The organism is uncultured Bradyrhizobium sp., from assembly GCF_936928535.1.
Taxonomy (GTDB): domain Bacteria; phylum Pseudomonadota; class Alphaproteobacteria; order Rhizobiales; family Xanthobacteraceae; genus Bradyrhizobium.
Window position 1 is genome coordinate 1 of sequence record NZ_CAKZHY010000119.1, and the last position, 55770, is coordinate 55770.

The following is a 55770-nucleotide window of genomic DNA, read 5'->3' on the forward strand; positions in this document are numbered from 1 at the left end:
CGAACCCGGAATCTCGAGATTCCGGGTTCGATGCTTCGCATCGCCCCGGAATGACTCCACTAGTTTGACGTCGTTCAGTTCGCTTCGTTGCTGTTCGCTGCGGGCGCAGCCTTCGCGCCGCCCTTGGCAACGCCGACCAGCGCCGGGCGCAGCACGCGCTCGCCGATGGTGTAGCCGGCCTGCATGACCTGCACGACAGTACCCGCGGGCACCGACGCATCGGGCACTTCGTACATCGCCTGCTGGAAGTTCGGATCGAACTTCTGGCCCTGCGGATCGAACTTCTTCACGCCGTGCTTTTCCAGCGCATTGAGCAGCGAACGCTCGGTGAGCTCGACGCCCTCGATCAGCGCGGTCATGCCGGGGTCGGCAGTGGCCCGCGCTTCAGCCGGAACGGCATCGAGCGCGCGCTGCAGATTGTCGGCGATATCGAGCACGTCGCGGGCAAAGCCGGTGACGCCGTAGAGCTTGGAATCGGCGACTTCCTTGGCGGTGCGCTTGCGCAGATTCTCCATCTCGGCCAGCGTCCGCAGCATGCGGTCGCGCGCCTCGGCGGCCTCCTTCTGCAACATTTCGACCGAGCCCGGCTCGGGATCGTCGGGCATGATGTAGGGCTTTGACACTACGGGCTCACCGGTCGGCGCGGCCGTGTCTTCGGGTTGCCGGGTTGGATCGGTCATCGGCTGCTTCTCGAACTCATCTCAAGGGGAGGTTTTCTGGCCCGGATATCGTGCTTCGGGCGCTGAAAATCAAGCGCCCGTGATCGGCGCAAATGCCGGTCAGCCCCCCAGCAGGCGGCTGACGATGCGGGCGGCATAGTCCACGGTCGGGATCACGCGGGCATAATTCAGCCGCGTCGGCCCGATCACGCCCAAAACGCCGACGATACGGCCGGCGGCATCCCGATAGGGCGAGATGATGGTGGAGGAGCCCGACAGCGAGAACAGCTTGTTCTCGCTGCCGATGAAGATCCTGACACCTTCGGCGGTTTCGGCACGCCCGAGCAGGTCGATCACGCCACGCTTGGTCTCGAGATCGTCGAACAGCAGGCGAACCCGCTCCAAATCCTCCAGCGCGTGCAGATCTTCCAGCAGATTGGCGTGGCCGCGGACGATGAGCTGGCGGTCCTCGTTCTCGCCGCCCGACCAGCTCGCGATGCCCGCCGAGATCACCTTCTGCGTCAATTGATCGAGCTCGGCCCGGGCCTCGCCAAGCGCGGTTTCGAGCTCGAGCCGCGCTTCGGCCAGCGTCCTGCCGCGAATGCGCGCGTTGAGGAAATTGCCGGCTTCGATGATGGCCGAGGAGGGAACTCCCGGCGGCAGCGTCAGCACGCGGTTTTCGACCTGGCCATCCTCGCCGACCAGGATCACCAGCGCCTTTTCGGGTTCCAGGCGGACGAATTCGATGTGTTTCAGCCGCGCGTTGGACTTTGGCGTCAACACCACCGCGGCGGCGCGGGTCAGGCCGGAGAGCCGGGTCAGCGCCTGATCCAGCGCCGCCTCGACCGAGTGTGCCTGGCCGACGGAGGTGAGCTGGCTCTGGATCGACTGCCGCTCGGCCTCGTTGAGGTCGCCGACCTGCATCAGGGCGTCGACGAAGAAGCGCAAGCCGAGTTCCGTCGGCAACCGGCCGGCCGAGGTGTGCGGGGCGTAGATCAGGCCGAGCTGTTCCAGATCGGCCATGACGTTGCGCACCGAGGCCGGCGACAGCGGCATCGCGATCAGGCGCGAGATATTGCGCGAGCCGACCGGCTCGCCGGTTGCGAGATAGCTTTCGACAATTTGACGAAAGATGTCGCGGGAACGCTCGTTAAGCTGGGCGAGGCCTGCGCGCGGCGCGATCAGATGGATCGGATCGTGATGGGCCACAGACGATAACTCCTCTCAGATACTCATAATTTGTCCATCCGCGAGGGTTCTGACAAGCGTGGCGTTTGCGGGGTGGCTATCGGGGGGTGAAAAAGCCTTGTCGTTTCCCCTTGCTGGTCCCTCTCGCCCCACCTACAAGCACCGCGAACAGCCCTACCCCATGAGTTCCGGAGGATTTCCCATGCGGCCAAGCCGCCGTGCGCCCGACGAATTGCGCCCCGTGACGCTGGAGCGTGGCGTGGTCAAATATGCGGAAGGCTCCTGCCTCGTGAAATTTGGCGACACCCACGTCCTTGTGACCGCCACGCTGGAAGACCGCCTGCCGCCATGGCTGAAGGGCCAGGGCCGCGGCTGGGTCACCGCCGAATACGGCATGCTGCCGCGCGCGACCTCGGAACGCACCCGACGCGAAGCCTCGGCCGGCAAGCAGAGCGGCCGCACCGTCGAGATCCAGCGCCTGATCGGCCGCTCATTGCGCACCATCGTCGATCTCGAAGCGCTCGGCGAGCGCCAGATCACGGTCGATTGCGACGTCCTCCAGGCCGACGGCGGCACCCGCACGGCCTCCATCACCGGCGCCTGGGTCGCGCTCGCCGACTGCATCGCCTGGATGAAGGCGCGGAACATGGTCAAGGCCAACGTGATGCGCGACAACGTCGCCGCGATCTCCTGCGGCATCTACAACGGCACGCCGGTGCTCGATCTCGACTACGCCGAGGATTCGGAGGCCGAGACCGACGCCAATTTCGTCATGACCGGCGATGGCCGCATCATCGAGGTTCAAGGCACGGCGGAACGCGAGCCGTTCACGCAGGACGAGTTGCTGAAACTGATCGCCTTGGCGCAAAAGGGCATCGCGCGTCTGGTGGACTTGCAGAAACTGGCTGTCGCGTAGTCAATAGGCCCATGCACCGCCGAATCACCGGAAAGCTCGTTATCGCGACCCACAATCCCGGCAAGCTCGCCGAGATGAAGGAGCTGCTCGCGCCACACGGCATCGAGGTGGTGTCGGCCGGTGAGCTCGGCCTCGATGAGCCTGACGAGACCGGCCATGATTTCCGCAGCAACGCCGCGATCAAGGCGATCGCGGCGGCGCAGGCGACCGGACTGCCGTCTTTCGCCGATGATTCCGGCATCGTCGTCGACGCGCTCGACGGCGCACCGGGCATCTACAGCGCACGTTGGGCCGGACCCTCAAAAGATTTCGCCGCCGCCATGGCGCAGATCGAGCGCCTGCTGCAGGAGCGCGGCGCCACGACGCCTGACAAGCGCAAGGCGCATTTCGTTTCTGCATTGTGCGTCGCCTGGCCCGACAATCATCTCGAAGAGGTCGAGGCGCATGTCGACGGCACGCTGGTGTGGCCGCCGCGCGGCACGTCCGGTTTCGGTTACGATCCGATGTTCTTGCCTGACGGTCACACCCGCACCTTTGGCGAGATGGAAAGCATCGAGAAGCACGGCCTGCCGCCGCTTGGCCTCGGCCTGTCGCATCGCGCCCGCGCCTTCGTGAAACTGGCGGAGATCTGCCTTGAGCCGCGCTAGAGCGTTTTCGAGCGAAGTGGATACCGGTTCGCGCCAGGAAAACGCGTCAAAACATGAATCTGAAGCTTTTGGCGTCTATGTGCACTGGCCGTTCTGCCTGTCGAAGTGCCCCTATTGCGACTTCAACAGCCATGTCCGCCACGCCGCGATCGACGAAGCACGCTTCGCTTCGGCCTTTGCGCGCGAGATCGCGACGACTGCCGAGCGCGCGCCCGGCCGCGAGGTCACCTCGATTTTCCTCGGCGGCGGCACGCCGTCGCTGATGCGGCCGGCCACCGTCGGCGCTGTGCTCGATGCGATCGGCAAGCACTGGAGTGTTGCCAGTGACGTCGAAGTCACGCTGGAGGCAAACCCGACCAGCGTCGAAGCGACGCGCTTTGCCGGCTATCGCGCAGCCGGCGTCAACCGCGTTTCGCTCGGCGTGCAGGCGCTCGACGATGCCTCGCTGAAAGCGCTGGGCCGCATGCACAGCGCGCGCGAGGCGCTCGATGCCGTCGCTATCGCGCGCCGCTCGTTCGACCGCTACTCGTTCGATTTGATCTACGCCCGTCCCGACCAGACACCGGCAATGTGGGCGGACGAACTCAAGCTCGCGATCAATGAAGCGGCCGAGCATCTATCGCTCTATCAATTGACGATCGAGGAAGGCACGCCATTCTTCGGCCTGCACCAGGCCGGCAAATTGAAGACGCCGGACGAAGCCGTTGCGCGCGCGCTCTACGACGTGACGCAGGAAACCTGCGACAAGCTCGGGCTGCCAGCCTACGAAATTTCCAACCACGCACGGCACGGCGCCGAGTGCCGGCACAACCTGGTCTATTGGCGCGGCGAGGAATATGCCGGCATCGGTCCCGGCGCGCATGGCCGCCTCGACATCGACGGTATCAGGCACGCCATCGCCACCGAGAAGCGCCCCGAAGCCTGGCTGATGCGCGTCGAGAGCAATGGCGACGGCATCGTCACCGACGATCTCCTCAACAGCGAAGAACGCGCCGACGAATTCCTGCTGATGGGATTGCGTTTGGCTGAGGGTATCGACCCCGAGCGCTACAAGGCGCTGTCCGGCCGCCCGCTCGACCCCGGCCGCATCGCGCTCTTGCGCGAAGAAGGCGCCATCACCGTGGATGCGACGGGCCGATTGCGCGTGACGAGCAGCGGATTCCCGGTGCTCGATGCGGTGGTCGCGGATCTCGCCGCGTAACGAGATGCCGTAGTCCCGGGCTACGCCCCAAAACTCTTCGGCGAGCCCGCGACCGCGACACCACCGCCGGTCGTCACCTTCATCACCGCAAGTCCGCGCTCATTGGTGCCATCGGCGCGGAAACGGAACAGGCCGTCGATGCCTGCAAAGCCTGAGGGGTTGGTAAGCACGTCGGGCGAGAAGCGCGTGGTGCCTTGCGTGCGCGCGAGCGCGGCAACGAGCGCGACCGCGTCATAGGCGAGCGTCGCCGTGCGGATCGGCTCGGCGCCGTATTTGGTACGATAGCGGCCGGAGAAGGCGCGAAAGCCTGCCGGATCTGGCGCGGCGTAGAGGCCGCCTTGCAAGGCCGGGCTGGCATAGACACGCGGACTGTCCCACAGGCCGGTGCCGAGCAGCTGGATGTTGCGCAGATTTGCGCCGGCCGCGGTCATCGCATCGGCCACCGCAACGACGGTATCGCCGTCATCGGCAATGAACAGCGCATCCGCGCTGCCGAGCTGCTGCGCCACGGATCGCGCCGGCGTCGCACGATCAGCGCCGTATTTCTCGAACGCGACGACGCGTCCGCCGCGCCGCGGCACTGCCGCCTTCACCGCGGCTTCGACGACATTGCCATAGGCATTATCAGGCACCAGTACGGCAACGGAGCGTTTTCCGATACTGGCGGAATATTCGATGATGCGATTGACGTCGGACTCCGGCAGGAAGCTCAGGAGATAGACGCCCCGGCCGGCGATGCTCGAATCGGTCGAGAACGCGATCACCGAAATGCCGCGCGTGCGCGCGACCTGTGCAACCGCCGGCACCGACTGCGCGAACAGCGGCCCCAGGATGATCTCGGCGCCCTCGTCGACCGCCTGCTGCGCACCGGCTTGCGCGCCCTGCGGGCTGCCATTGTCGTCCTTGATCAGGAGCTGGATGTTCGGGTTCTGGAACTCGACCAGCGCCATCTCGGCGGCGTTGCGCATGGATTGCGCGGCAAGCCCCGCATTGCCGGCGGCCGAGAGCGGCAGGATCACGGCAACCTTCACCCCGCCGGTGCCGGCAGTGGTCGCCTGCTGCGGCGGACCGGCCGGCTGGGCTGGCGGCGGCGAGGAGCTGGAGAAGGGATTGGAGAACTGGCTGAGGCTTTGCTGCACGCCTGCGCAGGCGGACAGCAACGGCGTGCCGAGCAGCAGGCCGAGCGCACTCCGCCGGGTCGCCCCTGACATCAGGGGCCCCTGAACGGGAGACTTCAGATCACGCGGGCCCACCATCTCAGCTTCTCTTCTGACCGGCAGCTCGCGCCGGTCACAACATTCTTTCCGCGACACAAGCCGGGGATTCAGGCATATTGTCGGCAAATGGTTAACCAAAACAAAAGGATAATGACCGCTTAACGCGATCGCCGGCCTGTCTTGGTTGGCTCGTCGCCGTCCGTCACAAAAGCATCAAGGCGTCGTTTCCGCCGTGAATATGGCGCTGACGCCCCACTCCCTCGGGAATGTGATGCCGGATGGATCACATTCCAGTCCTTCCTTCCAGATCTGCCTCGCCCCGCTTCAATATCTTAGCCAGGCACGATCTTTTCCGAGGGGCCGGTTCCCAGCCCCTGAGATCATGCCTAAGTTCGTTCATTATGCGCGCAAAGCCGGCCCCGATAAATACGACTGAAGCTACGGACGCCGCCTCGCGCGGGTTCTCTATCGATGCCCACCGGCTGGTGGCGCCGAAGCTTGCGGCCGGCCTCTATCTGGTCGCGACCCCCATCGGCAATCTCGGTGACATCACGCTGCGCGCGCTGCAGACGCTCGCCGCGGCCGACGTCATTTGCTGCGAAGACACCCGCATCACCCGGCGGCTGACGGAACGCTACGACATCTCCGCGCAGCTCAAGCAATACCACGAGCACAATGCCGAGGCCGCGCGGCCCAAGATCCTGGAGGCGCTGGCCGCCGGCGGCTCGGTCGCGCTGGTGTCGGATGCGGGCACGCCGCTGATTTCCGACCCCGGATACAAGCTGGTGCGCGAGGTCTGCGCGGCCGGCCATGCGGTCTATGCGCTGCCCGGACCGTCCTCGGTGCTGGCGGCGCTATCGGTCGCGGCGCTGCCGACCGACCGCTTCTTCTTCGAAGGTTTCCTGCCGACGAAATCCGCCGCGCGGCGTTCACGCCTGGCCGAGCTTGCCCGCATCGATGCGACGTTGGTCATGTTCGAATCCGGCAATCGCGTGCAGGACACGCTCGCCGATCTCGCTGAAATCATGGGCACGCGCGAGGCCGCGACCTGCCGCGAATTGACAAAACTGCACGAGGAGATTTCGCGCGCGACGTTGAGCGAGCTCGCGCGCGATGCCGCCACGCTGGAGACACGCGGCGAATTTGTGCTGGTGATTGCGCCGCCTGCCGCCGATGCCGACGTGCTGACATCGGACGCGCTGGACGATCTGCTGCGCACACAGCTCGCCACTCACAGTGTCAAGGATGCGGTTGCGCATGCCGTCGCGCTCTCGGGGCGACCAAAGCGCGAGGTCTATGCCCGCGCGCTCGAGCTCGCAAACGACCTGCGGAGCGGCGATGGCGAAGACTAAGGATGCTCCCTCGCCCGAGCGCGTCGCCGCATTCCGCACCGGCATCTCGGCCGAGAGCCGCGCCGCAGCTTTTCTCATGGCGAAGGGTTACCGCATCCTCGCCAAACGTTACCGGACGCCGCATGGCGAGATCGACCTCGTGGCGCGCCGCCGCAATTTGATCGCCTTCGTCGAGGTCAAGGCGCGCGCCAGCCTCGACGAGGCCGCCTATGCGGTAACGCCGCGCCAGCAGCAGCGCATCATCGACGCCGCGCAGGGCTGGCTTGTAGCGCATCCCGAGCATGCGGAATTCGAATTGCGATTCGACGCCATGCTGATTGCGCCGCGCTCACTTCCACGCCATGTGTTGGCGGCATTCGACGCCTCGACCTGAAAGGCAGACCATGAAACTCAAAATCGCCGTCCAGATGGACCCCATCGCCCGCATCAACATCAAGGGCGATTCCACCTTTGCGCTGCTTCTGGAGGCGCAGAAGCGCGGCCATGGTCTGTCCTATTACACCCCTGACAAGCTCTCGATGGTCGGCGAGGAGATCGTGGCGCCCGTCCAGCTGCTGACGGTGCGCGACGAGGCTGGCGATCATTTCACCCTCGGCGAGCCCAGGCGCGAGGCGCTGAACGGCTTTGACGTGGTGCTGCTGCGCCAGGACCCGCCATTCGATCTCGCCTACATCACCTCGACGCATCTGCTCGAGCGCATCCATCCGAAGACGCTGGTCGTCAACGATCCCGCTTCGGTGCGCAACGCGCCCGAAAAACTGTTCGTGATGAATTTTCCGCAGCTGATGCCGCCGACCCTGATCTCGCGCGACCTCGAAGAGATCAACGCGTTCCGCGACAAGCATGGTGCCGTCGTCATGAAGCCGCTGCACGGCCATGGCGGCGCGGCGGTGTTCCGCGTGATGCCGCAGGACATGAATTTCGGCTCGCTCTACGACATGTTCTCGGTGACATTCAAAGAGGCCTGGGTGATCCAGCAGTTCATCCCCGAGGTGAAGCACGGCGACAAGCGCATCATCCTGGTCGATGGCGAGTTCGCCGGCGCCGTGAATCGGGTGCCCGCGACCGACGACCTCCGCTCCAACATGGTGCGCGGCGGCGCGGCCAAGGAGACCGAGCTGACACCGCGCGAGCGCGAGATCTGCGCCACCGTTGGACCCGCGCTGCGCGAGCGCGGACTGCTCTTCGTCGGCATCGACGTCATCAACGGCAACCTCACCGAGATCAACGTGACCTCGCCCACCGGCATCCGCGCCATCGCGCGCCTCGGCGGCCCTGACGTGGCGGCGAAGATCTGGGACGTGATCGAGCAGAAGCGGAAGAAGTAGGGCGGTGTATGTGATCCGTCACCCTGAGGTGGCCGCTCCTTCAGCGGCCCTCGAAGGGCGACGGCCCGGCTGTATCGGGGCCGCTCATCCTTCGAGGCTCCCGGCGCGATGCTAGGCATCGCGCCACTCGCACCTCAGGATGACGGATCACGAGCGCTGTGCTGACATCGATAGAACACTGCCCGCCCCCTCACTAACCACCCGTTCACCATGACGCCCTGCGTTTCTCGTCCGAACGCGGGAGCGCACTTGCGTGTTTCTACGGGGGCGGCGCCGCCCGACTAACGCGGCATTCACCATCTGCCCAAAACTCGCGATGTCACTGGCCATCACACTCGGCCTCGCAACACCCCTTATACTTTTACTCCCTACTCATCGATGCGGGGGAACCCGCCACGTGCGGATCGAGTGCCCCGCGTAAGAGTAGAAGCGTATGAACACCGCACGCATTGTCGTTCTCGTCATTGCGCTCGGCGCCGGCGGCGTCGCTGCGTATCTGGCCAGCGGTTACGACAATAAGCCCGCACCTGTCGCCCCTGTCGCCGAGAAGCTGCCGACGGTCGAGGTGCTCGTCGCCAAATCCGACATCCAGCTCGGCCAGGCCGTGAAGGCTGAGGATCTGCAATGGCAGACCTGGCCGCAAGCGACCGCCAGCAGCGCCTTCATCCGCCGCGACAACCGGCCCGACGCACAGACGCAGATCGCCGGCTCGATCGCGCGCATGCCGTTGATGCAGGGCGAGCCGATCCGCGAGCAGAAGCTCGTCAGGGCCGACGGCTCCGGCTTCATGGCCGCGATCCTGCCGTCCGGCATGCGGGCCGTATCGACCGAGATTTCAGCCGAGACGGGCGCTGGCGGCTTCATCCTGCCGAACGACCGCGTCGACATCGTCCTGACGCGTCGGCTGAAGAATCCCGACGGCCCCAACGGCCAGACCGGCGGCAATGATCTGGTCGTGTCGGAAGTCATCCTGACCAACATCCGCGTGCTCGCGATCGATCAGGCGCCGAAGGAGAAGGACGGCCAGAACGCCGTGCTCGGCAAGACCGTCACGCTCGAGCTCCGGCCCGATCAGGTCGCGACGCTCTCGGCCTCGCGCCAGGGCGGCACGCTGACCCTCGCGTTGCGCAGCATTGCCGATGCCAACGCCTCCGACGGTGGACCGGAAGAGCAGGCACTCAAGCAGCGCCAGACCGGCGTGAACGTGATTCGCTACGGCGTACAGGCGCGACAGCTGACGTCACAGAAGTGATGGGGACATGATGAAGGACGGGGTTAATCGGACGGGCCTGCGCATTCGGGGGAAGCGCGCAAGCTCGTTCTGGGCAGGGGCCGTAATGATGCTGGGGCTGGTCGCAGCCCCCGATCTCGTCCGCGCTGCGGACGCGCCGGTCGGAGACCAGGCGCCGATGCAGGCGCCAGATCTCGGCGTGACACCGGTTGCAACCATCGCGCCGGCAAGGACGCGCTCGCTGTCGCTTGGCGTCGGCAAGTCTGTCGTCATCGACCTGCCGCGCGAGGTGAAGGACGTGCTGGTGGCCGATCCCAAGATCGCCAATGCAGTGATCCGCTCGTCGCAGCGCGCCTATATCATCGGCTCCCAGGTCGGCCAGACCAACGTGGTGTTCTTCACCGCCGACGGCCAGCAGGTCGCTTCCTACGACATCGCGGTGAAGCGCGATCTCAACGGCATGCGCACGGCGCTGCGCCAGACCCTGCCCGGTGTGCAGATCGAGGGCGTGGGCGACAGCGTGATGCTGACCGGTTCGGTGTCGAGCCCGGTCGAGGCCCAGCAGGCCGGCGACGTCGCCGCAAAGCTGGTCGGCGGCCCGGACAAGGTCGTCAACAACATCGTCGTGCGCGGCCGCGACCAGGTGATGCTGAAAGTCGTCGTCGGCGAAGTCCGCCGTGACATCGTCAAGCAATTGGGCGTCGACCTCAGCGCCAGCCTCAACGCCGGCACCGCGGTCGTGAACTTCAACAATTCCAACCCGTTCTCGGCCAGCGGCGGGCCGCTGGTCAGCAACAACGGGCTTGGCGTCACGGGCCTCGCCAAGGGTGTCGCCACTGTCAACGCCACGATGCGCGCCATGGAAAGCGCCGGCGTGATGCGGACTCTGGCCGAGCCGAGCCTGACCGCGATCTCGGGTGAATCGGCCACCTTCATTGCAGGCGGCGAATTTCCAATTCCGGGAGGCTACGCCTGCGATCCGGTCACCCATGTTTGTACCACCCAGATCACCTACAAGAAGTTCGGCATCTCCCTGAACTTCACCCCGGTCGTGCTCAGCGAGGGCCGCATCAGCCTGCGCGTGATGACCGAGGTCTCGGAGCTTTCGAGCCAAAATTCCATCACTGTGTCACAGGCGCTGTCCCCGAACTCGACCAACTCGATCACCATCCCCTCGGTGCAGACCCGCCGCGCCGAGACCACGCTGGAGATTCCGTCCGGCGGCTCGATGGCGATGGCCGGCCTGATCCAGCAGCAGACCAAGCAGGCGATCAACGGCCTGCCCGGCGTTGACCAGATCCCGATCCTCGGCGCGCTGTTCCGCAGCCAGGACTTCGTCAACAACGAGACCGAGCTGATGGTGATCGTGACGCCCTATGTGGTGCGCGCGGTCGCCCAGAAGGAATTGTCGCGGCCCGATGACGGCTTCGCGCCCTCCTCGGATGCGCAGTCGGCGCTGCTGGGCCGCATGAACCGGCTCTACGGCATCGCGCGCCGCGTCGATCCGATCGACGGCGTCAAGGGCGATTTCGGCTTCATCATCGACTGACCGACGGTTTGGGGACCGGAGAACGAGTTGGGACAAGAGGGGACCAGGCGATGACGAAGACATCCGATCGACGTCGCAATTTGCGCATCGCGCTCGCGCTGACGGGGCTCTCCGTCATGCTCGGGGCCTGCAACACGACAGGCGATGTCGTCACCACCCAGGCGGTGCCGACCGACTATCGCATGCGTCATCCGATCGCGGTGCAGGAAGGCAAACGCTCGATCGTGATCTTCGTCGGCAAGTCGCGCGGCGGCCTGTCGGCCGCGCAGCACGCCGACGTGATGGGCATTGCCCAGGACTGGGTTCGTGAAGGCACCGGTTCGGTCGTCGTCGACGTGCCGATCGACACCGCAAACTCGCGCGCGGCCGCGGCGACCTATCACGAGATCCGCTCTGTGCTCGGCAGCGGCGGCGTGCCGTCACGCGCCATCGTCCAGCATCCCTATCGCCCGGAAGATCCCGGCCTGCTGCCGACCATCCGCCTGAGCTATTCCAAGATCACCGCGGTCGCCGGCCCCTGCGGGCTGTGGCCCGAAGACGTGGGGCCGTCCATCCTCGACCCCGGCTACAACGAGAACCATCCCTATTTCAATCTCGGCTGCGCCACCCAGCGCAATCTCGCCGCGATGATCGACAACCCGGCCGATCTCGAGCAGCCGCGCGCAGAGACGCCGGTCTATACGGCGCGGCGCGACATCGCCTTCGACCGCTACCGCAAGGGCAACACGACCGCGACCAGCTATCCCGAGGCTGAAAAGGCCAAACTCAGCGATACAGGCAAATGACTGAGATCCACGACGAAGAGGCGGACGATCCGCAGCACCCCGACGAGCACATTGCGCCGGTTCCGCGCATTTCGGTGCAGGCGTTTTGCGAGACCGAGAAGACGCTCGACGCAGTGACCGCGGCCGGCCAGGATCGCCGTCTCGCCAAGGCGCATCTCACCGCCAAGAGCGGCGGCCTTGCCGCGGCGATCGAAATCTATGAGACGATGCCGACGCCGAACGTCATCGTGATCGAATCCGACGGCACGCGCGACATCCTCGAAGGTCTCGACGACCTCGCCGGCGTCTGCGATCCCGGCACGCGCGTGGTCGTGATCGGCAATCCCGGCGATACCGCGCCCTATCGCGAGCTGGTGCGGCGCGGCGTCAACGACTACGTGATCGGGCCGGTCGAGACCATCGACGTGGTGCGCTCGATCTGCAGCCTGTTCTCGGCTTCGGAAGCCATCATCACCGGCCGCATCATTGCGGTGGTCGGCGCCAAGGGCGGCGTCGGCGCGTCCACGGTCGCGCACAATGTGGCCTGGACCATCGCGCGCGACCTCGCGCTCGATTCCGTCGTGATCGACCTCGACCTCGCCTTCGGCACCGCCGGGCTCGACTACAACCAGGATCCGGCGCAGGGCATCGCCAATGCGGTGCTGTCGCAGGACCGGCCGGACACGGCGCTGATGGAGCGCCTGCTCGCCAAATGCACCGAGCATCTCAGCCTGCTTGCGGCGCCCGCCACGCTCGATCGCGTCTATGATTTCGGCGCCGAGGCGTTCGATGCGATCTTCGACACGCTGCGCATGACCACGCCCTGCATCGTGCTCGACGTGCCGCATCAATGGTCGGCCTGGACCAAGCGCGCGCTGGTCAACGCCGACGACATCGTCATCGTGGCCGAGCCCGACCTCGCGAATCTGCGCAACACCAAGAACATGCTGACGGTGCTGAAAACGGCACGGCCGAACGACCGGCCGCCGCTCTACTGCATCAACCAGGTCGGCATGCACAAACGGGCCGAGATCGACGTGAAGTCCTTCGCCAAGACCATGGAAAGCCAGCCGCTCGCGGTGATTCCGTTCGACTCGAAACTGTTCTCGACTGCGGCCAATAACGGCCAGATGATCGCGGAAGTCTCCAAGAGCCACCGCACCACCGAGCTGTTCCAGACCATGGCCAATCGGCTCGCCGGACGCGGCGAGGTGAAGAAACCCAAGCGCTCATTGCTCGGACCGCTGCTGAAGAAGCTGAAGGGCAGATCGGCACGCGCGCCGCATCGCAAGGCGTCTTAAGCGCGAAGCGATCCTCTCTCCGCTCCCTCCCCGCTTGTGGGGGAGGGAACGCACCTCCGTTGGTGCGCCCAGCGAGCCTAACTCGATCGGCCTTAGTGAGATTACTTCTCCGCCCGCTGCTGCTGTTTCTTGGCCAGCACCTGGCGCAGCGCCGCGATCTTGGCCGCGGCCTGGTCCGGCGGCAGATCCGCCTTCACGAGGGTTTCAGCTTCGGACTGGCGGCCCTCCAATCCCAGCACGAGCGCGAGATTGGCGCGGATCCGCACATCGTTCTGATTGCGCTGATAAGCGCGGCCGAGCACCTGTTCGGCCTTCGGCAGATTGTTTTGCAGCATATAGGATAGGCCGAGATTGGACAGCACGGTCGGCTCGTCGGGCACGATTTTCAGCGCCGACGCATAATATTGCTGCGCTTCCTCGTTGCGGCCGAGCTGATCGAGCGCCGCGCCCTGTGCCGAGAGGATGCGCCAGTCGGGATCCTCGGGCGTGTGCGCGCGGCTCAGCACGTCGAAGGCCTGCTCGAAATTGCCGTTGTCGGCGAGCGCGCGGCCGTAGCCGGCCAGCAACGCCTTGTTGCTGGGATGGGCGAGCACCGCCTGCTCCATCACCGCGACCGCCTGGCCGCGCTGGCCGATCTCGCGCAGCGCCTTGACGTATTCGAGGGCGATGTTGGGATCGGTGGGCTTGGCGCGGTAGCGCGCGCGCAGGGCGTCCATGTCGGGCCTGGCGTCGGCGCTCGCCGCTGGCTCCGGCTTGCTGCTCGCGCCGAGCGCGCCCGTCACGTCGTCCAGGCCGGTGGTCTGGCAGCCGCCGAGGGCAAGCGCCGCGAGCGCGGGAAGCAGCAATCTCGCCGGGGACGAGGCAAGGGACGAACGCTTGGACATACTCTGATCACCGCCGGCGGACTGATCAGAGATGCTGTGCCGATTAACGCTAAAGTCCGGTTAAGGATGCGGCGCTTGATGGCTCAATCGGTGAATTCCGCACCGAATTCGCAGCCGATGCGCCAGCGCAGGCGGCATTGGCGGGAGTAATCCGGCGCGAAGATGATGGTGAATTGCGGCGGCACTTCCAGGAATTCCGCCACCACTTTCACGCCCCCATCCGAGATATCGGTGATCGTGCAGTCCCGCGGCAGCGACCCCGCGCCCAAATGAATCTTGGCCAGCCGGCTGCACACCCGACGTTCGCTTCTGCGGCGATTTGCAAGCATTTGAATTGTTCACCCGTTAGATCACGGCCCATCCCGCACTCTAGGAGTAGCGGACATGTGTTGGGATGTGCTGAGCGCAGCCGGTCGCATTCGAGGCGTAGTCGAAGCTTAATGTCCTGGTCCCGTTGACTTTTTGTTAGGAAATCCGGCCACGCTCGCGCCTGTTCCCGTATTGTTCTTGTCAGGGCGATGGCGCTCTGCTACCCTCGATTGTGCAAGGGGCAAATCTGGTTCGAGCATGGTCCAGCGGGTTTCGACAGTCGCCTTTGAGGGTATCGAGGCCCGCGCGGTCGACGTGCAGGTGCAGGTCGCGCCGGGCCTGCCGGCCTTCGCCATCGTCGGCCTGCCAGACAAGGCCGTGTCGGAGGCGCGCGAACGGGTCCGGTCGGCGCTGATCGCCTCGGGGCTGGCGCTGCCTGCGCGCCGGATCACCGTCAATCTCGCGCCCGCCGACGTCCCGAAGGAAGGCAGCCATTACGACCTGCCGATCGCGCTCGGGCTGATGGCGGCGATCGGCGCGATCCCGCCGGACGCGCTGGCCGGTTTCACCGTGCTCGGCGAGCTTGGCCTCGACGGCTCGATCGCGCCTGTGGCCGGCGTATTGCCCGCCGCGATCGGCGCCAATGTGCGCGAGGAGGGATTGATCTGCCCCGCCGCCTGCGGCTCGGAAGCGGCATGGGCGAGCCCCGACATCCAGATCGTCGCCGCACATTCGCTGATCCAGATCGCCAACCATTTCAAGGGCACGCAGGTGCTGTCGCGGCCCGTGCCGAAAGTGCATGAAGCCGCAAGCTCGCTGCTCGATCTGCGCGACATCAAGGGCCAGGAGAGCGCCAAGCGCGCGCTGGAGATCGCGGCCGCCGGCGGCCATCATTTACTGATGATCGGCGCGCCCGGCGCCGGCAAATCCATGCTGGCCGCGCGCCTCCCCTCGATCCTGCCGCCGCTGTCGCCGGGCGAACTGCTCGAAGTGTCGATGATCGCCTCCGTCGCCGGCGAGATCAAAGGCGGCGCATTGACTTCGCAGCGGCCGTTCCGCTCGCCGCACCATTCCGCCAGCATGGCTGCGCTCACCGGCGGCGGCGCGCGGGCCAAGCCCGGCGAGATCTCGCTCGCGCATCAGGGCGTGCTGTTCCTCGACGAGCTGCCCGAGTTCGATCCGCGCGTGCTGGATTCGCTGCGCCAGCCCTTGGAGAATGGCGAGGTCTCGGTGTCGCGCGCCAATCACCGCGTCACCTACCCTGCCCGCTTCATGCTGGTCGCTGCGATGAACCCCTGCCGCTGCGGCAATGCGTTCGAGCCCGGCTATGCCTGCAAGCGCGGCCGCATCGACCGCTGCACCGGCGATTACCAGGCGCGCATCTCCGGCCCGTTGATGGACCGCATCGATCTGCGCATCGAAGTCCCCGCCGTGACTGCAGCCGATCTGATCCTGCCGCCGCCAACCGAAGGCTCCGCTGAGGTCGCCGCGCGCGTGGCGGCGGCGCGCGACATCCAGCTCGCGCGCTACGCGGAGGCGGGCCTGCCGCAGGTCCGCACCAATGCTGAGGCGCCGGCGTCGTTGCTGGAGGACATCGCCAGGCCCGATGCGCAGGGACAAAAGCTGCTGCGCGATGCCGCCGAGACCATGCGGCTGTCGGCGCGCGGCTATCACCGCGTGCTGCGGGTGGCGCGCACGCTCGCCGACCTCGATGGCAGTGAGAAGATCGGCCGGCTGCATCTCGCCGAAGCGCTGTCCTACCGCGCACTCGCGGAGGATGTGCGGCAGCTCGCCTGATCATCCCGGGCGTCAACCCGGCGGTAACGAGTTTCCTTTACGCTCTGCAAACCATAAGGCCGACAAGTTCCAGTCCGGCCTTGGGCGTCTCGTTGGCGAGTAGCGTGTCATGTTGCGTTTCAAGATCCTGACCTCGGTGGTTCCCCTGTTGGCGGCTGCGGTGTTCGCCCGCAGCGAGATCGGATCGGTCTCGCATCCCTGCATCGCCATCGGCGACATCTCGGTCGAGCTCACCTCGCTGTTCTGGACCGCCGGCACCCAGGTCGCCTTCACCGACGATCCCGCGCAGGCCACGGTTCGGGTGCAGATCACCGACGATGCCGATGCCGCGGACTTCGCCGTCGTCGACGACGGCGCGAGCGACGAGCCGGGCGCCTGCCAGGGCAATCCATCCACGAATCTGGTCGCGATTTCAGGGCAACCCGGCGGCGATCGTCCGACGGTCTATCTGACCACCGAAGGCCCGGCCGATTATCGCATCTATGTCCGCTCGAGGACATTTTCGGAGAAGGAGGCAGCGGCGCTGATCGTTGGCGCCCGTGGCGGCCACCACCATCTCCACGCCGCCTCGCTCTGAACATTTTAACACCTCGTCAACCATGTTTCGAGGCCGCTCCAAGGCCTCAAACTGTTCGCAAGGTGGGCAGGACATCGTCGCACATGGCGGTGGCAGGTTGCGGATAAGAGTCGGGGTCGGTGGCAATGGATCGGACGTTCCGGATCAAGGTGCGCATGCGCCGCTTCAGGCGCCGCCACCCGAAGATCGCCTTCGCCATCCGCTCCTTCATGATCTTCTCGGCAACGTTCGGCGGCGCCTATGGCTTCGTCACCGGAAGTCGCGCGGAAAATTCCGGCTACGACCCCAATACGTTTGCGATCGGCGCGAGCTTTCTGTTCGCGCTGGCCTGCCTTGGCCTTGCCACGCTCAGCATGCGGCTGCGTTTTGTTGGCAAGCGGATGAAGAAGCTCGCCGCGCACAACGAGGCGCTGATCGACCGCAATTGGGAGCTCAAAGAGGCCGAAGACCGCGCCCGCAGCCTGTTCGAATCGCAGGGCGATCTCATCGTGCTGCGCGACCATCAGGGACGCATCACCTTCGCCAACGACGCCTATTGCGCGCTGGCCGGGCAGGCGCGCAGCGCCTTGGTCGGCACGCGCTTTGATTTTGACGTGCTGGAGCAGGGCGACAGTGCGCGCGAAGCGAGCGGCACGCGCATCCATGACCAGAAGATCGTGACACCTGTCGGCGCGCGCTGGATTGCATGGCGCGAGGGTCTTGTCCGCCACGATGCCGGCCTGCCCGCCGAGCTGCAAAGCGTCGGACGCGACGTCACCGACCGCACCGAGACCGAACGTGCGCTGTCGGACGCTCGCGACCAGGCCGACGCCGCCAACCGCGCCAAGTCGCGCTTTCTCGCGATGGCCTCTCACGAGATTCGCACCCCCCTGAACGGCATCATCGGAATGGGCGGACTGCTGCTCGACACGAGTCTGACGCAGGAGCAGACGACCTACGCCAGGGCAGTGAAGACATCAGGCGAAGCGCTGATGGCGCTGATCGATGAGCTGCTCGATTACTCCAAGATCGAAGCCGGCAAGCTCGATCTCGAGCAGCGTCCCTTTGCACTCTCGACCCTGATCGAAGAGGTCACGGAGCTGCTGGCGCCGCGCGCGCAGGCCAAGAAACTCGAGATCGCGGCTTACGTCGACGAGCGGCTGCCGCTCGAGGTGACGGGCGATGCCGCCCGGCTGCGCCAGGTGCTGCTCAACCTTGCCGGCAACGCCATCAAGTTCACCGCATCAGGCGGTGTGGCGCTGATCGTCGAACCCGGCATCTGGTCGAACGAGATCAGCTTCCTCGTCCGCGACACCGGCATCGGCATCGCGCCGGAGGCGCAGTCGCGCATCTTTCGCGAATTCGAGCAGGCCGACGATTGCGTCGCCCGCACCTATGGCGGCACCGGGCTTGGCCTTGCCATCAGCGAACGCATCGTCAAGCGCATGGGTGGTCGCATCACGCTGGAGAGCGCGCCCGGCAAGGGCTCGACCTTCGAGGTCGCGATTCCGCTCGCGCCATCGCAAGGCGACGCCGGACGAACGGCGTTCCCGAGCCCTGATCTCAGCGGCAAATCCATCCTGCTGGTGGCCGACGGCATCGAGGCATCCCTGATCGCGCGGCGGCTGGAGCGCTGGGGCGGCCAGACCTGCCTGGTCGCGGATGCGGCGGTAGCCGAGGCACTGCTGCCGGAGCGGTCCTGGCACGCGGTGCTGGTCGACCGTGCCCTCGGTACAACCATTGCCGATCGCGTCGGCGAAGCCGCCCGCGCGCATGCGACGCAGCGCCTCGTGTTGCTGACACCGAGCTCGCGTCACGAAAAGCTCTCGCCTGATTTCACCGGCTTCCTGGTCAAGCCGCTGCGCGCCGCCTCGCTTGCCGCGCGTCTTGCGCTGACGCCGGAAGTCGCCTCGCCCGATCTTGCGCCCGGGCCCGTCGAGACCGCGCCGATCAAAACGCCCGCGGGCGGCCTCTCGATCCTGGTCGCCGAGGACAATGAGATCAACGCGCTGCTGATGCGCTCGCTGCTCACAAAACTCGGCCACCGCGTCGTCATCGCGGTTCACGGCGACGCCGCCCTGGAATCCTGGCTCGCGGCCAGCTCGGCCGGCACGCCCTATGATCTGGTGTTGATGGATATCCAGATGCCGCAGCTCGACGGCATCGAGGCGACCAAACGCATCCGCGCCCACGAGGCCGCGACCGGCGGGCACAACACGCCGATCCTTGCGCTCACGGCAAACACGCTGGTGGAAGATCGCTACGCCTGTTTCGAGGCCGGCATGAACGGATTTCTGATCAAGCCACTCGATCGCGAGAAGCTGGACGAGGCGCTGGCCGGGCTGGCGGCGGCGCGGCAGGTGGCGGTCTGATCTGCAATTTCACGGAAACCTGATCTCGACCGGCAATCGACAATTGAAATCGACTGCGGGGCGCGCCACCATCCTCCGGGGCATTTGCACAGAGGATCTTGCGCATGAATGTGCTTGTCCGCCTCGCGATCATTGCCCTTCTCGCGGACCTTTCCCGGAGCGCCTTGGCCGATACGCCTGAACTCATCTCGGCGCTCAAGCAGGGCGGCTATGTGCTGGTCTTTCGCCACACCGCGACCGATGACAGCCAAAAGGATTTCTATCCTTTCAGGTTCGACGACATGAGCGCCCAGCGTCAGCTGAGTGAAAAGGGTAGGGATATGGCCCGCCAGATCGGGGCGGCAATCAAGCAGCTCGCGATCCCGATCGGCGAGGTGTACACCAGCCGGCTGAATCGCGCGATCGAGGCGGGCAAGCTGATGTCCGGCCGCGAGGTCAAGCCGGTCGATGTGTTGACTGACAGCAGCAATGCCAGCGCATCGGGAATGGCAAACCCGACCGGCGCGAATGCAAAAGCCGGACAGGCCGTGCGTCGGCTCGTCGATGCATCTCCGCAGGCAGGCACCAACACTTTCCTGGTCACTCACAAGACGAACATCACCGATGCCTTTGGCAAGGACGCCAGTGACGTGCAGGAAGGCGAGGCTTTCGTTTACCGGGCCAACAGCGGCGGGGCCGCCAGTTTTGCTGGGCGCATCAAGCCAGCGGATTGGATGGCCAGCGCCGGCAAGTGATCTGCTTGCCGATCGATCGCTCCGGGAAGCTACAGCCTCCGCAGCGCCACGCTTTCCACCGCGTGGTCCGCGCCCTTCTTCAGGATCAGCGTCGCGCGCGGGCGCGTGGGTAAAATATTGTCCTCGAGATTGGCGAGGTTGGTGCGTTCCCAGATCGCGGTGGCGGTGGCGATGGCCTCCTCGTCCGACAACAGCGCATAGCGGTTGAAGTAGGACTTTGGATTGGTGAATGCGGTGTCGCGCAGCGCCAGGAAACGCTTGATGTACCACCGCCGCAGCGCCTCTTCGTCGGCGTCGATATAGACCGAGAAGTCGAAGAAGTCGGACACGACAGGCACCGCCTTGCCGTCGCGCGGCAGCTTGCCGGTCTGCAGTACATTGACACCCTCGACGATCAGGATGTCGGGCTGGTCGACCTCCGCCCATTCATTCGGCACGATGTCGTAGGTCAAATGCGAATAGACCGGCGAGCGCACGTGACGGCGCCCGGACTTGATATCGGACAGGAAGCTCAGCAGCAGCGGCAGGTCGTAGCTCTCCGGAAAACCCTTCTTCTGCAGGATGCCTTGCTGCTCGAGCAGGGCCTTCGGGTAGAGAAAACCGTCGGTGGTGATCAGCTCGACCTTCGGACGCGGCGACCAGCGCGCCAGCAGCGCCTGGAGCACGCGGGCCGTGGTCGACTTCCCGACCGCGACGGAACCGGCAACGCCGATGATGTAGGGCACCTTGCGGTCCCTGATATTGAGGAACTGCCGCTCGGCGTAATACAGGCGCTGCATCGCATCGACATAGATCGACAAAAGACGCGACAGCGGAAGGTAAATGTCCTCGACTTCCTTGAAATCGAGGCGGTCGTGCAGCGAACGCAGCCGGTCGAATTCGCCCGGCTCCAGCGTCATCGGCGTATCGTCGCGCAACCGCGCCCACTCTTTGCGCGTGTAGACGCGGTATGGATTATATTGCTGCTCCGGTGCGCGGATATCCATGACGCGACCTTCTCCGTTAAGAGGCGAGCATGATCCGGAAAAGTGTGTAGCGGTTTTCCGAAAAGATCATGCTCAAACAAACTCTCAGCTCTTGCGAGACGCTTTCTCTTCCAACCCTGACATATTCGTACGCTTGTCGAGCGCGGCTTCCACGTCTTCCAGTTTTACGCCTCGCGCCTTGAGCAGCACAAGGAAGTGGTAGAGCAGGTCGGCACTCTCGGCGATCAGATGCGCGCGATCGTTTTCGACTGCTGCGATTACAGTTTCGACTGCTTCCTCACCGAACTTCTTGGCGCAATGTTCGGCGCCCTTGTCGAGCAGCTTGCGGGTATAGGAGGCCTCGCCACCGGAGGCCGCGCGGGCGTCGATGGTTTGGGCGAGGTCGTGGATGGTGAAACGCGGCATCGGAATTACTCGAAACATCTCCGGCCAAAGGCCAATCCCGCCGGCCTGTGTAGCATTATTATGAACGGGAGTCGTCAGGCATCCATGCGCATGGGCAGGCCCCGCCGCGCCATGTGCTCCTTGGCTTCACGGATGGTGAATTCCCCGAAGTGGAAGATGGAGGCGGCCAGCACGGCGGTGGCGTGCCCATCGCGGATCCCGTCGACGAGGTGATCGAGATTGCCGACGCCGCCCGAGGCGATCACGGGAACGGGAACGCTGTCGGCGATCGCCCGGGTCAGCGGGATATCAAAACCCTGCCTGGTGCCGTCGCGATCCATCGACGTGAGCAGGATTTCTCCGGCGCCGAGCGAGACCACTTCCTGGGCATATTCGATGGCGTCGATCCCCGTCGAGTTGCGGCCGCCATGGGTAAAGATCTCCCAGCGGTCGCCGCCCGGGCGCTTGACCCGCTTGGCATCGATGGCGACGACGACGCACTGCTCGCCGAACTTCTCGGCGGCTTCCTTGACGAACTCGCGCCGCGACACCGCGGCGCTGTTGATCGAGACCTTGTCGGCGCCGGCCCGCAGCAACGTCTTGATGTCGTTGACCTCGCGAACGCCGCCACCGACGGTGACGGGCATGAAGCAGGCCTCGGCCGTGCGCCTGACAACATCAAGCATGATGCCGCGGTTCTCATGGGTCGCGGTGATGTCGAGAAAGGTCAGCTCGTCGGCGCCGGCAGCATCATAGGCGATCGCGGCCTCGACGGGATCGCCGGCATCGCGCAAATCGACGAAATTGACGCCCTTGACGACGCGGCCGTCCTTGACGTCGAGGCAGGGGATCACACGCACCTTGAACATGTGTCAGCTCCTGCGCGCATCGCGGATCAGGTTAAGGGCGGCGGCGGGATCGAGCCGGCCATCATAGAGCGCACGTCCCGCAATCGCGCCGGCGAGCCTTTTGGCACGCGGCGTCAGCATGGCTTTTACATCCTCGATCGAGGCGAGACCGCCGGAGGCGATCACGGGGATCGAGATCGCGTCGGCAAGCGCGATGGTCGCATCGAGGTTGAGGCCCTTGAGCAGGCCGTCGCGCGCGATGTCGGTGAAGATGATGGCGGCAACGCCGGCATCCTCGAAGCGCTGTGCGATCTCCAGCACCGTCACTTGCGAAGTCTCGGCCCAGCCTTCGACAGCGACCTTGCCGTCGCGCGCATCGAGGCCGACAGCGACGCGGCCGGGGAATTTCTTCGCCGCAGCCTTCACCAACTCCGGATCGCGCACTGCGGCCGTGCCGATGATGACGCGGGTGATGCCTTTTTCGAGCCAGGCTTCGACGGTCGCAAGATCGCGAATGCCGCCGCCAAGCTGCACCGGAATCCTGATCGTCTTCAGCATCGCCTCGACGGCTAACGCATTCACCGGCTTGCCGGCAAAGGCACCGTCGAGATCGACGACGTGGAGATATTCAAAGCCCTGCTCGGCAAAGCTCTGCGCCTGCGCGGCCGGATTAAGATTGAAAACGGTGGCGCGCGCCATGTCGCCTTGCTCGAGGCGCACGCACTGGCCGTTCTTGAGGTCGATGGCAGGAAAGAGAATCACGGTTTCCATCGCAAAAAGTTCGAGATCAAGGCGAGGCCGAAGCGCTGGCTCTTCTCGGGGTGAAACTGCGTGCCGATGGCGGTGTCCTTGCCGACGATCGCCGTGACGGGACCACCGTAATTGGCGCGCGCGAGCACATCCGCCTCGTTGGCGGCGTTGAGGTGGTAGGAGTGCACGAAATAAGCGTGCTGGCCCTTCTCACCGAGCGGCAGCTTGTTCAGCACTGGATGCTCCTGCAGCAACTCGAGCGTGTTCCAGCCCATGTGCGGGATCTTCAGGCTTTCATCGCGCGGCGTGATCTTCTCGACGTCGCCGCCGATCCAGTTCAGGCCTTCGGTGATGACATGCTCCTTGCCGCGGCTCGCCATCAGCTGCATGCCGACGCAGATGCCGAAGAACGGCCGCGCCTTGACGCGCACCGCTTCGGTGATCGCCTCGACCATGCCGTTGACGGCATCGAGGCCGCGCCGGCAATCGGCGAAGGCGCCAACGCCAGGCAGCACCAGGCGATCGGCCTCATAGGCCTGATCGGGATCGCTGGTGACGATGACTTTCTGCGGGTTCTCCAGGCTGCGCGCGGCGCGCTCGAAGGCCTTGGCGGCGGAATGAAGATTCCCGGAACCGTAATCGATGATGGCGACGCTCATCTTGACCCTCCCGGTTCTGGAAACAATCCAATGATGCCGCCGGCCGGAAGCGGCGGCGCGCTCGAAAATGGCTGACCCGGCACGTTTCGGGTCGGCGGCGGACCGCCGCGATCGACGGCCCATTGGTCGTTGACGATGCCGCGCTGGGACTTGCTCCAGCGCTCGAAGAAGCGGCGCTCGGCGGTGTCCTCGTCATCAGCGACGACGACATCGAGCTGCCGCCATTTGCCACGCGACAGCGTCCAGCGGCGCAGGCTCGAAGCTTCGAAACCCATCAGTAGCGCGACGATGACGTTGGCAACGAAAATCGAGCGGCGGCCGACGCCGAGGCTGTGCAGCTCCCCATCGAATGCGGCCAGGAAGACGATCCAGCCGATCAGCGCCAGCCACAGCCTGTTCCAGGCCAGCCAGATCGGACCGAATACCATCGCCCAGAAATGAAAGCCGTCGCGCACGAACACGAACTTGTCGGTCGCGCGCAGATCGGCGCCGCCGGGGAAGGGAGCATGAACTGTGTAGACAGGCATTTTCGATGCCCCGTTCTCGAGAATTTAAGTCGATACCGCCGTTGTCAGACGGAGAGGTCAGCCGCCAAGCGAGCCCTTGGTGGAGGGGATTTCGCCCGCCGCCTTGGGATCGATCGCAACCGCGGTGCGCAGCGCCCGCGCCAGGCCCTTGAAGCAGGACTCGGCGATATGGTGGCTGTTATCGCCATATAGGGTCTCGACGTGGAGAGTCACGCCGGCGTTGATGGCGAAGGCCTGGAACCACTCGCGCACCAGTTCGGTGTCGAATTCACCGATCTTGTGGCGGGGGAAGTCGGCCTTGAACACCAGGAACGGGCGGCCCGAGATGTCGATGACCACGCGCGTCAGCGTCTCGTCCATGGGCATGTGCACGCCGGCATAGCGGGTGATGCCCGCCATGTTGCCGAGCGCCTGCTTGACCGCCTGGCCGAGCGCGATGCCGGTGTCTTCGGTGGTATGGTGATAATCAATGTGCAGATCGCCCACCGCCTTGACCGTCAGGTCGATGCGGGAATGGCGGGCGAGGAGATCGAGCATATGGTCGAAAAAGCCGATGCCGGTCGCGATATTGGCCACGCCGGTGCCATCGAGGTTCACGGAGACCTCGATGTCGGTTTCCTTGGTCTTGCGCTTGATCGTCGCGGTGCGCATTGAAAGCTTTCGCTGTGGTTTTGGCCGAAAACGCCAGTCTCTTAACAGTCAAATGACGCCTTCGCTACTGCGGGAACGGCTGGCCGGGCCTCTACTTCTGCCTATGGTGAGCAAATTCGGCCCGGAACGGCCCGTTGTGCCCCCGTCCCTGACCGCCTAAATCAGGCCGGACAACGAGGACCATTCATGCAGGATTCCCAGAACAGCTCGCCGGTCTGGCACGGCACCACGATTTTGACGGTCCGCAAGGGCGGCAAGGTGGTGATCGGCGGCGACGGCCAGGTCTCGATCGGCCAGACCGTGATCAAGTCCAACGCCAAAAAGGTCCGGAAACTCGGCAAGGGCGACGTCATCGGCGGTTTTGCCGGTGCGACCGCGGACGCCTTCACCCTGTTTGAGCGGCTGGAGAGCAAGCTCGAGCAGTATCCGGGGCAATTGACCCGGGCGGCGGTCGAACTCGCCAAGGACTGGCGCACGGACCGTTACCTGCGTCGGCTGGAGGCCATGATGATCGTGGCCGACAAGGATGTCTCCCTGGTGCTGACAGGCACCGGCGACGTGCTCGAGCCTGAGGCCGGCGTGATGGCGATCGGCTCCGGCGGCAATTATGCGCTCGCCGCAGCCCGCGCCTTGATCGACACCGACAAGGACGCCGAGACCATCGTCCGCCGCTCGCTCGACATCGCCGCCGACATCTGCGTCTACACCAACCGCAACGTCACCATCGAAGCGCTGACGGCCGGCTAGAGGATGACATCGGCCCGCAGCGTCAGCCCGACCCAACCAGCAATCCCGCCGCTCGCCTGGGTCGGCATCGCATTGCTGCTGCTGGCGTTGCAGGCCTCGATCCTGTTCGCGATGGGACGGGTGCCGATCTGCACTTGCGGCTACGTCAAGCTCTGGCACGGTGACGTCAACAGCTCGGAAAACTCCCAGCACATCGCCGACTGGTACAGCTTTTCGCACGTGCTGCACGGCTTCCTGTTCTACGGGCTGACGTGGCTGCTGTTGTCGCGGCGGCTAAGTTGGCCCGCGCGGCTGATCGTCGCGATGCTGATCGAGGGCGTCTGGGAGATCGTCGAGAACTCACCGTTCATCATCGAACGCTACCGCGCCGGCACGATTTCGCTGGATTACTACGGCGACAGCATCGTCAATTCGGTATCGGACAATTTGTTCATGGTGCTGGGGTTCCTGATTGCGCGCGTGCTGCCGATCCCCGCAACCATCGTGATCGGCCTCGCCTTCGAGATCATGCTGGCGCTGCACATCAGGGACAATCTGACGCTCAACGTGCTCATGCTGATTCATCCGATCGAGGCCGTGAAGCAATGGCAATCCGGCCCGCCGATCATTTGATGACCCAAAAATCGGCTTGTCCCCGCCGGCTTCTGATCCTAGCTAAGGTGCCATGACAGACTTCTCCCCCCGCGAAATCGTTTCCGAACTCGACCGTTTCATCGTCGGCCAGGGCGACGCCAAGCGCGCCGTCTCGATCGCGCTGCGCAACCGCTGGCGCCGACAGCAGCTCACCGGCTCGCTGCGCGAGGAGGTGCTGCCCAAGAACATCCTGATGATCGGACCCACCGGCGTCGGCAAAACCGAGATCGCGCGGCGACTCGCCAAGCTTGCCAATGCGCCGTTCCTGAAGGTGGAAGCCACGAAGTTCACCGAGGTCGGCTATGTCGGCCGAGACGTCGAGCAGATCGTGCGCGATCTCGTCGAGGTCGCGATCGCCCAGGTGCGCGAGCGCAAGCGCAAGGACGTGCAGGCCCGGGCCCAGCTCGCCGCCGAGGAGCGCGTGCTCGATGCGCTCGTCGGCGCCAATGCGAGCTCGGCAACGCGCGAATCCTTCCGCAAGAAGCTGCGCGCCGGCGAGCTCAACGACAAGGAAATCGAGATCGAGACGCAGTCATCTGGCTCCGGCATGCCGATGTTCGAGATCCCGGGCATGCCGGGCGCGCAGATGGGCGCCATCTCGATCGGCGACATCTTCGGCAAGCTGGGCGGCCGCAGCAAGACGCGGCGGCTGACGGTCGAGGGCTCGCACGAGATCCTCGTCAACGAGGAATCCGACAAGCTGCTGGACACCGATCAACTGACGCTGGAGGCGATCAGCGCGGTCGAGAACAACGGCATCGTCTTCCTCGACGAGATCGACAAGATCTGCGCGCGCGAAGGCCGCGCCGCCGGCGACGTCTCGCGCGAGGGCGTGCAGCGCGACCTGCTGCCGCTGATCGAAGGCACCACGGTCTCGACCAAGCATGGCGCGGTCAAGACCGACCACATCCTGTTCATCGCCTCCGGCGCCTTCCACGTCGCAAAGCCGTCCGACCTGCTGCCGGAATTGCAGGGCCGGCTGCCGATCCGCGTCGAATTGCAGGCGCTGACCCGCGACGACATGCGCCGCATCCTGACCGAGCCCGAGGCCTCGCTGATCAAGCAATATGTCGCCTTGATGCAGACCGAGGGCGTGACACTCGACATCACCGACAGCGCCGTCGACGCGCTGGCCGACGTCGCGGTCGCCGTCAACTCGACCGTCGAGAATATCGGCGCCCGCAGGCTTCAGACGGTCATGGAGCGGGTGCTGGACGAGATCTCCTTCACCGCCCCCGACCGCAATGGCGAAACCGTCCGGGTCGATGCCGATTTCGTGCAGAAGCACGTCGGCGACCTCGCCAAGAACGCCGATCTCAGCCGGTTCATTTTGTGATTCGCTAGGCCCGCGCTATTCATTCCAGCGTCATCCCGGCGAACGCCGGGACCCATACTCACCGGCAGTCTTGTTGGAAATGATAGCGGCCCCAGCGTTGGCTCAAAACAAACATTCGTGGTTATGGGTCCCGGCCCCCCGTGCGCAATTGCGCACTAGGCCGGGGACGACGGTGCAGTTTGGCGCGCCGCCGGTGCCATATGCTCTCTGACATCCAGAAAAGCCCCTGGCGCATCCTGCTCGCGATCAACGCGGCGGTCATCGTCGGCGTCTTCATTCACAAGGTGAAGCTGCCGCCTTACGTGCCCTACATCCACCTGCTCGTCGACTACCATTTCGGCTTCATCAAGCGCGCTTTGATCGGGGCGATCGTCGCGCTGTTCACCGACAAGGTGCCGGTCTGGCTGGTGTTCGCGATCTCGGGGACGGCGTGGCTGGTGACGCTGGCCCTCTTCGTGCAGTTGTTTCGGAAGACGTTCGGCTTCAGCGCGAAGACGCTGCCGCTGTTCGTCTTCATGGCGGGCTCGCCGTACTTCCTGAAGAATTTCATGCACACGCTCGGCCATTTCGACATCTATGGCTGCCTCTCGGCGCTGGTCCTGCTGCTGATGCCGGCGGGCTCGTTGCTGTTCGTGGCGGCGGCGGCGCTGCTCTCGATCATCCTCGTGCTGATCCATCATATTCATCTCTTGATGTATGTGCCGACGATCATCACCATCGTCGTGATCAGGCACTACCTGACCTACGGCGTCACCAGAACCAATGTGGCATTCGGCCTGGCAGCGCTCTTCTGCGTCAGCGCGCTGTTCTTCGCCGCGCAATTCCTCGGGACCATGCCGATCCCGCAAGCTGATTTCCTCGCTTATCTCAAGAGCCGGATGGCCGATCCGTCACGCGAGGATCTGCTGCAATTCGCCTACATCTGGTACCAACCGCTCGCGAAGGAAATCTCCGACACCTGGGCCTGGCTGCCGCACAACAGCCTCGGCATTCCCGTGTTCGCGCTGCTGTTCTGGCTGCATACGCCGTTGTGGCGCTATTTCGCGGACCTGATCCATGCACTCGCGAGCGAGACGCATCGCCAGCTCGTCATCGCGGCCCTGATCGGCGTCAGCCTGGCCTATCTCGTGATGTTCGCGATGGTGTTCGACTATTCGCGCTGGATGTCGAGCTGGGCGGTCTGCATGTTCCTGATCCTGCACGCCGTAAAGATGCTGCCGGCCAAGCACGAGACACAGCTGATCCCGGAAGAAGACAAGAAGACCAATATCTTCGGCCTGATCATCACCCTGATCCCGCGCGTCGGGATCGTCCGGCCTTTTTAGTTGAGCATGATCTCCGCGCAAACGCGTTCCGCGTTTGTCGCGAGGGAAAACCGATATCCACTTTTCCAGATCACGCTCTTTAAAACCGCGCGCGCCTGATCCGCACATACAGCGCGCCCTCGCCGCCATGGCAGATGCCCGCTTCCTCGAACCCGACCACGAAGGCGCGGAATTCCGGCAGGCTCAGCCATTCCGGAACCTGGCGGCGAAGCACGCCGCTTTCGCCGCCGCTGCGGCCCTTGCCGGTGATGACGAGCACGAAGGTCAGGCCATCGTGATGGGCGCGGTGCAAAAAACCGGTCAGGGCGCGGTGGGCGCGCATCTGGGTCATGCCGTGCAGATCGAGCCGCGCCTCGATCTCGCTGCGGCCGCGCGACAGTTTTGTGCGTTCGCGCTTGCCGAGCGGGGCGAGCGGCGGCATCGACGGTTTTGACGGACGCGGGGCCGGCGCCGCAGCCAGGGGTCGCGGCGACAGCGCTTGTTTCGCGACCGGCGCGGCCGGCGAGGCCTCGGCACGCGGCGCGGCGTGCAGCTTGGTCGCCCGATGCTTGCGCAGCGGCTTGACCTGCCTCGAGACCAAATCCCACAGCTCGCGATCTTCCTCACTGAGCGCGCGACGGCGCGGCGAAGGACGCGGATCCAGCACGGGCGGACGGGACGATCGCTTCATTGCTGGTGGGAATGCGTTTTCATGTGCCTGCGAGGTTCGCGGACAGGTTCTATCACAGGACGCGGCGCCGGAATTGGGATGGGGCTCGCAACGGCGACAGTCTCGTCGTGGCCTGGAGTTGCGGCGGGCGCGACGGGCTTTGCCGCAGGCGGCTGCGGAAACAGCCTTGCGATCTTCTCGGACGGCCGCGGATCCGGCACCGGCAGCCTGGCTGCGCGAATATTCGGATCGAGGCTCTTCGGCACCAGCATCACGAAATGCATGGGGTGGCGCAGCCGTCCCGAGACGCGGCCAGCGTCCGCACCCGCACCAAAATAGAGATCCGCGCGGGCTGGGCCGACAATTGCGGAGCCGGTATCCTGCGCGATCATCAGGCGATGGAACGGCGTCTTGGCGCGGTCGGACTCGATCGGCAGCTCGCCCTCGATGAAGAACGGCGTGCCGTAGACATGCAGCGATTTGTCGACCGCGATCGAGCGGCCGGCAGTCAGCGGGATGCCTTGCGCACCGATCGCCTCGTCCTTATCGGACAGATTGACCTCGTGGAAGAAGATATAGGAGCGGTTCTGCCGCCGCAGCTCCTTGGCACCATCAGGATTTTGCGCCATCCACTCCCTGATCTTCTGCATCGACATCTCTTCCTTCGGGATGATGCCGCGCTCGATCAGGATGCGCCCGACCGCCGTGTAGGGATAGCCGTTATAGGAATCGTAATTGAGCCGGACGGTCGAGCCGTCCTCGAACTTGATCCGCGCCGAGCCCTGGATCTGGGCGAACAAAAGATCGGTCGGATCCTTCAGCCAGGCGATCTCCAGCCCGCGGCCGGCGATCTTGCCGTCCTCGATCTCGCCGCGATCATAATAGGGCACGAGCTTGCGGCGGCCGATCTTGCGATACACGGGCCCCTTGTTGGGCAGGCTGACGGAGGCCTGATTGAAGCCGCGCACGAACAAGTTCGAGGGGCGGCGATAGACCGGCACGTTGTAGATTTCGGTCTGCGTGCGCGATCCGTCCAGCACCGGCTCATAATAACCGGTGACGAAACCATCGGGCTCCCCTAAGCGCGAGATCCGCAGCGGCGAAAAATTGTCTTCAAAGAAGGCCTTCGCGCCGGCGTCATCGGTCGGCTCCCGCGACTTGGCGGCGCGGCAGGGTTCGCTCAGCGAACCGCCCAAGGCCTTGAATTCAAGCGCCTTGTGTTCAGGAGCGCTGGTCTGCGCATTGATCGACCGGCAGCTGGCACGAAACGTCTTGTAGGCGGCGAGATGATCGTCATCGCTCCAGCCCTTCACGTCGGCCCAGGCCAGCGGCAGATATTGCGCGCCTGATATTTCGAACGGGAGCGGGAGCTGGGGATAGGGCAGCGCGCGCGGCGGGATCGCGGCGACTTCGGGGACGTGGTGATGCTGGCTGCGGTAGTGACGCCGCGCAGCCTCGGCGCCGAGAGAAAACGAAGCCAGCACGACGAGACCTGCGCAAAGCGCCGTCGCGCTGTTCTTCAGGAAGATCTTAATTCGCGCTTCCGGTGCCAACCAGCTTCCAATTCGGATCGCGAGAGGTGGTGTCGCGGGCGAAAGTCCAGATGTCGGTGATGTCGGCGACCTTGTCGGCGTTGCCGTCGACGATATTGCCGGCCTTGTCACGGGTGACCGAGATCATCTGCGAGACGAAACGCACGGTCAGCTGCGCCGTACGGTCGCGCAGCTCGGCGCCAACAAGCTCGGCCTTGTCGATCGACACGAAGCGCGTCTCGGTCTTCTGATCGTTCTTCTCGCGGTCCTTGATCGCGGCGTCGAAGCTTTCATAGACCTCCGACGAGAGCAGGTCGCGCAGCGAGCGGCGATCGCCATTGGCAAAGGCGAGCACGATCATCTCATAGGCGCCGCGGGCGCCGGACAGGAAGTGGCGCGGGTCGAAGGTGGAATCCCGCTCGACGATGGCGTCGAGTCCCTGGGCCAGCGCAGTGCCCGGCTCGGTCAGTCCCTTCCAGCGGTCCGACGGCGGGGTCGGCTCGGCCGTCGGCGCCAGCGGGGCCTGATCGATCACCTTGCCCGGCATGGTCACGACATTCTTGTCGGGGGCACCACCCAGCGCATTGCGCGCGGTACGGTCGAACGGCGGCCGCTCATTGCCCGTCCGCTGCCCCAGCACGCTACGCAGCCGCAGGAAAATAAAGACCGCCAGCGCAAGGAAGATGATGGTGTAGATGTCCACGTCGTATCGCTTTCTGGTCTTAACCCGGGTCGTCTTTGGGGTCGTTGCCGGGAAAATCAATCCGGCCAGTAGACCGTTCCATACCGGAACGGCAAGATGACATCACCATTTTTGGCCCGCGCGTCTCGTCCGGCGGATGTAGGCACGAAATCTGGCCCGGCCAATGGCGCCTTTTGGCACAGCCCGAAGTGTAGCGCGTTTTATGCTTAAGGGGAAACCCGATCCTGCCCGGAAATCGCGCATCTTCAAGCGTTTAACGTGCGGTTTGGTGTCCGGGCCGGGTCAAACGTCACAGTTGTGGGCGTCGGCCGGATCGACCCTCCAGCGCCGTTCGTCCTTGTGGAATGAGGCAGCCCTATGTTAGCCAACCGCCGCGAAATTCAGCCCCAATCGGGTAAGGAGAGACTTTGATGACCAATGGCAACGGCACCCCTCCCGAGGCGGCCCAGGCTCCCCAGCTCAATGTGCTGGCGCAATATACTAAGGACCTGTCGTTCGAAAATCCGAACGCGCCGAGCTCGCTGCAGCAGCAGAGCCAGGCGCCGCAGATCAACATCCAGATCAATGTGAACGCCAACAACCTCAGCGAAACCGAGTTCGAGGTGACGCTGGCGGTCGAGGGCAAGGCCGAAACCGCGGGCAAGGTGATGTTCTCGTTCGAGCTGGCGTATGCCGGCGTGTTCCGCATCACCAATGTGCCAAAGGAGAACCTGCATCCGCTGGTCATGATCGAATGCCCGCGTCTGCTGTTCCCGTTCGCCCGTGAGATCATCGCGACCGCCGTGCGCGACGGCGGGTTCCCGCCGCTGATGCTGGACCCGGTCGACTTCGTCGGTCTCTATCGCCAGAACATGGAGCGGCAGATGGCCGCCCAGGGTCAGGCCGGTAAAGCCTAACCTCCGAACCTAGCCAGCCGAAGAGGCGACTGGAGCGGCGAGATATTCGTTCCAGATCGCCTTTTCGCCCATTGTTGCGATGAAGGCCCGATGGGCCTCACGCTCGGCATCCGACACCCGCGGCGCAAGCGGTACCAGGCGCTGCCGCCGCGGCGCATCGCCACCGGCGCTGATGCGAATTTCCTGGGTCTCCGACGCGAGAAGCAGCTGCGACTGCCGCGCCCCGACCAGATCGACATAGACCTCTGCCAGAAGCTCGGAGTCGAGCAACGCGCCGTGCTTGGTGCGGTGTGAATTGTCGATCAAATAGCGCGAACAGAGATCGTCGAGCCGGTTCGACACGCCAGGATGTTTGCGCCGCGCCAGCAGCAGCGTATCGACCAGCCGCTCGCGCGGAATCGGCGTGCGCTTGATTCGGTCGAGCTCGGCATTGATGAAGCTGATGTCGAACGAGGCGTTGTGGATCACCAAAGGCGCATCGCCGATGAACGCCAGGAACTCGTCGGCCACCTCGTGAAACAGCGGCTTGGTCGACAGGAACTCGGCCGACAGCCCGTGCACGGCGAAGGCTTCCGCCGGCATGTCCCGCTCAGGGTTGATATAGACGTGGTACGTCTGTCCCGTCGGCATGCGGTTGAAGATCTCGACGCAGCCGATTTCGACCAGACGATCGCCGCGCAGGGGATCGAGGCCGGTGGTTTCGGTATCGAGAACGATTTCGCGCATGATTTTTGGGTGCCGTGCAAGAAGCCGTGGTTACAGGCGAATCAGGCCCGCCGCTGCGGCATCTTAACGACCTCGGCCAGGATGTGCGTGATTTGCGCGCGCACCGGCTCGAGTCCGTGGGAGGTATCCACGACGAAATCCGCCCGTTTGCGCTTTTCGGCGTCGGGCATCTGCTTGGCAATGATGGCCTCTAACTTGGCCTCGTCCATGGTTCCCCGCGCCAGCACGCGCTCGCGCTGCGTCTCCGGCGAGGTCGAGACCACGACGACGGCGTCGACCCGCTTCTCGCCACCGGTTTCGAACAGCAGCGGGATATCGAGAACCACGACCGGCGCCTTGGCGGCTTCCGCATCAGTAAAGAATTTTTGCCGGGAGGCGCCGAGCATCGGATGGACGATCTGCTCGAGCTGCTTGATCGCGGCAGGATCATGCACCACGCGCGCCGACAGTTTTGGACGATCGACCTTGCCGTTGGCGGTGGTGCCGGGGAAGGCGGCCTCGATCGCCGGCGCGGCCGCACCTTCGTAGAGCTGATGAACGGCCGCATCGGCGTCGTAGACGGGCACGCCAGCCTCCGCGAACAATTTCGCGGTGGTGGATTTGCCCATCCCGATCGAGCCTGTGAGTCCGAGGATCCGCATCAGCGCAACACCATCCCTGTCAGTTACACCGCAACGAGCTGCTCGCGCCGCAGGAACGCAAGCAGCGGCAGGAGCGGCAAGCCGAGAATGGTGAAATGGTCGCCGTCGATGCGCTCGAACAGATGGATGCCGAGCCCTTCGAGCTGATAGGCGCCGACGCTGGTGGTGACGGTATCGCCGGCCGCATCGAGATAGGCGGACAGTTCGGCCTCGCTCATCTGCCGCATGGTCATGCGCGCGACCGAGACATCCTCAAAGACAATCTTGCCATCACGCGCGACCGCGACGGCCGAATTCAGCTCGTGACTGTTGCCGGAGAGATCACGCAGTTGCGCCAGAGCCTGGGCACGGCCTGCGGGCTTGTTGAAGAGTCGATTGCCCAGCGCCAGCGTCTGGTCGGCACCAATCACATAGCTTCCGGGATAATTGGTCGAGACCGCTTTCGCCTTTTCACGCGCCAGCAGCAGGCCAATTTCACGCGGGTTCGACAGCTTTGAATCTACCTGAATCCGGCGTTCGTCGATATCGGCTGTGATCGCCTTGAAGTCGAACCCGGCATTGGCCAGCAGCACCTTTCGCGCACTGCTTTGCGACGCCAGGATCAAGGGGGATGTGCCGCGCCAGAGAGACATCGCCGGAGCTTATTCCGAAGGCCGGTTGCGCTGGCGATCGCTATAAAGCTTCATGATCGCAGCTGCGGTTTCCTCGATCGAGCGACGCGTGACGTCAAGCAACGGCCAATCGTGCTTGGCACTCAGCTTGCGTGCAAATGCGACCTCCTCGGTGACCGACTGCCTGTCGGTATAGGTATCACTGCCGGATTCCGCGCCCATCGACAGCAGGCGGTTCTGACGGATCTGGATCAGGCGTTCAGGCGTTGCGTGCAGACTTACCACCAGCGGCCGGGTCAATGTCTCCAGCTGCGCCGGCACGGGAATGCCCGGAACCAGCGGCACGTTGGCGGTGCGAATGCCGCGGTTGGCAAGATAGATCGACGTCGGTGTCTTCGAGGTGCGGGACACGCCGACCAGCACGACGTCGGCTTCCTCCAGACCTTCGACATGCTGGCCGTCGTCATGGATCATCGTGTAGTTCAGCGCATCGATGCGCTTGAAATATTCGGCGTTGAGCACGTGCTGTGCACCGACGCGACCGGTCGTTGCGGCACCGAGATAGGCTTCGAACAATTGCATGACCGGGCCGATGATCGAGAGGCTCGGAACATTGATGTTCTTGCACTTGTCCTCGAGCCGGAACACCAAATCCTTCTCCAGCAGCGTGAACAGCACGATGCCAGGCGCTTCCTCGATCTCGTCGAGCACGCGGTCGAGCTGCTTCTGGCTGCGCACCAGCGGATAGACGTGCTCGACCGGCGTGACATTGGCGTACTGCGCGGCGACGGCACGCGCGACAGTGATCAGGGTCTCACCGGTGGAGTCGGAGACGAGGTGCAGATGGAAATAATTGCTCGAGGTCGGCACAAAAACTCTTTGTATGGGGGCGGTGTGGTTTGTGGATTTCTGTGGAGCTTAACCCCTCGGAAAGGGTTGCGCGACACCAGGGGCGGGACAAGTGCCAATTTTCTTCACACCGCTGCCCGTCAGAACAAGTCCGGCGGCCTGTCGTGAGAGGAGCGGGATTGCGCTGACAACCCCCTTGATAGGCTGCGGATAGAAATGCGCAAGCCTTTGAGCCCGGACCCTTTATCTGGCCAGGCGGGAACCAGCGAGGACATGTTGATGGATGTGAACAAGCGTTAGCGGACGTGCGGACGGCCTTGTGTGAGTCCAATCCACGGTCACTCAGACTCAAACCTTTAAGAATCTAAGATTCTAGATTTGAGGAAGGCTCAGGGTACGGATATGTGTGCAGGTGAGACCTTAACGAGTTCTTACTATCCCCAGCTCGCCGCGTAGATGAGCGCAAAGTCGGAAGCCGGACATGTTTGAAGACGTCTATCTCTGGATCAAGGCGCTGCACGTGATCGCGGTCATCTCCTGGATGGCCGGCATGCTCTATCTGCCCAGGCTGTTCGTCTATCACTGTGAAGCTGAGATCGGCTCGAAACAGTCGGAAACGTTCAAGGTGATGGAGCGCCGCCTGCTCAAGGCGATCATCAACCCCGCGATGATCCTCACCTGGCTCGCCGGGCTTTATCTCGCCTGGGCCGGCCATTGGTTCACATTCGGCTGGCTGCACGTAAAACTGGCGATGGTGCTGGCGCTCTCAGCGGTCCACGGCTTTTTTTCCCGCTGGCTCAAGGACTTCGCTGCCGACCGGCGCCCCCACAGTCAGAAATTCTTCCGGATTATCAATGAGGTGCCGACCGTTTTGATGATCATCATTGTCATCATGGTGATCGTGAAGCCGTTCTAGCCAAGATTTGAGGCAGGAATCGTGAATGATCGCTCATCGCTTCGGCTTGCGGAGTGGAAAGCGATTTTCTATATTAGGCCATCCCACCCAACGCAGGCGGATGTGGTTGTGTCCGAGCTTTTTGAAGGCCGGACACCGCATCAGGTTTGAAGCCCCCACCGGCACTTAACCTTGCCAGACCTGCGGACCTTATCTTCTCACGTCCGCATTTCAGAGCCTCCTCGCACCCCCTCCCAAGGTTACCCCACAGGACCACCCCAATGCGGGAAATCAAACTCGAAGACCTCAAATCCAAAACGCCGGCCGAGCTCGTCTCGTTCGCGGAGGAGAATGGGGTCGAGAATGCCAGCACCATGCGCAAGCAGGAGCTGTTGTTCGCCATCCTCAAGCAGCTCGCACTCGCCGAGACCGACATTGTCGGCCAGGGCGTCGTCGAGGTGCTCTCCGACGGCTTCGGCTTCCTCCGCTCGCCCGATGCCAATTATCTTCCGGGCCCGGACGACATCTACGTTTCGCCCTCGCAGATCCGCCGTTTCGGTCTGCGCACCGGCGACACCATCGAAGGCCATATCCGCAGCCCGAAAGAGGGCGAGCGCTATTTCGCGCTGCTGAAAGTCAACACGCTCAATTTCGAGGATCCGGAAAAGGCCAAGCACAAGGTCAATTTCGACAACCTCACGCCGCTGTTTCCGAATCAGCGTTTCCGCATGGAAATCGACGATCCGACGCGGAAAGACCTGTCTGCACGCGTGATCGACATCGTCGCTCCGATCGGCAAGGGCCAGCGTGCGTTGATCGTTGCGCCACCGCGCACGGGCAAGACCGTGCTGATGCAGAATATCGCGCATTCGATCACGGCCAATCATCCTGATTGCTATCTGATCGTGCTGCTGATCGACGAACGTCCGGAAGAAGTGACGGACATGCAGCGTTCGGTGAAGGGCGAGGTCGTGTCGTCGACCTTCGACGAGCCGGCGGTGCGTCACGTCCAGGTCGCGGAGATGGTGATCGAGAAAGCCAAGCGCCTCGTCGAGCACGGCCGCGACGTCGTCATCCTGCTCGATTCGATCACGCGTCTCGGCCGCGCCTACAACACAGTGGTGCCGTCTTCAGGCAAGGTGCTGACCGGCGGTGTCGATGCCAACGCGCTGCAGCGTCCCAAGCGCTTCTTCGGTGCCGCCCGTAACATCGAGGAGGGCGGCTCGCTGACCATCATCGCGACGGCGCTGGTCGATACCGGCAGCCGCATGGACGAAGTCATCTTCGAAGAGTTCAAGGGCACGGGTAACTCGGAACTGATCCTGGATCGCAAGGTCTCGGACAAGCGGACCTTCCCGGCGATCGACATCTCGCGCTCCGGCACCCGCAAGGAGGAGCTCATCACCGATCCTCAGGTGCTCAAGAAGATGTACGTGCTCCGCCGTATCCTCAACCCGATGGGCACGATGGACGCGATCGACTTCTTGCTCGACAAGCTGCGCTCGACCAAGAGCAATTCGGAGTTCTTCGACTCCATGAACACCTGAGCCAGGGTGCAGCAAAACATCAGAGGGCGCCTTCAGGCGCCCTTTTTGTTGTGCGGGTTTGCTGCGGGAAAGATGCAGCATAACCAACGGGCGGGGTGAGAAGCCGAATTTCGGTATCATGTTGATATAATTATAGATTTATTGACTTCTGGCCGGCCGAAATGTCCGAGGCGGGGAATTGTGCAGCAAAAAGCCGGCGTATGTTGCGATGCACCAATGGAATTTGTTGCGGGTCAGACCGCAGCAAAATCGTCTTTGGTGTTGGCCCGGAATGAGCGGTTTGCCTTTTCGCGGCCAGCCAGACAAATAGGCCATGCATTCGCGTGACCAGACCATCTTTGCGCTATCGTCCGGCCGGCCGCCGAGTGCGATCGCCATCGTGCGCGTCTCGGGTCCGCAAGCCGGACAGGCGGTGATGACATTGGCGGGCAAGCTGCCGGCGCCGCGGCAGGCCAGCCGGCGGCTGCTCCATGACGGCGCCGGCCAGCCGATCGACGATGCGGTCGTGCTCTGGTTTCCGGGGCCGGGGACTGCGACGGGCGAAGACGTCGCCGAATTCCACGTCCATGGCGGCCGCGCCGTGCTCGCCGCGCTCCTGGCTGCTATTTCGATAATTCCGAATACACGCGCGGCCGAACCGGGCGAGTTCACGCGGCGCGCATTCGAGAGCGGCAAGCTCGACCTCACCGAAGCCGAAGGTCTCGACGACCTCATCCATGCCGACACCGACCGCCAGCGCCGCCAGGCGCTGCGGCAGCTGCAGGGGCTGCTCGGCGACCGCGCGCGCGACTGGCGCGAGCGCATCATCGAGGCGTCGGCGCTGATCGAGGCCGGCATCGATTTTTCCGATGAAGGCGATGTTCCTGCCGAGTTGCGGGCGCCGGCGGTGAAGGCGATCAAATCGCTGCATGCCGAGATCACAAAAGTCCTTGCGGCACAGGGACATTCTGAACGCCTGCGCGATGGCATGGTGGTTGCGATCGCGGGCGAGCCGAACGTCGGAAAGTCGACCCTGATGAATCAGCTCGCCCGCCGCGAGGTCGCGATCGTTTCGCCGCATGCCGGCACCACGCGTGACGTCATCGAAGTGCAGCTTGATCTCGACGGCTATCCCGTCACTGTCATCGACACCGCCGGTATCAGAGAGACCGACGATCCCGTCGAACAGGAAGGCGTGCGGCGAGCGAGGGCTCGGGCTGAAGACGCCGACCTCGTGCTGTGGCTGGTCGAGGGAGAGGGCGCCGCCAATCCGGATGCGATGCGGTCGGGCGACCTGCCTGGCGGTCCAATCTGGGTGGTGCGCAACAAGATCGACCTTGGCGGCGCCAGCGCCGGTCCGTCCGGCGAATTCCAGATCTCAGCGAGCCGGGGCGACGGCATCCCCGCGCTGGTCGAGGCCCTCGTCGGATTCGCAGCCGACTTCTTCGGGACGACCGAGGGTGCATTGGTCACTCGGGCCCGCCAGCGGGATCTGTTGAGCCGTGCGTCAGAGAGCTTGCGCCAGAGTCTCGAGCTTGTAGAAGAGGGCGAGGAGCTGGCCGCCGAAGAGCTGCGCGCTGCCGCCTACGCCCTGGGCCGGCTGCTGGGCCGGGTCGACGTCGAGGACGTCCTCGGGGCCATCTTCCAGAAGTTTTGTATCGGAAAGTAGTTCTAGTTCTTCAATGTAGAACTAGCCATTGTTCCATTTCTTCTGTTTCACGTGAAACGGGGTGGTTCCAGCTTGTTTCACGTGAAACAGGAGGGGGGGATTGGAGTGAGGGGCGCTCCGCTCTTAATCTCCGTCATTGCTAGGAGCCCCTTGCGACGAAGCAATCCAGGCTGCGTCCGCGGAAGCGATTGGATCCTTCGCTTCGCTCGCAATGGCGGAATGCGATGTCGCAGTTCCGGTTCCCGAACGCGTATCGTCGGCAGTGGCCGGTGCGCGCGTTTCACGTGAAACATTCCGCCACCCAGTACCTTCCCCTACTGTGCATGGGGTTGTTTTCACGAGACGGCTCTGTGGCCACCCGGGCCCGTTTCACGTGAAACACCCGCCGCGTCCAGTTTCCCCTTCCGGCTTTACAGGCTCTGAGCTAGAAGTCCGCCCATGCGATCAGAGCGAGAGAATTTCGACGTCATCGTCATTGGCGGCGGCCATGCCGGCTGTGAGGCCGCGGCGGGGTCTGCCCGGATGGGCGCCTCGACCGCGCTGGTCACGCACCGTTTCTCGACCATTGGCGCGATGTCCTGCAACCCCGCCATCGGCGGTCTCGGCAAGGGCCATCTGGTCCGTGAGGTCGATGCGCTTGACGGTCTGATGGGCCGCGTCGGCGATGCCGGCGGCATCCAGTTTCGGGTGCTGAACCGCCGCAAGGGTCCCGCTGTCCGTGGTCCGCGTGCCCAGGCCGACCGGAAGCTTTATGCCGCCGCCATGCAGGCTGCGATCCAGCAGACGGAAGGTCTTTCGGTCATCGAAGGCGAGGCCGACGAGCTGGTCGTGGTCGATGGCGGGGTCACTGGACTGCGCCTGGCCGATGGCCGTGAGCTCCGGGCAGGGGCTGTCGTGGTCACGACAGGCACCTTCCTGCGCGGTCTGATCCATCTGGGCGAGAAGACCTGGCCTGCCGGCCGGGTCGGCGAGGCCCCGGCGATGGGTCTTTCGACATCCTTTGAGCGGGCCGGCTTTACCCTCGGGCGGCTCAAGACCGGGACGCCGCCGCGTCTCGACGGTTCGACGATCGACTGGTCCGCGGTCGAGATGCAGCCTGGAGACGAGCCGCCGGAGCCGTTCTCGGTTATGACCGAGCGGATCACGACCCCGCAGATCCAGTGCGGAATCACCCGGACCACGGCCGCAACCCATGAGGTGATCCGGGCCAATGTGCATCGTTCCCCGATGTACTCCGGCCAGATCAAGAGCTCCGGTCCGCGCTATTGCCCGTCGATCGAGGACAAGATCGTCCGCTTCGGCGACCGCGACGGCCATCAGATCTTCCTGGAGCCCGAGGGGCTCGACGATACGACCGTCTACCCCAATGGCATCTCGACCTCGCTCCCCGAGGAGGTCCAGCTCGCGATCCTCGCCAGCATCCCCGGCCTTGAACAGGTGAAGATGGTCCGCCCCGGCTACGCGATCGAATACGACCACATCGATCCCCGCGAGCTCGATCCGACCCTTCAGACCAAGCGCCTGCGTGGTCTCTTCCTGGCCGGCCAGATCAACGGCACCACGGGATACGAGGAAGCTGCAGGCCAGGGCATCGTCGCCGGCGTCAATGCGGCACTGTCCGCCAGCGGCGCCGCGCTGACGGTGTTCGACCGGGCAGACGGCTATCTCGGCGTGATGATCGACGACCTCGTCACCCGCGGGATCACCGAGCCCTACCGCATGTTCACCTCGCGGGCCGAGTACCGGCTGACCTTGCGGGCGGACAATGCCGATCAGCGTCTGACCGAGAAGGGGATTGCGCTGGGCTGTGTCGGCAGCGCCCGGACCGGGCATCATCGAGCCAAGATGGAGGCCCTAAGCGCTGCCCGAACCCTCTCGAAGTCGCTGACCATCACGCCCAACGAAGCGATCAAGCATGGGCTATCCCTCAACCGGGACGGCCAACGCCGGTCCGCGTTCGAGCTCATGGCCTATCCAGAGATCGGCTGGAGCCAGGTCCGTGCGATCTGGCCGGAGCTGTCCGCCATTGATCCTGTGATCGCCACTCATCTGGAGATCGACGCCAAATACGACGTCTATCTGGAGCGCCAGAGTGCTGACGTCGAAGCCTTCCGGCGCGATGAGGGGATGGTGCTGTCGGAGGTCGATTACAGCCTCGTCCCCGGTCTCTCCAATGAAGTCCGGGCCAAGCTGGAGAAGGCGCGGCCATTCACGGTCGGTCAGGCCGGCCGGATCGACGGCATGACGCCAGCGGCGCTCGGCGTCCTCGCGGCCTATCTTCGCCGCGAGGCACGAAAGACTTCCAAGGCAATCGCATAGGCGTTTCACGTGAAACAGCGCGGATCGGGCGGCGACAGACCGCTAACGCGACGACCCGGAGCAGGTGAGGGCACCGCCCACCGATCCGACGCGGCACCGGCTAAGCCGAAGATCGACAAGGCCAGCGCCAACGATCAGGCGCTCGACGCCATCATCGCGGCCGACAAGCGCGCAGCCTTGAAGCTTGCCCCCGTTTCACATGAAACGGAGGCACGGCTTGACCGCTACATCGTGCTGCTTCGGGAGTGGCAGGCCAAGACCAATCTGGTCGCGCCCTCGACCCTGCCAAACCTTTGGACCCGGCACATCGCCGATTCGCTTCAGCTCGTCGACCTCGCGCCATCAGCAAAACGCTGGGCCGACCTCGGCAGCGGCGGCGGTTTTCCCGGCGTCGTCCTGGCCTGCGCCATGGCCGGGACGCCGGACGCTCGTGTCCATCTCGTCGAGCGAATCGCCAAGAAGGCTGCCTTTTTGCGCGAAGCCATTCGCGTCACCACATCTCCGGGAGTCGTACATCTCGCTGAGATCGGGGATAATGTGGATAGAATCACCGGCCCCGTCGATTGCGTCACCGCGCGCGCGCTGGCTCCGCTACATCAACTCATCGGCTTTGCGGAGCCGCTGATGCGCCAGGGCGCAAAGGCGCTGTTTCCCAAGGGTCAAGATGTAGAGGCTGAATTGACCGAAGCCGCTAAATATTGGAATATTCAGCCACGTCTCCACCGAAGCCGGACGGGTGACGGTTGGATCGTCGAGCTGGGTTCAGTTGAACGGCGCGCGTGAGGCGCTCAGGGGTTGAGTTGGGGAATTTCGATGACCGTGATGGACGAGCCGCAGCAAGACCAGGCCTCGCAGGAAAAGGCTGAAGTGCCGCATGGCCACCCGCGCATCCTGGCGCTGGCGAATCAAAAAGGCGGCGTGGGAAAAACAACCACAGCGATCAACCTTGGTACCGCACTCGCCGCGATTGGCGAGCGCGTCCTGATCGTCGATCTCGATCCGCAGGGTAACGCCTCGACCGGCCTCGGCATCGATCGCCGCAATCGGTCGTGCTCGACCTATGACGTGCTGATCGGCGAAGCCCCTCTGCGCGAGGCCGTCGTGTCGACCGCGGTGCCCAGGCTGCACATCGCGCCCTCGACCATGGATCTCTCCGGTCTCGAGCTCGAGCTCGGCACCACTGCCGGACGCGCCTTCAAGTTGCGCGATGCGATCGCCTCGCTCAACAACAACGTCTCGCCGGATGCCGACTACACCTATGTGCTGATCGACTGCCCGCCATCGCTCAATTTGCTCACGGTGAATGCGATGGCCGCATCGGACGCGATCCTGGTGCCGCTGCAGTGCGAGTTCTTTGCGCTCGAAGGTCTGTCGCAATTGCTGCAGACGGTGGAGCAGGTGCGCTCGACGCTGAACCCGAACCTGTCGATCCACGGCATCGTGCTGACCATGTTCGACTCGCGCAACAACCTCTCGAACCAGGTCGTTGCCGACGTGCGCCAGTTCATGGGCGAGAAGGTCTACAAGACCATGATCCCGCGCAACGTGCGCATCTCGGAGGCGCCGTCCTACGGCAAGCCCGTGCTGGTCTACGATCTCAAATGCGTCGGTAGTGAAGCCTATTTGCGGCTCGCCACCGAAGTGATCCAGCGCGAGCGCGAGCTGCGCGTCACGCATTGATGGTGCCGTAGGGTGGGCAAAGGCGTCGTCGCTGTGCCCACCATCTTCCGCGCATAAACGACGGGTGGGCGCGCTTCGCTTTGCCCACCCCACGACAACAATTCAGTTCTGGAGTGCTGCACCGTGAATCCAAGGGAGTTGGCAATGGCCGACGAAGCGCGTTCGCGACTGGGCCGGGGTCTTGCAAGTCTGATCGGTGACGTCGGCGGCGAAGCCCAGCACGTCGACCGTCCGCGCGCGCAACGCAAGGTGCCGATCGAATTCATCAAGGCCAATCCGCGCAACCCGCGCCGCACGTTTTCGGATACCGAGCTCAAGGAGCTCTCGGAGTCGATCAAGCAGCATGGCGTGATCCAGCCGATCGTGGTGCGCCCCGTCAAGGGTGCGCAGGATCGCTTCGAGATCATCGCCGGTGAGCGGCGCTGGCGCGCGTCGCAGATGGCGGGTCTGCATGAAGTGCCGATCGTGCCGGTCGACATCAGTGACAGCGATGCGCTGGAGTTCGCGATCGTCGAGAACGTGCAGCGCGAAGACCTCAACCCGATGGAAGAGGCGCAGGGCTATCACGCGCTCGCCAACGAGTTCAAACGCAGCCAGGAGGAGATCGCTAAGGTTGTCGGCAAGAGCCGCAGCCACGTCGCCAACATGATGCGGCTGACCAAGCTGCCGGCCGAGGTGCAGGCCTTCATCGCGACCGGCGAACTGACCGCCGGCCACGCCCGCGCCCTGATCGGCGTGCCCGATCCGCTCGCCGCCGCCAAGCGGATCGTTGCGGAAGGCCTCAACGTCCGCCAGGCCGAAGCGCTGGCGCACGAAGAGGGCGTACCAGAGCGCAAGCCGCAAAAGCCGCGCGTCGCCGGCGGTAAGGAAAAGGACCCTGACACGATCGATCTCGAGAAGCGCGTCAGCGACGCGCTCGGCCTCAAGGTGACCGTCAATCACCGCGATCCCGGCGGCTCGGTCCAGATCAACTACCGCAACCTCGATCAGCTCGACGAAGTGATGAAGCGGCTGGCCAAGGGCGCGCTGTAGCCCGCGCTGACAGCCTATCACCGTCACCCCCGCGCAATGGCGAAGCCGTTGTCGCTGGAGGTGGCCGCTTCTTCAGCGACCACCGAAGGGCGAAGGCCCGGCTGTCTCCGGCGGTGATACCGCGGCCGTCCATCCTTCGAGGCTCCCGGCACGATGCGTAGCATCGTGCCACTCGCACCTCAGGATGACTGATTTGGTTATTCTGGATTGCTTCGTCGCAAGTGCTTCGCTCGCAATGACGTGGAGAGACCGCGGCCCTAACCCCGTCGCTTCGCATTCGCGGCGATGGCCATCAGCGCGCGCTGGGCGATGGCGGCGGCGAGAGTCGATTGCTTGCGGGTGTCGAGCGCGGCGGCTGCGAGCTGCTCGATGATTGCTGCGAGCCTTGCCGCGCTGAAATTGCGCAGCGCGGTTTCGACCATGGGCTTTCGTGAAAAATGTAAGCGCGGATATCCGCCGTCGAGCACCGCGGAGGCAGGCTGGCCGTCCGCGATGGCGAGCGCGGATTTGTGCAGCCATGCGGCCTGGCGCTGCGCGGCCGAGATGATCACACCGGGATAGGTGCCGGCGATCATGGCCTTTGCAAATTCGGTCTCGACGATGTCGGGCCGGCCGGCGAAAGCGCCGTCGACGATCGGATCGAGCTTGAGTTCGGAGGCGTCAGCAACGACGGACATCACGTCGTCAAGCGTGATCTCGCCCTTGCCGTGGGCATAGAGCGTGAGCTTGCGCAGCTCGTTGCGCGAGGCCTGGCGGTCGCCGCCGAGAAACGACATCAGCGCGGCGCGAGCATCCTGTGTGATGCGTAAGTTCGCGATGCGGAGCTCGTCCTCCATCAATTTGGCGAGGTCGCGCTCGGTGTCGGGATAGCAGCCAATCGCCACGGCCGTCTTGGCCTTCTCGCACGCCTTGCGCAGCGGTGATTCCGGCCGCAGCTCGCCGGCTTCGATCACGATGCGGCAATCCTTCACGCTCATCTCGGCGAGCGTATCGACGCCGGCGGCAAAGCTGCGCGAGCCGGCGCGGATGCGAATGGCGCGGCGGCCGCCGAACAGCGGCACGGTCATGGCCTCGTCGACCAGGCGCGACGGCTCGGCCGAGAGCTCGTCACCGTCGAGCTTCACCAGAGAGAAGGGATCGTTGGGATCGTCGACGGCGGACGCGATTAGCGCGTCAGCGCGTTCACGCACGAGGCCGGCATCGGGACCATAGAGCAGGATGATCGGACGGCCCTGATCGGGACGCGCGAGGAAGGCGTCGATCTCTTTTCCGCGCAGCGCGACCATCGAACCTACATCGTCATTCCGGGGCGCGCACTGCGCGAACTATGGTGCGCAATTGCGCACCTGAGAATCCAGAGATTGTGGATCGAGATTCCGGATTCACCCTTCGGGTGCGCCGGAATGACAGGATTTATCAGGAGCCCGCGGTAAAGAACGCGGCGAGCCGGGTGTTGATGTTGTCGGCAATCTCGCTGGCCGCACGATCTTCTGCATCGCGGATGGCGCGGTTGCGGGCGAAGCGCTGGTACGAGCCGGGCATGTCATAGGAGACGCGCGAGAACGTGGAACCGCTCATCACCGATTTGCCGGTCGTAACTTCGATCAGATTGTACTGGCAGTCGATGCCAAAATTCTCACTGGTCGGCAGGCCGGTCAGGGCAGAGACGATCAGCGACGATCTGCTCGAGGTGAACCGGATATCCAGCCGGTGGGTCGGCGGCATGCCGGTCGCCGAGCCGTAGAGCTTGAAGGCAAGGGCGTTGCGGATCTCGATGCCCACACGGGCCTCGCGCGAGGCATTCGCCTTCGAGATCGGCGGCAGGTCGACCCCCATCAGCTTTTCGCGCAGACCGGGGGTACCGTCGGTATGCTCGGCATACATCGGCTGGAAGCAGCCGGCCGTCAGCGCAGCCAGTGCGGCAACCGCCAGCAAGCGGGCTGCGATACGGATCCTAGCCGACAACATTCACGATCCTCTTGGGGACGATAATCACCTTGCGGACGGGCTTGCCGTCCAGGGCCAGTTTTACAGCATCAAGGGCCAAAGCGGCAGCCTCGATTTCCGGATTCTGGGCCGCTGTTGCAACTGTGACCTCACCCCGCTTCTTGCCGTTGACTTGAACCACCAGGGTCACGCTGTCTTCAACCAGCAAATCGCGTTCGATTTGCGGCCAATTGGCCTCGGAAACCAGCCCGGGCTGCCCCAGAACCTGCCAGCACTCCTCGGCCAGATGCGGCATCATCGGCGAGAACAGCTGGACCAGTATCTGGCTGGCCTCCCGGATCGCCCAAGCCAAATCTGGAGCGAGGTCAGCCGAGGGCTGGCCGGAACGCTGGAGCACCTCCGAGAAAATATTCGTGAATTCGCGGATATGGGCGAGGCAGACATTGAAATGCAGCCGCTCGACGCCTGATGTCACCTTGTCGAGGGCCCCGTGGGCGGCCTTGCGCAGCAGGAGCGCGTCGTCGCCGAAGGACGCCGGCCGGGTTGCCGGAGCAGTCTTGGTGACCTCCACGGCATCGTTCACCAGCCGCCACAGCCGCTGCACGAAGCGCGAGGCGCCCTGGACGCGCTCGTCGCTCCAGATCACGTCGCGGTCGGGCGGAGAATCCGACAGCATGAACCAGCGGGCGACGTCGGCGCCGTAGGTTGCGATGATGTCATCGGGGTCGACCGTGTTCTTCTTCGACTTCGACATCTTCTCGATCGGGCCGATCGCGACGTCTTCGCCGGTTGAGAGCAGCGTCGCGCGGCGTCCATTGCCACCGACCTCGATCTTCACCTCGGCCGGTTGCACCCAGGTTCCGTCGGCCCTCTGGTAGGTCTCGTGCACCACCATGCCTTGCGTGAACATGCCGGCGAACGGCTCATCCAACGCCAGGTGCCCGGTCGCCTTCATGGCGCGGGTGAAGAAGCGGCTGTAGAGCAGATGCAGGATCGCGTGCTCGACGCCGCCGATATACTGGTCGACCGGCAGCATGCGGTTGGCGACCGCAGGCGTCGTCGGCGCGCTCGCGTTCCATGGATCGGTGAAGCGCGCGAAATACCAGGACGAATCCACGAATGTGTCCATGGTGTCGGTTTCGCGTTGAGCCTTGCCGCCGCACTTGGGACAGGTGACGTGCTTCCAGGTCGGGTGGTGGTCGAGCGCGTTGCCCGGCTTGTCGAAGCTGACATCTTCCGGCAGCACCACCGGCAGGTCGGCATCCGGCACCGGCACCACGTCGCACTTCGGACAATGGATCACCGGGATCGGGCAGCCCCAATAGCGCTGGCGTGAAATGCCCCAGTCGCGCAGGCGGAAATTGACCTGACGCTCGCCGACGGGCGCGTTGCCGCGCATCTCGCCTTCGAGACGCTTTGCGACCTCGTCCTTGGCCTGCTCGATGGTCATGCCGTCGAGGAAGCGCGAATTGATCATGCGGCCGTCACCGTCATAGGCGGTGTCGGTGATGACGAAGGATTTGGGATCCTGGCCCTCGGGACAGACCACCGGCGTATTGCCGAGCGCGTATTTGTTGACGAAGTCGAGGTCGCGCTGGTCATGCGCCGGGCAGCCGAAGATCGCCCCCGTGCCGTATTCCATCAGCACGAAATTGGCGACATAGACCGGCAGCTTCCAGGAGGGATCGAACGGATGCACCGCGCGGATGCCGGTGTCGAAACCCTGCTTCTCCGCGGTGTCGATGATCGACTGCGCGGTGCCGATCTTCTTGATGTCGGAGATGAACTCCGCGAGCTCGGGGTTCTTCGCAGCGGCTGCCTGCGCCAGCGGATGATCCGCCGAGATCGCCATGAACTTCGCGCCGAACAGCGTGTCCGGGCGCGTGGTGAAAATCTTCAGCTCGCTTTCGCCGGCAGGCGTCGTTGCCTGATCCAGTGCGAAGCGGATCAGCAGGCCCTCGGAGCGGCCGATCCAGTTGCGCTGCATCAGCCTGACCTTGTCGGGCCAGCGATCGAGCCCATCCAGCGCGGACAGCAATTCCTGCGAGTACTTCGTGATCTTGAAGACCCACTGGCTCATCTCGCGCTGTTCGACAACCGCGCCCGAGCGCCAGCCGCGGCCGTCGATCACCTGCTCGTTGGCGAGCACGGTCATGTCGACCGGATCCCAGTTCAGCTTGCGCTTCTCGCGCTCGGCGAGGCCGGCCGCGAGCATGTCCAGAAACATCTTCTGCTGATGCTTGTAATAGCTGGGGTCGCAGGTCGCGAATTCTCTGGACCAGTCCAGCGACAGCCCGATGGAACGGAGCTGCTTCTTCATCGCGGCGATGTTGTCGTAGGTCCAGGCCTTCGGCGCGACCTTGCGCTCGATGGCGGCGTTCTCGGCCGGCAGGCCGAAGGCGTCCCAGCCCATCGGATGCAGCACGTTGAACCCCTTGGCGCGCATGAAGCGAGCCAGCACGTCGCCGAGCGTGTAGTTGCGGACATGGCCGATATGGATGCGCCCGGACGGGTAGGGGAACATCTCCAGCACATAATATTTCGGCCGCGAATCATCGTTCTTCGAGACGAAGATCGCCTGTTCGTCCCATTTGCGTTGCCAGCGCGGTTCTGCGTCGCGGGCGTTGTAGCGTTCGGAGGTCATGGAATCGTTGGGTTTTCGTGGTTTCGGCGGCCTGAAGAGGCCGGACTAGGCCATAGAAGTCCTCGTGGGGTCAATGGGTTGCCGCTGCCGACGACCCCTCGCAATGCTGCTCCGCAAAAGGACGGATGAGGGCATTGGGATCGGATTAAGGGGTCGGTGCGAATTTGGCCGCCAATAGTGTACCTCGCGTCAGGCAATGGCCTCTGATTTCGATGATCCCGATTACGACTATGCCGCGTCCATCGCCGGACGGGCGATGCGGAGCATGGCCGAGCAGCGGATTCCGCCGACACCGACGAATTTCGCGATCTGGTTCCAGTATTACGCCGGCAGCCATAACGATCTGCGCAACGCCATTGACCTCCTGATCGACCATAACCGTGCCTTCGACAGCAGAACCAATCAGGACTTGTTCGAGACCTATATCGCGCCCCAGGTCAGCGCCGTCGTGGTCGAGACGTCCGAGCGGCTGCAAGCCCTCATGGGTACGGCCAAGGAATTTCTGGCGACCGCGATCGCCGACAATCATTCCCAGATGCAGGCGATCAACCAGGTTGCCGACCAGGGCAAGGCCGGCGTCGATCCGAAGGCGCTGGTGGCCCAGCTCATGAACGAACTGGCGCGCGCCGCCACCCGCGCGATCCGGCTCGAAGCCGGCTTTGAGGAAAAGACCCGCGAGCTCGACGTCATCAGAGATTCGCTCAGCAAATCCGAGGAGCGTGCCCGGACCGATACGCTGACGGGCCTCGCGAACCGGCGGGCGCTGGACGAGTTCCTGCGCAAGGCGCAGACGACGGCGGATTGGGGCGAGCCGCTCAGCGTTCTCTTACTCGACGTCGACCACTTCAAGACCTTCAACGACAATTTCGGCCACGGTGTCGGCGATCAGGTGCTGCGCCTGATGGCGAAAGTGTTGCGCGAAAAGGTTCGCCCGCAGGATTTGCCGGCGCGCTACGGCGGCGAGGAGCTGATCGCGGTGCTGCCGGATGCCGATCTTGCTGCGTGCACTGATATCGCCGAGCGCATCAGGCGTGCGATCGGTGAATGCACCATCACGCGCCGGTCGACCGGTGAGATGTTGCCGAATATCACAGTTTCAATCGGCGTTGCGCAATATCGCCCTGGCGAAACCACCGCTGATTTGATCGAGCGTTGTGATCGCGCGCTCTATCTCGCCAAGGGCGGCGGCCGCAATCGCGTGGTGACGGAAAACGAGCTCGATCGCGCCGAGGCTGCGCGTTAGCGTTTCGAGCGAAGTGGATAGCAACTACGCGCTGGCCGCAATCATTATGCCCGCCGGGCCTTTTTCGATCGCTTGCACGCCGTGCTCGACTACATTGTTGCGACCACGATGCTTGGCGGCGTAGAGCGCAGCGTCGGCAGCTTCGATCAGGTCGCCAGGACGCAAGGCTTCGTTCGGCCGGGTCGCCGCGACGCCGATTGAAACGGTGACCACCATGTGGGTCGAGGTGATGTGCGGCAGGCAAAGTTTCAGCACGGCCGCACGCACCTGTTCGCCGATCTCGACGGCGCGCATCACGTCGGTGTTCGGCAGCAGCAGGCAGAATTCTTCGCCGCCATAGCGCGCGGCAAAGCCCATCGTATCGGCGGCGATGCCGGACAGCGACTCGCCGAGGCGCGTCAGGCAGGAATCGCCTTCGAGATGGCCGTAAGTGTCGTTGAACAGCTTGAAATGGTCGACGTCGATCATCAGAAGCGCGAGCTCGCTGCCATATTGCTGCGCGCGCATCCATTCGAAATCGAGCCGGCTCTGGAAGCCGCGGCGGTTGGCGAGCCCCGACAGCATGTCGATCGAGGCCATCACCGTGAGCCGATCATTGGTCGCGATCAGCTCGCGCTCGCGTTGGCTGAGCTGCGCCGCCATGGCGTTGAAGGCGCGCGCCAGTGGCACGAATTCGGAGGGCAGGCTCTTGCGCGCGGCGCGGGCCGACAGGTCGCCCTCGCCGAGACGCTTGGCCATGTCGGCCAGCATTTCGATCGGCTTGATCACGAGCTTCTCGGCGGCGATCAGCGCCCCGAGCAGCACGAACACCACGACGAAAGCGAGCTGCAGATAGGCGGTGCGGATGTCGCGGCTCACCGCCGCGGACACCTTGTCCTCGTCGATGCTGGCGATCAGGCGGGCATTGGTGCCGGCGATGCGGATGAAGCTGACCGCGCGCTGCGAACCGTCAGCGGCGAGGAAAGACATCGCGCCTTCGTCCTGGTCGGAGCGCAAGGCCATGTCGGCAATCGCGGACATCAGCGGCATGTCGTCGAGGGGTCGTCCGACCGCGCTGTGCTGCTCGGCGGGTGCGGCCAGCACGATGCCGGTGCTGTCGACCAGCACCGCGGAGATGCCGACGCGGCCGCCGAGATTGTTCATCACCTTCGACATCCAGTCGAGATTGACGGTTGCGAGCACGACGGCGTCGGCGGTGCCGCTGAACGCGGAAACCGGATAGACCGCCATGACGGTCGGCGACTGTACGGGGCGCGACAGGATGAAATCGGACAGCACGAACCGGCCGGTCTGCTGCGCCTGCTGGAAATAAGGCCGGTCGGAGAGGTCGAGACCGACATACATATTGTTGGTCGCACACTGGATGCGGCCGTCCTGGCCGGCGATCAGCAGCGTGCGGATCCAGGGCAGGCTCGTCGGCAGGCTCGCGCGCAGCACGTCGCAGCTCTTGCTGACGCCACCGGCGGAGGCGCGGATGAAGGCTTCCGATTTCAGGATGGTCTCGACCGACGAGATCACCTCACGCTGGGCATCGGCGCTGTGCCGTGCGACGGTGGTGAATTCGGCCGTGGCCTGCGCGATCTGCTTGGTGCGGGTGTCTTCGAGCGAGCGGATCCGCTCGAGCATCAAGGGCGCGACCAGAATCACCGCGAGCAATGCAAGCCGGGCCCTGATGCCGAGGACCTGCTTGAGTTTTGCGCGCTTGCGGTTGAAACTGACGTTTGCCATCTTCGTTACCCACCCCACGGGCAAGGTAAAGCGAAGGGTTCAAAAACCCTTTCTTGAACTCGGTAAAATTGGAATTACCTCCGTTAAGATCACGGCCCAACCGACATCATGACTGACAACAACGCCACGCCGGTAACCGGCGATTCATCAAATGCGCTCGCCGCGGTCGAGGCGGAAATTGCACGCGCCTGCAAGGATGCGCGGCGCGAACGCGGCTCCGTGACGCTGATCGCGGTGTCCAAGACGTTCTCGGCGGATGCCATTTTGCCGGTGATCGGCGCCGGACAGCGCGTGTTCGGCGAGAATCGCGTGCAGGAGGCCAAAGGCAAGTGGCCTGCGTTAACGTCCGCTTACCCTGATATCGCGCTGCATCTCATCGGTCCGCTGCAATCCAACAAGGCGAAAGAGGCGGTCGCGCTGTTCGATGCCATCCATTCGGTCGACCGTCCGAGCATTTGCCAAGCGTTAGCCAAAGAAATCGAATCCCAGAACAAGCACCCGCAACTCTTCGTCCAGATCAACACCGGCGAGGAGCCGCAGAAGGCCGGCGTGGCGCCCGGCGAGGCCGACGCCTTCCTCGAGAGCTGCCGCGACACCTATGGCCTGACGATATCAGGCCTCATGTGCATCCCGCCGGTGGATGAGCCGCCCGCGGCGCATTTTGCGCTGACCGCCAAGATCGCCGCGCGCAACGGACTTACGAACCTGTCGATGGGCATGAGCGCGGATTATGCGACCGCCATCATGCTGGGCGCCACCCATGTCCGCGTGGGCAGTGCGATCTTCGGGCATCGGTGATTTTTGTTTTGGGTCCTCCTGGCTTTCGCCAGGACGACCATTGGGGCACGTGCTATTCAAATCGCACCGACACCTTGCCCAACGCACCAAAATCCGCCGCAAAATGATCGCCGGCCTGGATCGGCAGTGGCGGATGGCAGGTGCCTGTCGTCACCACCTGCCCTGCCCGCAAGGTGACGCCGAGGCCGCGCAGCTCGTTGGCGAGCCACGCGAGCGCGACACGGGGATCGCCGAGCACGTTCTTGCCGTGGCCGACATGGCGCTCGCCGCGCAGCATAATCACCGGTCGCTGTTCGACGAGATCCATCGCACGCCAATTCGCAGTGGTCGCCGGTCCCAGCACGAACAGATGTGCGCAGGCATTGTCGGCGATCAGCTGCGCCTCGCCGGCGCTGGTGAAATCGGCGAAGCGTGAATCCGGAATTTCGATGGCGGGATGCAAGGTCTCGACGGCGGCGAGCACCTCATCGACGCCAAAGGGCGAAGACCGCGGCGCCAGGTCGCGTCCCATGCCGAAGCAGAATTCCGGCTCGCCAACGCGCATCGCGTTGCCCTTCATCGATGCGGTGCTGCCATCGGCGATCACGGTGTCGCTCATGATGCGACCGGCCAGCGGCCCCGTGACATTGATGTGCTTCTGCCCGGCTTCGCTGGTAGCTGCGATCTTCCAGCCGAACAGTTTTCCCAGCGACTGGTTTTCCAGGACGGCCTGCACCGCGTAACCATCCGCGCGGCTTTGCGGGCGCAGCCGCGTCTCGAGTGCGTCGAACTTGGTGCCGTCACGCCAATGCTGAACGAGTGCGCGCGAAGCCGCGTCGATCTGATCCCTGTCGAGCATGTGTCCTCACCCGATGATGATTCTTGTTCTTGGTCCGATCCGCCGCAGCAGATGTAGCATCGCCGCCTTGGTCATGGACACGCAGCCTGCGGTCGGGCCGAAATTGTCGCGCGCCAGGTGCAGGAACACTGCGCTGCCGCGGCCGGCGATGCGCGGCCTGGTGTTGTGATCGATTTCGATGATGAAGTCATAGAGATGGTCGGCGCGCCTCAGCCGGTCGCCGCCCTCGCCCTGCCCTCGCCGGATCCACCGGTTGTAATGGCGGTCGCCGGGATCCTCGCACCAGGCGTCGGCGTCGGTGATGATGCGTGCCGGCAGAAACGTCCTGGGACGGCTGTGCCGGTCGCCCCGCCACCACAATTGCTTGGGGCGAAAGCGGCCTCTGGGAGTGCCGCCGTCGCCCTCGCGCTTGTTGGCCAGGACGCCGCCGCGCCCCAGCGCGACCGGAATTGTCAGGCTGCCCGCCGTCAGCCAGCCCCGGCGCGGATTCCCGGCGGCAGGCTTAACGCGGATCGCGGACAGTAGTCCGCTGCCTCGATTCCCGGCGTAACTGACTGACACAGCTTTCTTTTTCATGTGAAATCGCGATGTCGAATTCATTACAGGACATTCATCAGACCGTCCTGCTATTCTAGGTTAGAGTGCTTCTGGCTTGTGAATCGGTAACAGCCCACTACTTCAACACGAACAACAATAAAAACGGCGACCCTAAACTTTCCCATCACGGCTGGGTGCGGCATGCATGCGCGCCTCGCCGGACTCCAAAAGGATGATCCCCTATGGCCAATGCCCGCAAGATCCTGATCGTGGATGACGATACCGATCTGCGCGACACGTTGGTGGAGCAATTATCGCTACACGAAGAATTTGAAGCCTCCGCCGTCGATACCGGCGCCAAGGGCGCCAGCGCAGCAAAGGCCAACGCCCCCGATCTTGTCCTGATGGATGTCGGCCTTCCCGACACCGATGGCCGCGAAGTGGTCCGCTCCTTACGCAAAGGCGGCTTCAAGGCGCCGATCATCATGCTGACGGGGCACGACACCGACTCCGACACGATTTTGGGCCTGGAATCCGGGGCCAACGACTATGTCGCAAAGCCCTTCCGCTTCGCCGTGCTGCTCGCCCGCATCCGCGCCCAGCTCCGCCAGCACGAGGCCAGCGAGGACGCGGTGTTCTCGGTCGGCCCCTACTCCTTCCGCCCCGGCTCCAAGATGCTGACCGCGGCCAATGCCCGCAAGGTCCGGCTCACCGAGAAGGAAACGGCCATCCTGCGCTTCCTCTACCGGGCCGGCCAGATGCCGGTCTCGCGCGAGACCCTGCTCCAGGAGGTCTGGGGCTACAATTCCGGCGTCACCACCCACACGCTGGAAACCCACATCTACCGCCTCCGCCAGAAGATCGAGAAAGACGCCGCCAACCCGGAAATCCTGGTGACGGAAGCCGGTGGCTACAAGCTGGTGCCGTGATACGTTCCAGGAACGCGCGATTCGTCGTAAATTAGCGCGTTCCTCGAGCCTCGGACCGGAATGTCAATCGACGATGACGTAGCGCTGCTTGAGCGTGTCCCGACACTGCGCCTGTTGGGAGACGCCTCGCTGCGCATGCTGGCGATCGGTTCCGAGCAGCGCGACTTCGTCCGCGGCGATATCCTGTTCAATCTCGGTGACGATGCCGACGCCGGCTTCGTGGTCCAGCGCGGCGCCTTTCGCGTCGATGACGGCGCCGGCGCCGAGATGATCGCCGGTCCGGGCACGCTGATCGGCGAGCTTGCGCTGGTCGTGCCGATGAAACGGCCGTCCGGCGCGGTGGCGCTGGAGCACTCCTCGGTCATCCGCGTCGCGCGCAGCCTGTTTCAGCGCGTGCTCGAGAGCGATCCCGCCGCCGCGGTTCGCCTGCGCGACGAATTCGCCATCCGCTCCAGCCAGATCGCCAGCGATATCCTGATGGCGGGTGCGAAGCTCTCCACGTGAGAAACTGCCGGCGCGTGGCGCGG

Annotated in this window: 55 protein-coding genes; 30 read left to right on the forward strand and 25 right to left on the reverse strand. The window is 64.1% G+C overall.

Features of this window, described 5'->3' with window-relative positions; translation table 11 throughout:
- Positions 1 to 74: 74 nt before the first annotated feature.
- A complete protein-coding gene (grpE, locus tag Q0687_RS23940; protein ID WP_298882254.1) occupies positions 75 to 680 on the reverse strand; it encodes a nucleotide exchange factor GrpE in 606 nt (201 codons plus the stop codon).
- A 99-nt stretch (positions 681 to 779) separates the two neighbouring features.
- Positions 780 to 1868, reverse strand: coding sequence for a heat-inducible transcriptional repressor HrcA (gene hrcA, locus Q0687_RS23945; protein ID WP_298882257.1), 1089 nt, complete (start codon positions 1866 to 1868; stop codon positions 780 to 782).
- 181 nt (positions 1869 to 2049) lie between these two features.
- On the opposite strand from hrcA, the gene rph reads away from it, so the two are divergent.
- From rph to hemW, 3 genes are read left to right on the forward strand one after another with little or no spacing between them, the layout of a single operon-like run.
- Positions 2050 to 2763, forward strand: a complete 714-nt coding sequence (gene rph, locus Q0687_RS23950; RefSeq protein ID WP_298882260.1) for a ribonuclease PH — start codon at positions 2050 to 2052, stop codon at positions 2761 to 2763.
- Positions 2764 to 2774: 11 nt separating this feature from the next.
- The gene (gene rdgB / locus Q0687_RS23955; RefSeq protein ID WP_298882262.1) at positions 2775 to 3410 is read left to right on the forward strand and encodes an RdgB/HAM1 family non-canonical purine NTP pyrophosphatase; all 636 of its coding nucleotides are present in this window, start codon (positions 2775 to 2777) and stop codon (positions 3408 to 3410) included.
- 16 nt (positions 3411 to 3426) lie between these two features.
- Positions 3427 to 4611: a radical SAM family heme chaperone HemW gene (gene hemW, locus Q0687_RS23960; protein WP_298882454.1), complete on the forward strand. Its 1185-nt coding sequence runs from the start codon at positions 3427 to 3429 to the stop codon at positions 4609 to 4611.
- A 20-nt stretch (positions 4612 to 4631) separates the two neighbouring features.
- Here the strand turns inward: hemW and Q0687_RS23965 are convergent, their stop codons facing one another.
- Positions 4632 to 5867 (reverse strand): penicillin-binding protein activator, encoded by a 1236-nt coding sequence (locus Q0687_RS23965; RefSeq protein WP_298882264.1) that lies wholly within the window; start codon positions 5865 to 5867, stop codon positions 4632 to 4634.
- A 362-nt stretch (positions 5868 to 6229) separates the two neighbouring features.
- On the opposite strand from Q0687_RS23965, the gene rsmI reads away from it, so the two are divergent.
- The 7 genes from rsmI to Q0687_RS24000 all read left to right on the forward strand — a co-directional run bounded on the left by rsmI (position 6230) and on the right by Q0687_RS24000 (position 13353).
- Positions 6230 to 7180: a 16S rRNA (cytidine(1402)-2'-O)-methyltransferase gene (gene rsmI, locus Q0687_RS23970; RefSeq protein WP_298882266.1), complete on the forward strand. Its 951-nt coding sequence runs from the start codon at positions 6230 to 6232 to the stop codon at positions 7178 to 7180.
- Positions 7167 to 7553 (forward strand): YraN family protein, encoded by a 387-nt coding sequence (locus Q0687_RS23975; protein WP_298882269.1) that lies wholly within the window; start codon positions 7167 to 7169, stop codon positions 7551 to 7553. The genes rsmI and Q0687_RS23975 overlap by 14 nt, the downstream gene beginning before the upstream one ends.
- Before the next feature lie 10 nt (positions 7554 to 7563).
- Positions 7564 to 8508, forward strand: a complete 945-nt coding sequence (gene gshB / locus Q0687_RS23980) for a glutathione synthase (protein WP_298882271.1) — start codon at positions 7564 to 7566, stop codon at positions 8506 to 8508.
- A 433-nt stretch (positions 8509 to 8941) separates the two neighbouring features.
- Entirely contained in the window at positions 8942 to 9760 is an 819-nt protein-coding gene (cpaB, locus tag Q0687_RS23985) for a Flp pilus assembly protein CpaB (RefSeq protein ID WP_298882274.1), read from the forward strand.
- A 10-nt stretch (positions 9761 to 9770) separates the two neighbouring features.
- Positions 9771 to 11288: a type II and III secretion system protein family protein gene (locus Q0687_RS23990; RefSeq protein ID WP_298882457.1), complete on the forward strand. Its 1518-nt coding sequence runs from the start codon at positions 9771 to 9773 to the stop codon at positions 11286 to 11288.
- 50 nt (positions 11289 to 11338) lie between these two features.
- Positions 11339 to 12073, forward strand: coding sequence for a CpaD family pilus assembly protein (locus Q0687_RS23995; protein WP_298882277.1), 735 nt, complete (start codon positions 11339 to 11341; stop codon positions 12071 to 12073).
- On the forward strand, positions 12070 to 13353 hold the full coding sequence (locus Q0687_RS24000; protein WP_298882280.1) for an AAA family ATPase: 1284 nt from the start codon (positions 12070 to 12072) through the stop codon (positions 13351 to 13353). The genes Q0687_RS23995 and Q0687_RS24000 overlap by 4 nt, the downstream gene beginning before the upstream one ends.
- A gap of 101 nt (positions 13354 to 13454) precedes the next feature.
- On the opposite strand, the gene Q0687_RS24005 is transcribed toward Q0687_RS24000, so the two are convergent.
- Positions 13455 to 14237, reverse strand: a complete 783-nt coding sequence (locus Q0687_RS24005; RefSeq protein ID WP_298882283.1) for a tetratricopeptide repeat protein — start codon at positions 14235 to 14237, stop codon at positions 13455 to 13457.
- Between the two features lie 83 nt (positions 14238 to 14320).
- Positions 14321 to 14566, reverse strand: a complete 246-nt coding sequence (locus tag Q0687_RS24010; RefSeq protein WP_237860885.1) for a PilZ domain-containing protein — start codon at positions 14564 to 14566, stop codon at positions 14321 to 14323.
- Between the two features lie 238 nt (positions 14567 to 14804).
- Between Q0687_RS24010 and Q0687_RS24015 the strand changes: the two genes are divergently transcribed.
- The 4 genes from Q0687_RS24015 (at position 14805) to Q0687_RS24030 (ending at position 20005) form a co-directional block, all read left to right on the forward strand.
- A complete protein-coding gene (locus Q0687_RS24015) occupies positions 14805 to 16343 on the forward strand; it encodes a YifB family Mg chelatase-like AAA ATPase (protein WP_298882293.1) in 1539 nt (512 codons plus the stop codon).
- Positions 16344 to 16452: 109 nt separating this feature from the next.
- Positions 16453 to 16920 carry a hypothetical protein gene (locus Q0687_RS24020; protein ID WP_298882296.1) on the forward strand — a complete coding sequence of 156 codons (468 nt, stop codon included), beginning with the start codon at positions 16453 to 16455 and terminating at the stop codon, positions 16918 to 16920.
- Positions 16921 to 17045: 125 nt separating this feature from the next.
- Complete coding sequence (locus Q0687_RS24025; RefSeq protein ID WP_298882299.1) at positions 17046 to 19271, forward strand: ATP-binding protein; 2226 nt, start codon at positions 17046 to 17048, stop codon at positions 19269 to 19271.
- Positions 19272 to 19375: 104 nt separating this feature from the next.
- A complete protein-coding gene (locus tag Q0687_RS24030; RefSeq protein WP_298882302.1) occupies positions 19376 to 20005 on the forward strand; it encodes a histidine phosphatase family protein in 630 nt (209 codons plus the stop codon).
- A 29-nt stretch (positions 20006 to 20034) separates the two neighbouring features.
- Here the strand turns inward: Q0687_RS24030 and coaA are convergent, their stop codons facing one another.
- From coaA to hisB, 7 genes are all read right to left on the reverse strand, one after another.
- Complete coding sequence (coaA, locus tag Q0687_RS24035) at positions 20035 to 20991, reverse strand: type I pantothenate kinase (protein ID WP_298882305.1); 957 nt, start codon at positions 20989 to 20991, stop codon at positions 20035 to 20037.
- A gap of 84 nt (positions 20992 to 21075) precedes the next feature.
- Complete coding sequence (locus Q0687_RS24040) at positions 21076 to 21396, reverse strand: phosphoribosyl-ATP diphosphatase (RefSeq protein WP_298882307.1); 321 nt, start codon at positions 21394 to 21396, stop codon at positions 21076 to 21078.
- Positions 21397 to 21470: 74 nt separating this feature from the next.
- A complete protein-coding gene (hisF, locus tag Q0687_RS24045; RefSeq protein ID WP_057752035.1) occupies positions 21471 to 22244 on the reverse strand; it encodes an imidazole glycerol phosphate synthase subunit HisF in 774 nt (257 codons plus the stop codon).
- Positions 22245 to 22247: 3 nt separating this feature from the next.
- Complete coding sequence (gene hisA, locus Q0687_RS24050) at positions 22248 to 22985, reverse strand: 1-(5-phosphoribosyl)-5-[(5-phosphoribosylamino)methylideneamino]imidazole-4-carboxamide isomerase (RefSeq protein ID WP_298882315.1); 738 nt, start codon at positions 22983 to 22985, stop codon at positions 22248 to 22250.
- Complete coding sequence (gene hisH, locus Q0687_RS24055; RefSeq protein ID WP_298882318.1) at positions 22982 to 23632, reverse strand: imidazole glycerol phosphate synthase subunit HisH; 651 nt, start codon at positions 23630 to 23632, stop codon at positions 22982 to 22984. The genes hisA and hisH overlap by 4 nt, the downstream gene beginning before the upstream one ends.
- A complete protein-coding gene (locus Q0687_RS24060; protein ID WP_298882320.1) occupies positions 23629 to 24159 on the reverse strand; it encodes a DUF2628 domain-containing protein in 531 nt (176 codons plus the stop codon). The genes hisH and Q0687_RS24060 overlap by 4 nt, the downstream gene beginning before the upstream one ends.
- 57 nt (positions 24160 to 24216) lie before the next feature.
- Positions 24217 to 24810, reverse strand: coding sequence for an imidazoleglycerol-phosphate dehydratase HisB (hisB, locus tag Q0687_RS24065; protein ID WP_036044988.1), 594 nt, complete (start codon positions 24808 to 24810; stop codon positions 24217 to 24219).
- 186 nt (positions 24811 to 24996) lie between these two features.
- Between hisB and hslV the strand changes: the two genes are divergently transcribed.
- The 4 genes from hslV (at position 24997) to Q0687_RS24085 (ending at position 28851) form a co-directional block, all read left to right on the forward strand.
- Positions 24997 to 25557 carry an ATP-dependent protease subunit HslV gene (gene hslV / locus Q0687_RS24070; RefSeq protein ID WP_200297376.1) on the forward strand — a complete coding sequence of 187 codons (561 nt, stop codon included), beginning with the start codon at positions 24997 to 24999 and terminating at the stop codon, positions 25555 to 25557.
- A 3-nt stretch (positions 25558 to 25560) separates the two neighbouring features.
- The gene (locus tag Q0687_RS24075) at positions 25561 to 26169 is read left to right on the forward strand and encodes a DUF2585 domain-containing protein (RefSeq protein WP_298882337.1); all 609 of its coding nucleotides are present in this window, start codon (positions 25561 to 25563) and stop codon (positions 26167 to 26169) included.
- 52 nt (positions 26170 to 26221) lie between these two features.
- Positions 26222 to 27526: an ATP-dependent protease ATPase subunit HslU gene (gene hslU, locus Q0687_RS24080; protein ID WP_298882339.1), complete on the forward strand. Its 1305-nt coding sequence runs from the start codon at positions 26222 to 26224 to the stop codon at positions 27524 to 27526.
- A 200-nt stretch (positions 27527 to 27726) separates the two neighbouring features.
- On the forward strand, positions 27727 to 28851 hold the full coding sequence (locus Q0687_RS24085) for a hypothetical protein (protein ID WP_298882341.1): 1125 nt from the start codon (positions 27727 to 27729) through the stop codon (positions 28849 to 28851).
- Between the two features lie 79 nt (positions 28852 to 28930).
- On the opposite strand, the gene Q0687_RS24090 is transcribed toward Q0687_RS24085, so the two are convergent.
- From Q0687_RS24090 to Q0687_RS24100, 3 genes are read right to left on the reverse strand one after another with little or no spacing between them, the layout of a single operon-like run.
- Entirely contained in the window at positions 28931 to 29521 is a 591-nt protein-coding gene (locus tag Q0687_RS24090; RefSeq protein WP_298882345.1) for a Smr/MutS family protein, read from the reverse strand.
- Positions 29518 to 31053 (reverse strand): MltA domain-containing protein, encoded by a 1536-nt coding sequence (locus Q0687_RS24095; RefSeq protein WP_298882347.1) that lies wholly within the window; start codon positions 31051 to 31053, stop codon positions 29518 to 29520. Before Q0687_RS24095 ends, Q0687_RS24090 begins: the two co-directional genes overlap by 4 nt.
- Complete coding sequence (locus tag Q0687_RS24100; protein ID WP_298882350.1) at positions 31031 to 31735, reverse strand: Tim44/TimA family putative adaptor protein; 705 nt, start codon at positions 31733 to 31735, stop codon at positions 31031 to 31033. Before Q0687_RS24100 ends, Q0687_RS24095 begins: the two co-directional genes overlap by 23 nt.
- A gap of 410 nt (positions 31736 to 32145) precedes the next feature.
- Here Q0687_RS24100 and secB point away from each other — a divergent pair, with 410 nt between their 5' ends.
- A complete protein-coding gene (gene secB, locus Q0687_RS24105; RefSeq protein WP_298882353.1) occupies positions 32146 to 32631 on the forward strand; it encodes a protein-export chaperone SecB in 486 nt (161 codons plus the stop codon).
- A 9-nt stretch (positions 32632 to 32640) separates the two neighbouring features.
- Here secB and dnaQ read toward each other — a convergent pair whose 3' ends face one another.
- From dnaQ to Q0687_RS24125, 4 genes are read right to left on the reverse strand one after another with little or no spacing between them, the layout of a single operon-like run.
- On the reverse strand, positions 32641 to 33357 hold the full coding sequence (dnaQ, locus tag Q0687_RS24110) for a DNA polymerase III subunit epsilon (protein WP_298882355.1): 717 nt from the start codon (positions 33355 to 33357) through the stop codon (positions 32641 to 32643).
- A gap of 41 nt (positions 33358 to 33398) precedes the next feature.
- Positions 33399 to 33998 carry a dephospho-CoA kinase gene (gene coaE, locus Q0687_RS24115; protein WP_298882358.1) on the reverse strand — a complete coding sequence of 200 codons (600 nt, stop codon included), beginning with the start codon at positions 33996 to 33998 and terminating at the stop codon, positions 33399 to 33401.
- Positions 33999 to 34021: 23 nt separating this feature from the next.
- Positions 34022 to 34630 (reverse strand): Maf family nucleotide pyrophosphatase, encoded by a 609-nt coding sequence (locus tag Q0687_RS24120; RefSeq protein ID WP_298882363.1) that lies wholly within the window; start codon positions 34628 to 34630, stop codon positions 34022 to 34024.
- Positions 34631 to 34639: 9 nt separating this feature from the next.
- A complete protein-coding gene (locus Q0687_RS24125; RefSeq protein ID WP_298882368.1) occupies positions 34640 to 35479 on the reverse strand; it encodes a pyruvate, water dikinase regulatory protein in 840 nt (279 codons plus the stop codon).
- A gap of 460 nt (positions 35480 to 35939) precedes the next feature.
- Between Q0687_RS24125 and hemJ the strand changes: the two genes are divergently transcribed.
- The 7 genes from hemJ (at position 35940) to Q0687_RS24160 (ending at position 44579) form a co-directional block, all read left to right on the forward strand.
- Positions 35940 to 36374: a protoporphyrinogen oxidase HemJ gene (gene hemJ / locus Q0687_RS24130; protein WP_298882369.1), complete on the forward strand. Its 435-nt coding sequence runs from the start codon at positions 35940 to 35942 to the stop codon at positions 36372 to 36374.
- Positions 36375 to 36634: 260 nt separating this feature from the next.
- Positions 36635 to 37900, forward strand: coding sequence for a transcription termination factor Rho (gene rho / locus Q0687_RS24135; RefSeq protein WP_057751982.1), 1266 nt, complete (start codon positions 36635 to 36637; stop codon positions 37898 to 37900).
- 313 nt (positions 37901 to 38213) lie between these two features.
- Positions 38214 to 39548 (forward strand): tRNA uridine-5-carboxymethylaminomethyl(34) synthesis GTPase MnmE, encoded by a 1335-nt coding sequence (gene mnmE, locus Q0687_RS24140; RefSeq protein ID WP_298882374.1) that lies wholly within the window; start codon positions 38214 to 38216, stop codon positions 39546 to 39548.
- Positions 39549 to 39986: 438 nt separating this feature from the next.
- Positions 39987 to 41867 carry a tRNA uridine-5-carboxymethylaminomethyl(34) synthesis enzyme MnmG gene (mnmG, locus tag Q0687_RS24145; protein ID WP_298882377.1) on the forward strand — a complete coding sequence of 627 codons (1881 nt, stop codon included), beginning with the start codon at positions 39987 to 39989 and terminating at the stop codon, positions 41865 to 41867.
- Between the two features lie 111 nt (positions 41868 to 41978).
- On the forward strand, positions 41979 to 42650 hold the full coding sequence (rsmG, locus tag Q0687_RS24150; RefSeq protein WP_298882460.1) for a 16S rRNA (guanine(527)-N(7))-methyltransferase RsmG: 672 nt from the start codon (positions 41979 to 41981) through the stop codon (positions 42648 to 42650).
- Positions 42651 to 42680: 30 nt separating this feature from the next.
- Positions 42681 to 43547, forward strand: a complete 867-nt coding sequence (locus tag Q0687_RS24155) for a ParA family protein (RefSeq protein WP_298882380.1) — start codon at positions 42681 to 42683, stop codon at positions 43545 to 43547.
- A gap of 144 nt (positions 43548 to 43691) precedes the next feature.
- Complete coding sequence (locus tag Q0687_RS24160) at positions 43692 to 44579, forward strand: ParB/RepB/Spo0J family partition protein (protein ID WP_298882393.1); 888 nt, start codon at positions 43692 to 43694, stop codon at positions 44577 to 44579.
- Positions 44580 to 44836: 257 nt separating this feature from the next.
- Here Q0687_RS24160 and holA read toward each other — a convergent pair whose 3' ends face one another.
- The 3 genes from holA to leuS form a co-directional block, all read right to left on the reverse strand.
- Positions 44837 to 45865, reverse strand: a complete 1029-nt coding sequence (gene holA, locus Q0687_RS24165; RefSeq protein ID WP_298882395.1) for a DNA polymerase III subunit delta — start codon at positions 45863 to 45865, stop codon at positions 44837 to 44839.
- A gap of 130 nt (positions 45866 to 45995) precedes the next feature.
- The gene (locus tag Q0687_RS24170) at positions 45996 to 46547 is read right to left on the reverse strand and encodes an LPS assembly lipoprotein LptE (RefSeq protein ID WP_298882397.1); all 552 of its coding nucleotides are present in this window, start codon (positions 46545 to 46547) and stop codon (positions 45996 to 45998) included.
- Complete coding sequence (gene leuS, locus Q0687_RS24175) at positions 46534 to 49170, reverse strand: leucine--tRNA ligase (RefSeq protein ID WP_298882398.1); 2637 nt, start codon at positions 49168 to 49170, stop codon at positions 46534 to 46536. The genes Q0687_RS24170 and leuS overlap by 14 nt, the downstream gene beginning before the upstream one ends.
- 196 nt (positions 49171 to 49366) lie before the next feature.
- On the opposite strand from leuS, the gene Q0687_RS24180 reads away from it, so the two are divergent.
- Positions 49367 to 50413, forward strand: coding sequence for a GGDEF domain-containing protein (locus tag Q0687_RS24180; protein ID WP_298882399.1), 1047 nt, complete (start codon positions 49367 to 49369; stop codon positions 50411 to 50413).
- A 24-nt stretch (positions 50414 to 50437) separates the two neighbouring features.
- Here the strand turns inward: Q0687_RS24180 and Q0687_RS24185 are convergent, their stop codons facing one another.
- Entirely contained in the window at positions 50438 to 52141 is a 1704-nt protein-coding gene (locus tag Q0687_RS24185; RefSeq protein WP_298882401.1) for a diguanylate cyclase, read from the reverse strand.
- A gap of 108 nt (positions 52142 to 52249) precedes the next feature.
- On the opposite strand from Q0687_RS24185, the gene Q0687_RS24190 reads away from it, so the two are divergent.
- Positions 52250 to 52939 (forward strand): YggS family pyridoxal phosphate-dependent enzyme, encoded by a 690-nt coding sequence (locus Q0687_RS24190; RefSeq protein ID WP_298882404.1) that lies wholly within the window; start codon positions 52250 to 52252, stop codon positions 52937 to 52939.
- A gap of 52 nt (positions 52940 to 52991) precedes the next feature.
- On the opposite strand, the gene Q0687_RS24195 is transcribed toward Q0687_RS24190, so the two are convergent.
- On the reverse strand, positions 52992 to 53777 hold the full coding sequence (locus tag Q0687_RS24195; protein WP_298882406.1) for a fumarylacetoacetate hydrolase family protein: 786 nt from the start codon (positions 53775 to 53777) through the stop codon (positions 52992 to 52994).
- A 6-nt stretch (positions 53778 to 53783) separates the two neighbouring features.
- A complete protein-coding gene (locus Q0687_RS24200) occupies positions 53784 to 54353 on the reverse strand; it encodes a L,D-transpeptidase family protein (RefSeq protein ID WP_298882407.1) in 570 nt (189 codons plus the stop codon).
- Positions 54354 to 54556: 203 nt separating this feature from the next.
- On the opposite strand from Q0687_RS24200, the gene Q0687_RS24205 reads away from it, so the two are divergent.
- Positions 54557 to 55243 carry a response regulator transcription factor gene (locus Q0687_RS24205; protein WP_007598630.1) on the forward strand — a complete coding sequence of 229 codons (687 nt, stop codon included), beginning with the start codon at positions 54557 to 54559 and terminating at the stop codon, positions 55241 to 55243.
- Between the two features lie 60 nt (positions 55244 to 55303).
- Positions 55304 to 55747, forward strand: a complete 444-nt coding sequence (locus Q0687_RS24210) for a cyclic nucleotide-binding domain-containing protein (RefSeq protein WP_128948924.1) — start codon at positions 55304 to 55306, stop codon at positions 55745 to 55747.
- The last annotated feature ends 23 nt before the right edge of the window (positions 55748 to 55770 follow it).

What these genes read in the sequence shown, in the direction of transcription:
- Q0687_RS23990 (WP_298882457.1), top strand. Translation starts at nt 9,771, where the DNA reads ATGAAGGACGGGGTTAATCGGACGGGCCTGCGCATTCGGGGGAAGCGC.
- Q0687_RS24075 (WP_298882337.1), top strand. Translation starts at nt 25,561, where the DNA reads ATGACATCGGCCCGCAGCGTCAGCCCGACCCAACCAGCAATCCCGCCG.
- leuS (WP_298882398.1), bottom strand. Translation starts at nt 49,170, where the DNA reads ATGACCTCCGAACGCTACAACGCCCGCGACGCAGAACCGCGCTGGCAA.
- Q0687_RS24120 (WP_298882363.1), bottom strand. Translation starts at nt 34,630, where the DNA reads ATGTCTCTCTGGCGCGGCACATCCCCCTTGATCCTGGCGTCGCAAAGC.
- Q0687_RS24205 (WP_007598630.1), top strand. Translation starts at nt 54,557, where the DNA reads ATGGCCAATGCCCGCAAGATCCTGATCGTGGATGACGATACCGATCTG.
- rdgB (WP_298882262.1), top strand. Translation starts at nt 2,775, where the DNA reads ATGCACCGCCGAATCACCGGAAAGCTCGTTATCGCGACCCACAATCCC.
- Q0687_RS24010 (WP_237860885.1), bottom strand. Translation starts at nt 14,566, where the DNA reads ATGCTTGCAAATCGCCGCAGAAGCGAACGTCGGGTGTGCAGCCGGCTG.
- Q0687_RS24185 (WP_298882401.1), bottom strand. Translation starts at nt 52,141, where the DNA reads ATGGCAAACGTCAGTTTCAACCGCAAGCGCGCAAAACTCAAGCAGGTC.
- Q0687_RS24155 (WP_298882380.1), top strand. Translation starts at nt 42,681, where the DNA reads ATGACCGTGATGGACGAGCCGCAGCAAGACCAGGCCTCGCAGGAAAAG.
- Q0687_RS24030 (WP_298882302.1), top strand. Translation starts at nt 19,376, where the DNA reads ATGAATGTGCTTGTCCGCCTCGCGATCATTGCCCTTCTCGCGGACCTT.
- hemJ (WP_298882369.1), top strand. Translation starts at nt 35,940, where the DNA reads ATGTTTGAAGACGTCTATCTCTGGATCAAGGCGCTGCACGTGATCGCG.
- holA (WP_298882395.1), bottom strand. Translation starts at nt 45,865, where the DNA reads ATGGTCGCGCTGCGCGGAAAAGAGATCGACGCCTTCCTCGCGCGTCCC.
- coaE (WP_298882358.1), bottom strand. Translation starts at nt 33,998, where the DNA reads ATGCGGATCCTCGGACTCACAGGCTCGATCGGGATGGGCAAATCCACC.
- hslV (WP_200297376.1), top strand. Translation starts at nt 24,997, where the DNA reads ATGCAGGATTCCCAGAACAGCTCGCCGGTCTGGCACGGCACCACGATT.
- Q0687_RS24000 (WP_298882280.1), top strand. Translation starts at nt 12,070, where the DNA reads ATGACTGAGATCCACGACGAAGAGGCGGACGATCCGCAGCACCCCGAC.
- Q0687_RS24020 (WP_298882296.1), top strand. Translation starts at nt 16,453, where the DNA reads ATGTTGCGTTTCAAGATCCTGACCTCGGTGGTTCCCCTGTTGGCGGCT.
- coaA (WP_298882305.1), bottom strand. Translation starts at nt 20,991, where the DNA reads ATGGATATCCGCGCACCGGAGCAGCAATATAATCCATACCGCGTCTAC.
- Q0687_RS24195 (WP_298882406.1), bottom strand. Translation starts at nt 53,777, where the DNA reads ATGCTCGACAGGGATCAGATCGACGCGGCTTCGCGCGCACTCGTTCAG.
- grpE (WP_298882254.1), bottom strand. Translation starts at nt 680, where the DNA reads ATGACCGATCCAACCCGGCAACCCGAAGACACGGCCGCGCCGACCGGT.
- Q0687_RS23995 (WP_298882277.1), top strand. Translation starts at nt 11,339, where the DNA reads ATGACGAAGACATCCGATCGACGTCGCAATTTGCGCATCGCGCTCGCG.
- Q0687_RS24210 (WP_128948924.1), top strand. Translation starts at nt 55,304, where the DNA reads ATGTCAATCGACGATGACGTAGCGCTGCTTGAGCGTGTCCCGACACTG.
- Q0687_RS23975 (WP_298882269.1), top strand. Translation starts at nt 7,167, where the DNA reads ATGGCGAAGACTAAGGATGCTCCCTCGCCCGAGCGCGTCGCCGCATTC.
- Q0687_RS24160 (WP_298882393.1), top strand. Translation starts at nt 43,692, where the DNA reads ATGGCCGACGAAGCGCGTTCGCGACTGGGCCGGGGTCTTGCAAGTCTG.
- Q0687_RS24060 (WP_298882320.1), bottom strand. Translation starts at nt 24,159, where the DNA reads ATGCCTGTCTACACAGTTCATGCTCCCTTCCCCGGCGGCGCCGATCTG.
- hisF (WP_057752035.1), bottom strand. Translation starts at nt 22,244, where the DNA reads ATGTTCAAGGTGCGTGTGATCCCCTGCCTCGACGTCAAGGACGGCCGC.
- Q0687_RS23965 (WP_298882264.1), bottom strand. Translation starts at nt 5,867, where the DNA reads ATGGTGGGCCCGCGTGATCTGAAGTCTCCCGTTCAGGGGCCCCTGATG.
- rho (WP_057751982.1), top strand. Translation starts at nt 36,635, where the DNA reads ATGCGGGAAATCAAACTCGAAGACCTCAAATCCAAAACGCCGGCCGAG.
- dnaQ (WP_298882355.1), bottom strand. Translation starts at nt 33,357, where the DNA reads ATGCGCGAAATCGTTCTCGATACCGAAACCACCGGCCTCGATCCCCTG.
- Q0687_RS24025 (WP_298882299.1), top strand. Translation starts at nt 17,046, where the DNA reads ATGGATCGGACGTTCCGGATCAAGGTGCGCATGCGCCGCTTCAGGCGC.
- Q0687_RS24015 (WP_298882293.1), top strand. Translation starts at nt 14,805, where the DNA reads ATGGTCCAGCGGGTTTCGACAGTCGCCTTTGAGGGTATCGAGGCCCGC.
- cpaB (WP_298882274.1), top strand. Translation starts at nt 8,942, where the DNA reads ATGAACACCGCACGCATTGTCGTTCTCGTCATTGCGCTCGGCGCCGGC.
- mnmG (WP_298882377.1), top strand. Translation starts at nt 39,987, where the DNA reads ATGCGATCAGAGCGAGAGAATTTCGACGTCATCGTCATTGGCGGCGGC.
- hisH (WP_298882318.1), bottom strand. Translation starts at nt 23,632, where the DNA reads ATGAGCGTCGCCATCATCGATTACGGTTCCGGGAATCTTCATTCCGCC.
- Q0687_RS24040 (WP_298882307.1), bottom strand. Translation starts at nt 21,396, where the DNA reads ATGCCGCGTTTCACCATCCACGACCTCGCCCAAACCATCGACGCCCGC.
- Q0687_RS24005 (WP_298882283.1), bottom strand. Translation starts at nt 14,237, where the DNA reads ATGTCCAAGCGTTCGTCCCTTGCCTCGTCCCCGGCGAGATTGCTGCTT.
- Q0687_RS24190 (WP_298882404.1), top strand. Translation starts at nt 52,250, where the DNA reads ATGACTGACAACAACGCCACGCCGGTAACCGGCGATTCATCAAATGCG.
- Q0687_RS24180 (WP_298882399.1), top strand. Translation starts at nt 49,367, where the DNA reads ATGGCCTCTGATTTCGATGATCCCGATTACGACTATGCCGCGTCCATC.
- mnmE (WP_298882374.1), top strand. Translation starts at nt 38,214, where the DNA reads ATGCATTCGCGTGACCAGACCATCTTTGCGCTATCGTCCGGCCGGCCG.
- Q0687_RS24200 (WP_298882407.1), bottom strand. Translation starts at nt 54,353, where the DNA reads ATGAAAAAGAAAGCTGTGTCAGTCAGTTACGCCGGGAATCGAGGCAGC.
- gshB (WP_298882271.1), top strand. Translation starts at nt 7,564, where the DNA reads ATGAAACTCAAAATCGCCGTCCAGATGGACCCCATCGCCCGCATCAAC.
- hisB (WP_036044988.1), bottom strand. Translation starts at nt 24,810, where the DNA reads ATGCGCACCGCGACGATCAAGCGCAAGACCAAGGAAACCGACATCGAG.
- secB (WP_298882353.1), top strand. Translation starts at nt 32,146, where the DNA reads ATGACCAATGGCAACGGCACCCCTCCCGAGGCGGCCCAGGCTCCCCAG.
- rph (WP_298882260.1), top strand. Translation starts at nt 2,050, where the DNA reads ATGCGGCCAAGCCGCCGTGCGCCCGACGAATTGCGCCCCGTGACGCTG.
- Q0687_RS24170 (WP_298882397.1), bottom strand. Translation starts at nt 46,547, where the DNA reads ATGTTGTCGGCTAGGATCCGTATCGCAGCCCGCTTGCTGGCGGTTGCC.
- Q0687_RS24090 (WP_298882345.1), bottom strand. Translation starts at nt 29,521, where the DNA reads ATGAAGCGATCGTCCCGTCCGCCCGTGCTGGATCCGCGTCCTTCGCCG.
- hslU (WP_298882339.1), top strand. Translation starts at nt 26,222, where the DNA reads ATGACAGACTTCTCCCCCCGCGAAATCGTTTCCGAACTCGACCGTTTC.
- Q0687_RS24085 (WP_298882341.1), top strand. Translation starts at nt 27,727, where the DNA reads ATGCTCTCTGACATCCAGAAAAGCCCCTGGCGCATCCTGCTCGCGATC.
- rsmI (WP_298882266.1), top strand. Translation starts at nt 6,230, where the DNA reads ATGCGCGCAAAGCCGGCCCCGATAAATACGACTGAAGCTACGGACGCC.